Annotated in this window: 54 protein-coding genes (2 of these 54 cut by a window edge); 20 read left to right on the top strand and 34 right to left on the bottom strand. The window is 60.5% G+C overall.

Features of this window, described 5'->3' with window-relative positions; translation table 11 throughout:
• From BM152_RS04265 to BM152_RS19200, 3 genes are all read right to left on the bottom strand, one after another.
• A protein-coding gene (locus BM152_RS04265) for an RSP_2647 family RNA methyltransferase (protein WP_066607891.1) crosses the window boundary here: on the bottom strand, positions 1 to 528 show its start. The gene continues 690 nt to the left of window position 1, outside the view; the window shows 528 of its 1,218 coding nt (coding positions 1-528); its start codon is at positions 526 to 528; its stop codon lies beyond the left edge, outside the window.
• Between the two features lie 54 nt (positions 529 to 582).
• Positions 583 to 1,185 carry a DUF6778 family protein gene (locus tag BM152_RS04260; RefSeq protein WP_074913973.1) on the bottom strand — a complete coding sequence of 201 codons (603 nt, stop codon included), beginning with the start codon at positions 1,183 to 1,185 and terminating at the stop codon, positions 583 to 585.
• A 169-nt stretch (positions 1,186 to 1,354) separates the two neighbouring features.
• A complete protein-coding gene (locus BM152_RS19200) occupies positions 1,355 to 1,507 on the bottom strand; it encodes an RSP_7527 family protein (protein WP_156444380.1) in 153 nt (50 codons plus the stop codon).
• A gap of 325 nt (positions 1,508 to 1,832) precedes the next feature.
• On the opposite strand from BM152_RS19200, the gene edd reads away from it, so the two are divergent.
• A complete protein-coding gene (edd, locus tag BM152_RS04255) occupies positions 1,833 to 3,632 on the top strand; it encodes a phosphogluconate dehydratase (protein WP_066607888.1) in 1,800 nt (599 codons plus the stop codon).
• Positions 3,633 to 3,751: 119 nt separating this feature from the next.
• Here the strand turns inward: edd and BM152_RS04250 are convergent, their stop codons facing one another.
• Complete coding sequence (locus BM152_RS04250) at positions 3,752 to 4,876, bottom strand: NADH:flavin oxidoreductase (RefSeq protein ID WP_066607885.1); 1,125 nt, start codon at positions 4,874 to 4,876, stop codon at positions 3,752 to 3,754.
• Positions 4,877 to 5,122: 246 nt separating this feature from the next.
• Here BM152_RS04250 and eda point away from each other — a divergent pair, with 246 nt between their 5' ends.
• Entirely contained in the window at positions 5,123 to 5,764 is a 642-nt protein-coding gene (gene eda / locus BM152_RS04245; protein ID WP_066607883.1) for a bifunctional 4-hydroxy-2-oxoglutarate aldolase/2-dehydro-3-deoxy-phosphogluconate aldolase, read from the top strand.
• 27 nt (positions 5,765 to 5,791) lie between these two features.
• On the opposite strand, the gene BM152_RS04240 is transcribed toward eda, so the two are convergent.
• On the bottom strand, positions 5,792 to 8,572 hold the full coding sequence (locus BM152_RS04240; RefSeq protein ID WP_066607882.1) for a [protein-PII] uridylyltransferase family protein: 2,781 nt from the start codon (positions 8,570 to 8,572) through the stop codon (positions 5,792 to 5,794).
• Between the two features lie 156 nt (positions 8,573 to 8,728).
• Between BM152_RS04240 and pepT the strand changes: the two genes are divergently transcribed.
• From pepT to BM152_RS04220, 4 genes are all read left to right on the top strand, one after another.
• Complete coding sequence (gene pepT / locus BM152_RS04235) at positions 8,729 to 9,994, top strand: peptidase T (protein WP_066607881.1); 1,266 nt, start codon at positions 8,729 to 8,731, stop codon at positions 9,992 to 9,994.
• 266 nt (positions 9,995 to 10,260) lie between these two features.
• Complete coding sequence (locus BM152_RS04230; RefSeq protein ID WP_066607875.1) at positions 10,261 to 10,749, top strand: DUF2852 domain-containing protein; 489 nt, start codon at positions 10,261 to 10,263, stop codon at positions 10,747 to 10,749.
• A gap of 60 nt (positions 10,750 to 10,809) precedes the next feature.
• A complete protein-coding gene (locus tag BM152_RS04225) occupies positions 10,810 to 11,277 on the top strand; it encodes an RDD family protein (RefSeq protein ID WP_231730575.1) in 468 nt (155 codons plus the stop codon).
• Between the two features lie 154 nt (positions 11,278 to 11,431).
• Positions 11,432 to 12,280, top strand: coding sequence for an arginyltransferase (locus BM152_RS04220; RefSeq protein ID WP_066607869.1), 849 nt, complete (start codon positions 11,432 to 11,434; stop codon positions 12,278 to 12,280).
• Between the two features lie 104 nt (positions 12,281 to 12,384).
• Here the strand turns inward: BM152_RS04220 and BM152_RS04215 are convergent, their stop codons facing one another.
• The 4 genes from BM152_RS04215 to BM152_RS04200 form a co-directional block, all read right to left on the bottom strand.
• A complete protein-coding gene (locus BM152_RS04215; protein ID WP_066607866.1) occupies positions 12,385 to 12,843 on the bottom strand; it encodes a hypothetical protein in 459 nt (152 codons plus the stop codon).
• Between the two features lie 146 nt (positions 12,844 to 12,989).
• Positions 12,990 to 15,344: a TRAP transporter large permease gene (locus BM152_RS04210; RefSeq protein WP_066607865.1), complete on the bottom strand. Its 2,355-nt coding sequence runs from the start codon at positions 15,342 to 15,344 to the stop codon at positions 12,990 to 12,992.
• 21 nt (positions 15,345 to 15,365) lie between these two features.
• Complete coding sequence (locus BM152_RS04205) at positions 15,366 to 16,295, bottom strand: TRAP transporter small permease subunit (protein WP_066608155.1); 930 nt, start codon at positions 16,293 to 16,295, stop codon at positions 15,366 to 15,368.
• A 172-nt stretch (positions 16,296 to 16,467) separates the two neighbouring features.
• Positions 16,468 to 17,565: a TRAP transporter substrate-binding protein gene (locus tag BM152_RS04200; RefSeq protein ID WP_066607862.1), complete on the bottom strand. Its 1,098-nt coding sequence runs from the start codon at positions 17,563 to 17,565 to the stop codon at positions 16,468 to 16,470.
• 341 nt (positions 17,566 to 17,906) lie between these two features.
• On the opposite strand from BM152_RS04200, the gene BM152_RS04195 reads away from it, so the two are divergent.
• The 3 genes from BM152_RS04195 (at position 17,907) to BM152_RS04185 (ending at position 20,536) form a co-directional block, all read left to right on the top strand.
• Positions 17,907 to 19,331, top strand: coding sequence for a cache domain-containing protein (locus BM152_RS04195; protein ID WP_066607859.1), 1,425 nt, complete (start codon positions 17,907 to 17,909; stop codon positions 19,329 to 19,331).
• A complete protein-coding gene (locus tag BM152_RS04190) occupies positions 19,328 to 19,975 on the top strand; it encodes a response regulator transcription factor (RefSeq protein WP_082715450.1) in 648 nt (215 codons plus the stop codon). The genes BM152_RS04195 and BM152_RS04190 overlap by 4 nt, the downstream gene beginning before the upstream one ends.
• 129 nt (positions 19,976 to 20,104) lie before the next feature.
• Complete coding sequence (locus tag BM152_RS04185) at positions 20,105 to 20,536, top strand: hypothetical protein (protein ID WP_066607856.1); 432 nt, start codon at positions 20,105 to 20,107, stop codon at positions 20,534 to 20,536.
• 104 nt (positions 20,537 to 20,640) lie between these two features.
• On the opposite strand, the gene BM152_RS04180 is transcribed toward BM152_RS04185, so the two are convergent.
• From BM152_RS04180 to BM152_RS04155, 6 genes are all read right to left on the bottom strand, one after another.
• Positions 20,641 to 21,738, bottom strand: coding sequence for a TRAP transporter substrate-binding protein (locus BM152_RS04180; RefSeq protein ID WP_066607854.1), 1,098 nt, complete (start codon positions 21,736 to 21,738; stop codon positions 20,641 to 20,643).
• 238 nt (positions 21,739 to 21,976) lie between these two features.
• Positions 21,977 to 22,543 (bottom strand): hypothetical protein, encoded by a 567-nt coding sequence (locus BM152_RS04175; RefSeq protein ID WP_139222467.1) that lies wholly within the window; start codon positions 22,541 to 22,543, stop codon positions 21,977 to 21,979.
• The gene (locus tag BM152_RS04170) at positions 22,540 to 23,508 is read right to left on the bottom strand and encodes a DUF3500 domain-containing protein (protein ID WP_197418801.1); all 969 of its coding nucleotides are present in this window, start codon (positions 23,506 to 23,508) and stop codon (positions 22,540 to 22,542) included. The genes BM152_RS04175 and BM152_RS04170 overlap by 4 nt, the downstream gene beginning before the upstream one ends.
• Positions 23,438 to 23,704 carry a hypothetical protein gene (locus tag BM152_RS04165; protein WP_066607846.1) on the bottom strand — a complete coding sequence of 89 codons (267 nt, stop codon included), beginning with the start codon at positions 23,702 to 23,704 and terminating at the stop codon, positions 23,438 to 23,440. Before BM152_RS04165 ends, BM152_RS04170 begins: the two co-directional genes overlap by 71 nt.
• A 197-nt stretch (positions 23,705 to 23,901) precedes the next feature.
• The gene (locus BM152_RS04160; RefSeq protein WP_066607844.1) at positions 23,902 to 25,416 is read right to left on the bottom strand and encodes a malonate--CoA ligase; all 1,515 of its coding nucleotides are present in this window, start codon (positions 25,414 to 25,416) and stop codon (positions 23,902 to 23,904) included.
• Positions 25,417 to 25,419: 3 nt separating this feature from the next.
• Entirely contained in the window at positions 25,420 to 26,679 is a 1,260-nt protein-coding gene (locus BM152_RS04155; protein ID WP_066607842.1) for a malonyl-CoA decarboxylase, read from the bottom strand.
• 212 nt (positions 26,680 to 26,891) lie between these two features.
• On the opposite strand from BM152_RS04155, the gene BM152_RS04150 reads away from it, so the two are divergent.
• The 10 genes from BM152_RS04150 to BM152_RS04105 all read left to right on the top strand — a co-directional run bounded on the left by BM152_RS04150 (position 26,892) and on the right by BM152_RS04105 (position 35,715).
• Positions 26,892 to 27,548 carry a GntR family transcriptional regulator gene (locus BM152_RS04150; protein ID WP_066607840.1) on the top strand — a complete coding sequence of 219 codons (657 nt, stop codon included), beginning with the start codon at positions 26,892 to 26,894 and terminating at the stop codon, positions 27,546 to 27,548.
• Positions 27,549 to 27,705: 157 nt separating this feature from the next.
• On the top strand, positions 27,706 to 28,623 hold the full coding sequence (locus tag BM152_RS04145) for a helix-turn-helix domain-containing protein (RefSeq protein WP_066607838.1): 918 nt from the start codon (positions 27,706 to 27,708) through the stop codon (positions 28,621 to 28,623).
• Positions 28,624 to 28,751: 128 nt separating this feature from the next.
• Positions 28,752 to 29,762: a TRAP transporter substrate-binding protein gene (locus BM152_RS04140; RefSeq protein ID WP_066607834.1), complete on the top strand. Its 1,011-nt coding sequence runs from the start codon at positions 28,752 to 28,754 to the stop codon at positions 29,760 to 29,762.
• Positions 29,763 to 29,830: 68 nt separating this feature from the next.
• Positions 29,831 to 30,328, top strand: coding sequence for a TRAP transporter small permease (locus tag BM152_RS04135; protein ID WP_066607831.1), 498 nt, complete (start codon positions 29,831 to 29,833; stop codon positions 30,326 to 30,328).
• On the top strand, positions 30,325 to 31,608 hold the full coding sequence (locus BM152_RS04130) for a TRAP transporter large permease (RefSeq protein WP_066607828.1): 1,284 nt from the start codon (positions 30,325 to 30,327) through the stop codon (positions 31,606 to 31,608). The genes BM152_RS04135 and BM152_RS04130 overlap by 4 nt, the downstream gene beginning before the upstream one ends.
• A gap of 11 nt (positions 31,609 to 31,619) precedes the next feature.
• Positions 31,620 to 32,465, top strand: coding sequence for a dihydroorotate dehydrogenase electron transfer subunit (locus tag BM152_RS04125; protein WP_066607825.1), 846 nt, complete (start codon positions 31,620 to 31,622; stop codon positions 32,463 to 32,465).
• Positions 32,465 to 33,412, top strand: coding sequence for a dihydroorotate dehydrogenase (locus BM152_RS04120; RefSeq protein WP_066607823.1), 948 nt, complete (start codon positions 32,465 to 32,467; stop codon positions 33,410 to 33,412). Before BM152_RS04125 ends, BM152_RS04120 begins: the two co-directional genes overlap by 1 nt.
• Positions 33,409 to 34,674, top strand: coding sequence for a Zn-dependent hydrolase (locus BM152_RS04115; RefSeq protein ID WP_066607821.1), 1,266 nt, complete (start codon positions 33,409 to 33,411; stop codon positions 34,672 to 34,674). The genes BM152_RS04120 and BM152_RS04115 overlap by 4 nt, the downstream gene beginning before the upstream one ends.
• Positions 34,671 to 35,381, top strand: a complete 711-nt coding sequence (locus BM152_RS04110) for an orotate phosphoribosyltransferase (protein ID WP_211435250.1) — start codon at positions 34,671 to 34,673, stop codon at positions 35,379 to 35,381. Before BM152_RS04115 ends, BM152_RS04110 begins: the two co-directional genes overlap by 4 nt.
• 16 nt (positions 35,382 to 35,397) lie before the next feature.
• On the top strand, positions 35,398 to 35,715 hold the full coding sequence (locus BM152_RS04105; RefSeq protein WP_066607812.1) for a hypothetical protein: 318 nt from the start codon (positions 35,398 to 35,400) through the stop codon (positions 35,713 to 35,715).
• Between the two features lie 99 nt (positions 35,716 to 35,814).
• Here the strand turns inward: BM152_RS04105 and BM152_RS04100 are convergent, their stop codons facing one another.
• The 14 genes from BM152_RS04100 to BM152_RS04035 all read right to left on the bottom strand — a co-directional run bounded on the left by BM152_RS04100 (position 35,815) and on the right by BM152_RS04035 (position 49,655).
• The gene (locus tag BM152_RS04100) at positions 35,815 to 36,498 is read right to left on the bottom strand and encodes a GntR family transcriptional regulator (RefSeq protein WP_066607809.1); all 684 of its coding nucleotides are present in this window, start codon (positions 36,496 to 36,498) and stop codon (positions 35,815 to 35,817) included.
• An 85-nt stretch (positions 36,499 to 36,583) separates the two neighbouring features.
• On the bottom strand, positions 36,584 to 37,168 hold the full coding sequence (locus BM152_RS04095; protein WP_066607806.1) for a cupin domain-containing protein: 585 nt from the start codon (positions 37,166 to 37,168) through the stop codon (positions 36,584 to 36,586).
• Positions 37,169 to 37,184: 16 nt separating this feature from the next.
• Positions 37,185 to 39,065, bottom strand: coding sequence for a TRAP transporter permease (locus BM152_RS04090; RefSeq protein ID WP_066607803.1), 1,881 nt, complete (start codon positions 39,063 to 39,065; stop codon positions 37,185 to 37,187).
• Positions 39,066 to 39,157: 92 nt separating this feature from the next.
• Entirely contained in the window at positions 39,158 to 40,084 is a 927-nt protein-coding gene (locus tag BM152_RS04085; RefSeq protein ID WP_066607801.1) for a TAXI family TRAP transporter solute-binding subunit, read from the bottom strand.
• 228 nt (positions 40,085 to 40,312) lie between these two features.
• Entirely contained in the window at positions 40,313 to 40,798 is a 486-nt protein-coding gene (locus tag BM152_RS04080; protein ID WP_066607799.1) for a GlcG/HbpS family heme-binding protein, read from the bottom strand.
• A gap of 17 nt (positions 40,799 to 40,815) precedes the next feature.
• The gene (locus BM152_RS04075; protein WP_066607797.1) at positions 40,816 to 42,144 is read right to left on the bottom strand and encodes a TRAP transporter large permease; all 1,329 of its coding nucleotides are present in this window, start codon (positions 42,142 to 42,144) and stop codon (positions 40,816 to 40,818) included.
• A 1-nt stretch (position 42,145) separates the two neighbouring features.
• Positions 42,146 to 42,751 (bottom strand): TRAP transporter small permease subunit, encoded by a 606-nt coding sequence (locus BM152_RS04070; RefSeq protein WP_066607794.1) that lies wholly within the window; start codon positions 42,749 to 42,751, stop codon positions 42,146 to 42,148.
• Between the two features lie 66 nt (positions 42,752 to 42,817).
• Positions 42,818 to 43,858 carry a TRAP transporter substrate-binding protein DctP gene (dctP, locus tag BM152_RS04065; protein ID WP_066607791.1) on the bottom strand — a complete coding sequence of 347 codons (1,041 nt, stop codon included), beginning with the start codon at positions 43,856 to 43,858 and terminating at the stop codon, positions 42,818 to 42,820.
• Between the two features lie 164 nt (positions 43,859 to 44,022).
• Positions 44,023 to 44,898: a fumarylacetoacetate hydrolase family protein gene (locus BM152_RS04060; protein WP_066607785.1), complete on the bottom strand. Its 876-nt coding sequence runs from the start codon at positions 44,896 to 44,898 to the stop codon at positions 44,023 to 44,025.
• A gap of 207 nt (positions 44,899 to 45,105) precedes the next feature.
• Entirely contained in the window at positions 45,106 to 45,840 is a 735-nt protein-coding gene (cobF, locus tag BM152_RS04055; RefSeq protein WP_066607783.1) for a precorrin-6A synthase (deacetylating), read from the bottom strand.
• Positions 45,837 to 47,150: a cobyrinic acid a,c-diamide synthase CobB gene (locus BM152_RS04050; RefSeq protein ID WP_111481327.1), complete on the bottom strand. Its 1,314-nt coding sequence runs from the start codon at positions 47,148 to 47,150 to the stop codon at positions 45,837 to 45,839. Before BM152_RS04050 ends, cobF begins: the two co-directional genes overlap by 4 nt.
• Before the next feature lie 2 nt (positions 47,151 to 47,152).
• Entirely contained in the window at positions 47,153 to 47,947 is a 795-nt protein-coding gene (gene cobM / locus BM152_RS04045) for a precorrin-4 C(11)-methyltransferase (RefSeq protein ID WP_066607776.1), read from the bottom strand.
• Positions 47,944 to 48,453 carry a cobalamin biosynthesis protein gene (locus tag BM152_RS04040; RefSeq protein ID WP_074913964.1) on the bottom strand — a complete coding sequence of 170 codons (510 nt, stop codon included), beginning with the start codon at positions 48,451 to 48,453 and terminating at the stop codon, positions 47,944 to 47,946. Before BM152_RS04040 ends, cobM begins: the two co-directional genes overlap by 4 nt.
• The gene (locus BM152_RS04035) at positions 48,450 to 49,655 is read right to left on the bottom strand and encodes a bifunctional cobalt-precorrin-7 (C(5))-methyltransferase/cobalt-precorrin-6B (C(15))-methyltransferase (RefSeq protein WP_066607773.1); all 1,206 of its coding nucleotides are present in this window, start codon (positions 49,653 to 49,655) and stop codon (positions 48,450 to 48,452) included. Before BM152_RS04035 ends, BM152_RS04040 begins: the two co-directional genes overlap by 4 nt.
• A gap of 4 nt (positions 49,656 to 49,659) precedes the next feature.
• Here BM152_RS04035 and BM152_RS04030 point away from each other — a divergent pair, with 4 nt between their 5' ends.
• On the top strand, positions 49,660 to 50,406 hold the full coding sequence (locus BM152_RS04030; RefSeq protein WP_197418803.1) for a cobalt-precorrin-6A reductase: 747 nt from the start codon (positions 49,660 to 49,662) through the stop codon (positions 50,404 to 50,406).
• Here BM152_RS04030 and cobJ read toward each other — a convergent pair.
• The 5 genes in view from cobJ to cobN are tightly spaced (at most 7 nt apart) and all read right to left on the bottom strand, a layout consistent with a single transcriptional unit that may run on beyond the window.
• Positions 50,379 to 51,158, bottom strand: a complete 780-nt coding sequence (gene cobJ, locus BM152_RS04025) for a precorrin-3B C(17)-methyltransferase (protein WP_066607767.1) — start codon at positions 51,156 to 51,158, stop codon at positions 50,379 to 50,381. The two genes, BM152_RS04030 and cobJ, sit on opposite strands and share 28 nt — an antisense overlap.
• Positions 51,155 to 51,883 (bottom strand): precorrin-2 C(20)-methyltransferase, encoded by a 729-nt coding sequence (locus BM152_RS04020; RefSeq protein WP_066607764.1) that lies wholly within the window; start codon positions 51,881 to 51,883, stop codon positions 51,155 to 51,157. Before BM152_RS04020 ends, cobJ begins: the two co-directional genes overlap by 4 nt.
• 7 nt (positions 51,884 to 51,890) lie before the next feature.
• Complete coding sequence (locus BM152_RS04015) at positions 51,891 to 52,520, bottom strand: precorrin-8X methylmutase (protein ID WP_066607762.1); 630 nt, start codon at positions 52,518 to 52,520, stop codon at positions 51,891 to 51,893.
• Positions 52,504 to 53,658, bottom strand: a complete 1,155-nt coding sequence (locus BM152_RS04010) for a cobalamin biosynthesis protein CobG (RefSeq protein WP_074913961.1) — start codon at positions 53,656 to 53,658, stop codon at positions 52,504 to 52,506. The genes BM152_RS04015 and BM152_RS04010 overlap by 17 nt, the downstream gene beginning before the upstream one ends.
• Positions 53,655 to 56,747: the 3' portion of a cobaltochelatase subunit CobN gene (cobN, locus tag BM152_RS04005; RefSeq protein WP_066607757.1), read on the bottom strand. 270 nt of this gene lie beyond the right edge of the window; only the last 3,093 of its 3,363 coding nucleotides appear in the window; its start codon lies beyond the right edge, outside the window; the stop codon is at positions 53,655 to 53,657. The genes BM152_RS04010 and cobN overlap by 4 nt, the downstream gene beginning before the upstream one ends.

Below are 56,747 nucleotides of genomic sequence, written 5' to 3'. Positions count from 1 at the left end.
TTTTTCTTCAAGCCCTTCGAGGCCACGCGCCCGTCCGGTGCCGTTCATGACCACGGTGCTTACGCCGGTGACTTCGCGCAGCGCGGCGGCGAGCGGGGCAATCAGGACATCGGCCCATGCGGCATTGGGTTGCACCACGCAGGTGTCTCCGAACCGGTCGACCACCACGCCCGGAAGACCATCGGATTCCGCGTGGATCAGGCGGTAAAACGGCGCATCGAACAGCGTCTCGCGATGGGCAAGCGCGGTGACAATTCTGGCGGCGAACCAGTCCTGATCCACCTCGGCTGTTTCCGAGTGATCCAGAACGCGGGCAAAAATGCGCGAATTGGGATTAACCGCCACAAGGGCGAGGAAATTGCGCTCGGCATCTTCGAGACGCGCAAGAGAACCGGGCGCAAGAGATTTCGTGCGCCGGTCCGTGACCAGTTCATTGTCATAGACCCAAGGTGCGCCGTGGCGAATGGCCCGCGCATTGGATTTGGGTTTCAGGCGAATGGTCGGAATGGAAAAAGAGGGCTCTGTCATGAGAGCCCTCTTAACCGTCTTTTGATCTCTTAGAAAGAGGGATCAGAGCACTGTCTATTTCGAAAGTTCTGCAGCAATCACGCCTGCCAGATGCGCGGTGATCCGCTGTCTTTGGGTGATCCCCGCACGATCGGCAGCCACAGCCTCATCCCCGCCATAGGCATGGAAGGTGGCATTAACCATATGAGACGGCACAAGCACATCTCCGGTTCGCGCGTCGCGCACCGTCAACATGAATTCGATCTCGTGCTCCGAAGGAAGGCTGGAGTAGCGCACCCGCTCCGTTTGTGCGTGGAAACGCGTCACCTGCACATCAAGAACAACCGGCCTTTGCCCGCTCAAAGCTTTCACCCCACGCTTGAGGCCCGCCTCCATAACGGCTTTGACCTGCGCATGACGGTCCCCATAGGTATCCTCACGCCAGACAATATCGGCACGAGGCTTGATACTATTGGCCTCGGACACAGTGAGCGTTTCCGGCACAACCACATTCACTTTTGTGACGCGATAATCCGACGCGATCCGCACATTTTCTCCGGCGGCAACGGCGCTCAGGCTTGCCGCCTTCGGCGTAGCGCTGGATGTGGTTCCGATTGTGCAGGCACTGGTTGCGGCTGCAATTAAAAAGGCAATTGCCAGTTTACTGGTATTTTTCATCACACTCTCCAGGGTTTCTCCCCCCAATTCATTGTTCATTTCACATTAAAATGAGGCAACAATGAGAAACACCCAGAGTTTTTTCGCGACTTTTCGAAACAGTTGATGAATCCGTTCCGAGAAGGCCCGCACAGCCCGGTCAAAGCAGCGCAGAACTGGAATTCTTGGCTCAGACGGTTTTCGCACGATGCGCGTTATGAGTGCGACCACGGAACCATTCACCTGCCGCACGCAGCATATGACGCGCCATTTGAGCACGCATCAGGCGGGCTTCGGTTTCGATTTCAGTCATGTCGATGTAGCTTGCAGAAGAGTCTTTCATAGGATCACCTTTGCTTGTCTGTTGAGCGTCGAGGCTGGCACGTTGCCGGAAAGCCTCTCACGCAGTCGGGCCTGTTCACGCAAACCCTGTTGCATCGATCCTCCCGATGCACCCAATATAGGTCACAAATCCTGACCTAGCGAGTGCTGAACCGGAAGACCCGCTATGCACTTGCAGCAACCCTCATGCATGTGCAGCATAGGAACAGGGCCATTCCGGCCCCTCCTGCCCCGCGCAGATGGACATTCGGTCCGAAACACGCTAAGTTAGCGCTAACTTGAAACATCTCGTTTCACAGCCAGCAACACAAGCAAAGGCCAGACCCGTGAACAGCCAGATCCTAGCCGTCACCCAACGCATCATCGAACGCTCGAAACCGACCCGCGAGGCCTATCTCGCTCGGATATCCGAGGCTGCAGATCAAGGGCCGGTGCGGGCGCATCTGTCCTGTGGCAACCAGGCCCACGCCTATGCCGCTATGGGCGATGACAAAGGTACGCTGGCCGACGGGCGCGCCCCCAATATCGGCATAATCTCTGCCTATAATGACATGCTCTCGGCGCATAAACCCTATGAGCACTACCCCGACATCATCCGCGAGGTCGCCCGCGCACAGCGTGCTACGGCACAGGTCGCAGGCGGTGTGCCCGCCATGTGTGACGGGGTGACACAGGGGCAGCCCGGTATGGAGCTGTCGCTGTTCTCTCGTGACACCATCGCACTGGCCGCCGCCATCGGCATGTCGCACAACTGCTTTGACGCCGCGCTTTACATGGGCGTGTGCGACAAGATCGTTCCCGGCCTGATCATGGCCGCCGCCGCTTATGGCCACGTCCCGACGGTCTTTATTCCTGCAGGACCGATGACCTCGGGCATCACCAATGACGAAAAATCCAAGGTCCGCCAGAAATTCGCCACCGGAGAAATCTCCCGCCGCGAATTGATGGAAAGCGAGATGAAAGCCTACCACGGCCAAGGCACATGCACCTTCTATGGCACCGCCAACTCCAACCAGATGCTGATGGAGATCATGGGGATGCACCTGCCGGGCGCGTCTTTCGTCAATCCGGGCACCGAGCTGCGCGATGCCTTGACCCGCGAAGCCACCAAACGTGCCCTCCAGATCACCGCTTTTGGCAATGAATACACGCCCGTGGGGGCAATCCTGAACGAGAAAGCCTTTGTAAACGGCATTGTCGGGCTGATGGCGACAGGTGGTTCGACCAACCTTGTGCTGCACCTTCCGGCGATGGCACGCGCAGCGGGTATCATTCTGGACTTGCAGGACTTCTCCGACATTTCCGATGTCGTTCCGCTTCTGGCCAAGGTCTACCCCAACGGTCTGGCCGATGTGAACCATTTCCACGCGGCTGGAGGGCTTGGCTATCTTGTGGGCGAACTGCTCTCTGCGGGGCTTCTGCACGAGGATGTCAAAACCGTCGCGGGCACGGGGCTGTCGCTCTATACCAAAGAGCCGAAACTGCGCGACGGCGTGTTGACCTTTGTCGATGCGGACCGCGAGACCGTGAACGACCGGATCGTGCGTCCCGCCTCCGACCCGTTCCAGAAAAGCGGTGGGCTCAAGGAACTCAAAGGCAATATCGGTCGTGGCGTGATGAAAGTCTCCGCCGTGAAACCCGAACACCATGTGGTCGAGGCCAAAGCCCGCATTTTCCACGACCAGCACGATGTCAAAACCGCCTTCCAGAACGGCGAGTTTACCGAGGACACCGTGGTTGTGGTCCGCTTCCAAGGCCCGCGCGCCAACGGGATGCCGGAACTGCACTCGCTGACCCCGACCCTGGCCGTGTTGCAGGATCGCGGCCTCAAGGTTGCGCTTGTTACCGATGGCCGCATGTCCGGTGCTTCCGGTAAAGTGCCCGCCTGTATCCATGTCTCACCCGAAGCGGCCACAGGCGGACCGATCGCCAAACTCCGCGACGGGGATCTGGTGCGTGTCGATGCTGTGGAAGGCACATTGCAGGTGCTTGAAGACAGGTTTGAGACACGCGAGGTTGTGACCGCGGATCTCTCCGCCAATACGGTCGGCATGGGCCGCGAGCTGTTTGAAACCTTCCGCCGCAATGCAGGCCCCGCCACGGAAGGCGCCTGCTCGCTCTACTGAACCGATCCTGCGTCTTTGTGTCAAAAACGCCAACCAAGATTATACGTATCAACAGAAACGCCCGCCAAAACCGGCGGGCGTTTCATTATTTTCAATATGCTACGCCTAACGGACAGCGTTCAACGCAACTCGCCGAGCGAAGCGGCATCAAAGCCTTTCAACTCATCCGTCGCCCCGCGCTTGACCTTTTCGACCCAAGCATAATCCGACAAAAGCGCACGCCCCACGGCGATCAGGTCGAACTCGTCAGCCTCCATCCGTGTCACCAGCTTGTCCAGCGGCGTCACTTCGGAACCCTGTCCGCCAAACGCCGCCAAAAACTCGCCGGACAGCCCGACCGAGCCCACCGAGATCGTCGGCACACCGGTGAGTTTCTTGGCCCAACCGGCAAAGTTCAGCCCATTCTCCCCATCAACTTCGGGAAATTCCGGCTCCCAGAACCGGCGTTGGGAACAATGGAGAATATCCACACCGGCCTCAACCAACGGCACAAGCCAACGCTCCATTTCTTCAGGACTATTAGCCAGACGAGCGGTGTAATCCTGCTGTTTCCACTGGCTCAGGCGCAGGATGATCGGAAAGTCCGGTCCCACAGCGGCACGCACCGCCTTGACCACTTCGACCGCGAAACGCGACCGTTCTTCGATGGTCGCCCCACCCCAGTGGTCCTCGCGCTTGTTCGTGCCCGCCCAGAAAAACTGGTCGATCAGATAACCGTGCGCACCGTGCAGTTCGGCGACATCAAACCCGAGATCTTTTGCGGCTTTCGCAGCCTTGGCAAAGGCGGCAATGGTGGCCTGAATATCGTCTTCGCTCATGGCAACGCCACGCGGCTCATCCGGACCGACCAGACCCGAAGGGCTCTCGACCGGCGCATCCGGCTCCCATTCACCCGCGCGGGTCGATCCGGTGTGCCAGATTTGCGGCCCCATCTTGCCGCCCTCGGCATGGACCGCCGCAATCACACGGTTCCAGCCGGACAGCGCTTCCTCGCCATGAAAAAACGGAATTCCCGGCAGGTTGCGTGACGCCGGACGGTCGATCACAGTGCCTTCTGACAGGATCAACCCCACCTCATGCGCCGCGCGACGGGCGTAATAGGCGGCATTCTCCGGTCCCGGAATACCATCAGCTGCCATACCACGCGTCATCGGGGCCATAACGATGCGGTTTTTCAGCTCCAGCCCTTTGTAGGAAAACGGGCGGAACAGTGTGGCGGTTTTAGTGTCGATCTGGGCAGTCATTCTGCGCTCCTGTGTCTCTTTGATCTCCATTTATGGTGGCGCAAACATCCGACAACCTCTGCGATGCAGAAATCAACGCAGGGGGGAGATGACAAAAATGCGCATGTGTCTATTGTGAACAGGCCGGTTGTGAAACGAAGCATGGTCACGCTTCGGGGTTTCACTAAAAGAGATTTAGCGCTAACTTTCCTGCAACCGCGGCACACATGGGCCGCAGAGACAGAAGAGCCATTCAGGAGCCAGACAATGACACCGCAAGACGCCAGTTTGAAATGCGCCGAGGTTTGTGGCCTCGCCCCCGTTGTTCCCGTGCTTGTCGTCAAGGACGTCACTCACGCCCGCCCTCTAGCCGAAGCACTGGTCGCTGGCGGCTTGCCCGCGCTTGAGGTCACCTTGCGCACGCCGGTGGCGCTGGATGTGATCCGCGAGATGGCACAAGTCGAGGGCGGTGTGGTCGGGGCCGGCACGCTGCTGACGCCGGAAGATGTGAAAAACGCGGTCGCCGCCGGTGCGAAATTTGGCGTCTCTCCGGGAGCAACCGACACGCTTCTCGACGCCTGCGAAGCCGCCGACCTGCCGCTTTTGGCAGGCACCTCCACTGCCTCCGACGTGATGCGTCTTCTGGAACGCGGCTACACGGTGGCGAAGTTCTTCCCCGCCGAATCCAATGGCGGCGCTCCTGCACTCAAGGCCATCGGCGCGCCTCTGCCGCAAATGAAATTTTGCCCGACCGGCGGCGTGTCCCTGAAAAACGCAAATGACTACCTGTCGCTCTCCAACACGCTCTGCGTAGGCGGCTCATGGGTCGCGCCTGCGGGGCTTGTGGAAAAAGGCGACTGGAAAGCCATCGAGGAACTGGCCCGCGAGGCGGCGGCCCTGCCGCGCTAATCCTTGAACGCAGACGCCTTGCTCCGGCTATGCAGTCGGTGCGGGGCGCTCCAACACGGTGGCAATCACCTGCGCTGCGCTTTCAGCCCGCTGGCGCAACTCCTCGGAAAGTGCTTCCATGCTCACTGCCCCATTTGAGCGCAGCAAAAATGCCCGTCCGCCCGCCCCCACTGCTTGCGGATCGAGCTTTTCTCCAGTGAGAAGCCGCGCCGCCGATTGCAGCCGCCACATCAGCCGATAGGTCTCGGTCAACAGCATCTGCTCATCGCGTGTCAGCCAGCCGCTCTCGCCACCTGAGCCAAGCTGGGCATAGATGTCCTGCGCGGCAGAGCCCGCCAGCAAGGCCGCGGATTCGGCCAGCAATTCGATGTCCATCATCCGCCCCGCACCGTTTTTCGGATCCCACGGACCACCGGGTTTCGCCTGCGCCAGACGGGCGCGCATCTCGCGGGTTTCCTGACGGATGCGGGCTTCGTCCTGCACACCGGAGATCAGCGTGGCGCGGAAACGTTCGACATCAGCCATCAGCCCCGCGTCCCCAGCCACCGCCTGCCCGCGTGTGAGCGCAAGATGTTCCCAGACCCAAGCCTCGTTCAGCTGATAGCTCTGAAAACTCTCGAAAGACGTGGCGACCGGCCCCTGTTTGCCCGAGGGACGCAGACGCATATCGACCTCGTAGAGACGCCCTTCAGCGGTCTGGGCGGTCATGGCGGTAATCAGGGCTTGCGTGAACCGCGCATAGTATGTGCGTGATGGCAAAGGCCGCCGCCCTTCGGACGTATCAACCCCGGCCGCGTCATAGATCACGATCATATCCAGATCCGACGCCGCTGTCAGACGCGCTGCTCCCAGCGAGCCCATGCCCAGAACCATCGCGCCACGCCCCGGCGGCGGGCCGTGTTTGCGGGAGAACTCGGCCACAACCTGCGGATAGAGGGCAGCGACACAAGCGGCGGCGATGTCGCAATATTGCGAGCCCGCCTCATCTGCCGTGATCAGGTCGCGCAACTGGTGGACGCCGACGCGGAAGTGCCATTCCTTGGCCCAGCGACGACAGGTATCAAGCTGGCGCTCATAATCACCCGCCTCTTCGAGATGGGTGGCGAGCTCCTCTGTCAGAGCCGCGCGTCCCGGCCACGGCGCGAAGAACCCGCCGCCGATCACCGCATCCAGAACCCCCGCATTGCGCGACAGGTGACGGGCCAGATGCGGCGCGGTGGAGACGATGTCGAGGATCAGGTCGATCAGCTGCGGATTGGCTTCGAACAGGGCGAAAAGCTGAACACCTGCGGGGAGCCCTTTGAGAAACCCGTCCAGATGGGTCAGCGCCTCTGTGGGTTTATCGAGGTTTTGGATGCGGCTCAGAAGCTCCGGTTTGAGACGGCCGAAAATCTCCTGTGCGCGGGCGGTGCGCAGGCAGGGATAGGTGGACCAACGCGCGGTGATCTCCGCCTGTTCGGGGGGCAGTTCCGGCGCGGGGGCGGCATCTGCGGGGGCAAAAAAATCCTCGGTCAGCGCATTGACGCGCTCGCAACGCTGCGCAATCTCTGCACGCATGGCCTCTGTGTCCGTGCCCATAAGCGCGGCCAGACGGTCGAATTCCTCGGGTGCGGTCGGCAGGCTGTGGGTCTGTTGATCGCGCAGCATTTGCAGGCGGTGCTCCACCTCCCGATGGGCGATGTAATCCGCGCTCAAGGTCTCGGCGACTTCCGTCTCGACCCAGCCCTTTTCGGCCAGTTTGCCCAAGGCCGGCACCGTCTCGCGCAGACGCAGGTCCGGGTCCCGCCCACCGGCAATCAACTGTCGGGTCTGGGCAAAAAATTCGATCTCCCGAATGCCGCCATAGCCCAGCTTCATATTGTGGCCTTCCAGCGTCAACGCCCCGCCCAGCCCCTTATGCGCGCGGATTTTCAACCGCATATCGTGGGTTTCGCGGATGGCGTTGAAATCAAGGTGCTTGCGCCAGACAAAAGGCGTCAGATGTTCCAGAAACCGCTCTCCGGCCTCCATATCTCCCGCACAGGCGCGGGCCTTGATATAGGCAGCGCGTTCCCATGTGCGCCCGACGCTTTCGTAATAACGCTCGGCCGCCTCCATCGCAAAACAGACGGGCGTGACCGAAGGATCGGGCCGCAGACGCAGGTCGGTGCGGAACACATAGCCGTCGCCGGTGAGGTCCGACAGGCTCGCCATCGCCTTGCGCGTAGCCCGAATGAAACCGGCCCGCGCCTCCATGCGATCAATGCCGTCAAAGCGGCTTTCATCGAACAGACAGATCAGGTCGATATCCGAAGAATAGTTCAACTCCCCTGCCCCGTGCTTGCCCATGGCCAGCGCGAAGACCCCGCCACAGCTTTCGATATCCGCCTCGGTCTGGCCGGGGATTTTGCCTCTGGTGATCTCGCGCCCCACATGGGCCCTGAGCGCGACATGCGTCGCCCGATCCGCGAGCAAGGACAGAGCACCCGTCACTTCGAACAGGCCCCAGACCCCGCCCAGATCACATAGCGCGGCCAAAAGCGCGACGCGGCGCTTGGCCTGACGCAGACCGGGGTTGATCCGGTCAAAGGGCAGCGCCTCGATCCGTGCGATTTCCGCCGCCAGCGCCGCCTCGGGATCATCAAGCGCCTCGGGCAGCCAGTCGGCCTCCTTGAGGATCAGCCCGTGCAGATAGGGCGCAGAGCCTGCCGCCCCTTCGACCAGCTCGGCCACCGCAGCAGACAGATCCGGCACAGCGTCGCGGGCTTCTGCGCCACGCTCCGGTTCATAGGCGCGCGGGCAACGGGTGATGCGACTGTCAAAACTCATGGGCATATCCTCCAACGCCCCCAAAAGAGCGGATTTTCCAACCGAAGTGCAAGCCCAAACCGGCACGCACGCCGCACGCAAAGAGGGCATACATGTGCGCATCTTGACTCTGGCGCTCAGCACGCGCCCATTTAGCGCAAAGAAAGAGGATCACAGATGCCACAGGACAACCAAGAAAGCTTCGATCAGGAATTGGAAACCCGCCTCGTCCGCTATGCGGCGATTGACAGCCAGAGCGATGCAAACTCGCCCACCTCCCCCAGCACGACCTGTCAGTTCGACATGTTGCGGCTCTTGGAGGCGGAGTTGAAGGAGATCGGTGCGCAGGATGTCGAGCTCACCGAATACGGCACGGTTCTGGCCACCATCCCCGCCACGGCAGAAGGCCCGACCATAGGTTTTCTCGCCCATGTGGACACCGCTCCGCAATTCAATGCCACCGGCGTCAAACCGCGGGTCATCAAGGGCTATAACGGCGGCGACATCACCTATCCCGACAATCCGGCACTTGTTCTCTCTCCTGCCGAATATCCCTATCTGGCCGAGAAGCAGGGCCATGACATCATCACCGCATCTGGCACCACGCTTCTGGGGGGCGATGACAAGGCCGGTGTCGCGATCATCATGACCGCCGTAAAACATCTTCTGCAAAACCCCGAGATCAAACACGGGCCGATCCGCATTGCCTTCACCCCTGACGAGGAAATCGGGCGCGGCGTGGCCAAGGCTCTGCCCAAAGATCTGGCCGCCGATTTCGCCTATACATTCGACGGCGGCGAGGTGGGCGAGATTGTCTATGAGACCTTCTCCGCCGACGGGGCCGAGATCACCGTGAAAGGCGTCTCGATCCATCCGGGACAGGCCAAGGACAAGCTGGTCAACGCCATCCATCTCGCCTCCAAAATCATCCAGACCCTGCCCCAATCCGTGATGACGCCAGAAGTCACAGACGGCACCGAAGGGTTTATCCACGCCACCGATATGGTCGGCGGGTCTTCGGAAATGAAGATCACGCTGATCCTGCGCGATTTTGAACGCGAGGGGCTGGCCGAGAAAGGCGAGATCGTACGCAAGGTCTGTGACGCCGTGGCGGCAACAGAGCCGCGTGCCGAGATCACCTGCGAGATCACACCACAATATCGCAACATGCGCTACTGGCTGGAAAAGGACATGACGCCGGTCGATCTGGCGCGCACGGCCTGCCGCAAACTGGGGATCGAACCCGTGTCCGTGCCGATCCGTGGCGGCACCGACGGCTCGCGCCTGACGGAGATGGGCGTGCCCACGCCGAACCTGTTTACGGGGATGCAGAACATCCACGGGCCGCTGGAATGGATTTCGGTGCAGGACATGGCCGTAGCGACAAAGCTCTGTCTGGAACTGGCCAGCCTTGCCGCCAGAACGGAGGCACAGGACGGTTAAAGCGCGGGCGAAAACCATCCAAGATCACAGCTATTTTGACCTGCGGGCCGGTTCCTCACATAAGGGGCCGGTCTTTTCTGTCTCCTGAAACACTCCAAAATAAGATCAATAAACACACATAAACTACTGCAAAAAAAGACTTTTAACTTAATGTAAAAAGAATTCACATAACCTCTTGCGAGACGGGCAACCGCATCCCATCTCTTTAATGTGAAAAGCATTCACATATACAGAAACACGCAACATTCAGTTCGAAAGGGAACCCCATGCCCCACGCCACCTACACTTACGCGCCCGCCGAGTCCGCGCAGGGCTGGCTTCGACGGGCTGAGACATGGCTCGACGACAAGGGCAAAGGTGCCTGGATCGCCGTCATGGTCCTCGGTTTTATCTTTGTCTGGCCGGTCGGCCTCGCCCTACTCGCCTATATGATCTGGAGCAAAAGAATGTTCGCTTGCAAACACCGCCCGCACCACGGCCCCCGTGGTCGCAATATGCACCGCGCACGGGCCTATGCCGCCCATGCCGCAGCCCGTCCCTCCGGCAACTCCGCCTTTGATGCCTATAAGGAAGAGACCCTGCGCCGGCTTCAGGACGAGCAGGAGCAGTTCGAGACCTTCCTCGAACGTCTGCGTGCGGCAAAAGACAAGGCCGAGTTCGACCAGTTCATGGAAGACCGCGCTAAACGCGCCGCCGAAGGACACAACACGGCAGAGGTCGAAACGCCGGATGTCGACAAGACAGAGGAGGCCTGAGCCTCAAGACAAGACCTGCGACACACGCGGGGCTTGCCTCTTTCCCATGGAGAAACGAGAATGCACAGCATGATATATGACCAAGATGATCTCTGGGGCCTGCCCGACCCCGACCGCCAGCCCGATTTTTACGCCTCGGTCCCCGCAAAACGCGCACTGGCGTTTGTGATAGACCTGATCGCAGGCGTGCTGATTGCGGCCCTTATTGTGCCCTTCACCGCATTCACAGGGATTTTCTTTTTCCCGTTTCTCGTTGCCGTGGTGAGCTTCGCCTATCGGGTCATTACCATTGCCAATGGATCGGCCACATGGGGGATGCGCCTGATGGGGATCGAGTTCCGTGACCGCAAGGGCGCACGGTTCGATCTTGGCATGGCGGTGCTGCACACCACGCTGTTCACCGTCTGGTGCTCTACCGGCTTTTTGCAAGTCGTGTCGGTCGTCCTCATGGCCACCACCGCACGCGGGCAAGGCCTCTCCGACTGGATCCTCGGCACAGCCGCGATCAACCGTCCGTCGCGCTACTGATGGCGAAAACACAGACAAAAGGGGGCACGTCAGTCCCCTTTTTCGCCGCAAGCCGGAGATTTGCGGTTTGAACCACTTGGCGAATGGCCTGTGAATTGCTACCTTTTCCTCAACACGTAACCCGTCATTTTGTCATTCACCCCAAGTTTTACCTATGCGCCATTCCCTCCCCCTCGCGCCGCAATTCTATGTGACGGCCCCGCAACCCTGCCCCTATCTGGAGGGCCGGATGGAGCGCAAGCTGTTCACGTCGCTGCAAGGGGAGAACGCCATCGCGCTCAATGACAGCCTCTCGAAACAGGGGTTCCGGCGCTCGCAAAACGTGCTCTACCGCCCGACCTGTGCGGGCTGCAACGCCTGTCTCTCCGCTCGTATCCGAGTGGCGGATTTCAAACCGTCGAAATCCCAGCGCCGCGCGATGAACAAGAACAAATACCTCAAACGCGGGGCCACCTCGCCTTGGGCCACGGAAGCGCAATACGAACTGTTCAGCGAGTATTTGGAGACGCGACACGCCGACGGCGGGATGGCGGATATGGATGTGTTCGAATTTGCCGCGATGATCGAAGAGACGCCGATCCGCACCCGTGTGATCGAATATTACATCCCCGGCGAGAACGGCACGCCCCGCGAACTGGCCGCGACCTGTCTCACAGACCTTCTCGATGACGGGGTGTCGATGGTCTATTCCTTTTACAAACCGGAGCTGACCAAGGACAGCCTCGGCACCTATGTGATCCTTGATCATATCGAGATCGCGCGGGATGCCGGCCTGCCCTATGTCTATCTCGGCTACTGGGTGCCGGGGTCTCCGAAAATGGGCTACAAGGCGCGGTTCTCGGCGCTTGAGGTCTATCAGGACGGGCAATGGGTCGAGGTCGAGGATCCCGATGATTTCTCGCCGGACAGTCATCCGCTGGAAAACGAACCGATTGCGCAGCAGGTGGCCAAGATCGACCTGCCGGATATGCAGAGCACAAAACCGGACAAGCCGCTGTTTTGAGCCTTGTCGCGGCAGGTTTACATGTCACCGAATGGGATACGCAGCGGCGCTGCCCGTCGCGCAGCGTGTCTAACATCGCGCGTTCAAGCTTTTCGAGAATGACTTTAATGCACGGCACTCTTGCCCGTCTCCGCGCCCATCATCGCGCGCGGATCGGTGCGCAGCGTGGCGTCGATCAGCAAGCCCATCTGTTCGGCCAGAGACACCGCCAGAGGGGCCACATCCGCACGCACGATCAGCATCGCCATAAGACAGGCATCCTCGCGCTTGCCACGAGCCGCCAGACGCACGAATTGCGCCAGCACCGCCTCGTCCGCCCCAAGGCAATCACAACTCATCCCGTGGCTGACCAATTGTCGCCGCCCGTGACGCCGGAACACCATCATCATCTGTTCGAAAATCTTGCCCATATCACTTGAGCGACGCAGCGCGTCCGAGCCGCGAAAGAGCGTGACGACCACGCGCCCCTGCTCGCTCAGTTGCGAGAGCTTTCCGACCGGCTGCGCCCCCTCCAACGCGTCTTCGGTAAGCTGGTCGAGGGCACGGGCAGATTGGAAAGACATGATCGGGCTCCTTGTGGACGCGAAACTGCGCTAAATACCTTAGTATTTTTATAAGACTTTCTTCGCAAAGCAAGAGGTTTTTCGCAGCCAAAAGAAAACCCCGCCGAAACCGGCGGGGTTTTGCGTGTCACTCAATGTGCCTCGGGTCAGTTCGACAAGAGGTTCGGCACAATCGTTACGATATCGGGGAAGACCCAGAGAATTCCCAGACCGAGCATCTGAATGAGCACAAAGGGAATGATACCCTTGTAGATATGCCCCGTCGTCACCTCTTTCGGAGCCACCCCGCGCAGGTAGAACAGCGCGAAACCGAAAGGCGGTGTCAGGAAGGAGGTCTGGAGGTTCACTGCAATCATGATCGTCACCCATTTCGGGTCCATCGTGCCGCCGTAAATCACCGGCCCGACGATGGGCACAACGATGTAGATGATCTCGAGGAAATCGAGCACAAACCCGAGGATGAAGAGCACCAGCATCACCAGAAGGAAGACGGTGAACTCATTGTCAAAGCTGCGCAGGAAGCTCTGGATATAGTGTTCACCACCGAAGGAAATCACCACGAGGTTCAAAAGCTGCGACCCGATGAGGATGGTGAAGACCATCGACGTGACCTTCGCCGTTTCCCGCACCACGATGCCCAAGGTGCCATCGGAGAACAGCACCCAGCAGGCATAGAGAATGCCGAACATGGCGTAGTAATAGGCCCCAAGCGCAACGATGTAGGCCACCCAATCCTCGAACGGCACATCGCCTCGGCCCAGACGCAGATCGAAATTCGACCCGATCAGGATCATAACGATCACGGCAAAGGCGGCACCAAGAATGATCTTGCCCGACTTGTGATGATCCGACAGCTTGCGGTAAGCGGCGAGCAAAAGTGCGCCCCCTGCCCCGAGTGCTGCCGCCGGTGTGGGGTTGGTCACACCGCCAAGGATGGAACCAAGCACCGCCACGATCAGAACCAAGGGCGGGAAGACCACACGGAACAATTCATTCCTGGCCAGATTTGCCGCAGCGGCTTTCAGCCCGTATGCCAGAGCGGCAAAGGGGATCAGGTAGATCACAAAGGCCGTGCCCGAAGTGGTCAGCGGCCCCACAAAGAGCGCATCCAGAACCAGCACACCCACGATCCCTGCCGCACCGATCAGAAGCGGACGCGGATCACCGGTCGGCGCCACACCACGGCCAAAGGACAGCATCAGGGACAGAAGCACCATAACCGTCAGCAGCCCGTTGCCCAGTTTCGGCGCGTTCGTCACCGCATCGGTGGTGAGGGCTTCGATCTCTTCCGGCGTGCGCTGCACAGAACCTTGCGACCCGCCCGAAGCTTCGATCGCGGCTTGTTCTGCCACGGCCTTGTCCCATGCGTCCTGACCGTGCAGGTCAATCATAGCCGCCTGACATTGATCCGACACCGCAGTGCGCAAAGAGGCCCGCGCCCCCGCTTCGGAGAATTCGGACACCACGATCTGTTGCGAACCGGCAATTCCCACCTGACCAGAGGCAATCGCGCCACCGATCAAAAGCACCGGCACAGCGATGAACCACAACACACCTTCGCGGCGCGTGATGGTGGAATGGCTGGTGTGTTCCAGATGAACCGGTGGAGCCTTGGACGGATTGAACAAGGCGTAACCGAAGGCATAGAGTGCATAGAGCCCTGCAAGGAATATCCCCGGCAACATGGCCGCTTGGAACAGCGTGCCGACAGAGACCACAGCGGGTTCGCCAAGATAGGTCAAGGCATCAGTGCAGCCCACCGCCTGCGCCCGCGCCTCTTGGGCGGCGGAATAGAGATCGCCCGCCAGCGTGCCCAAAAGCACGATGACGATGGAAGGCGGAATAATCTGCCCCAAGGTGCCCGACGCCGCGATCACCCCTGTGGCAAGCTGCGGCGAATAGCCGTGACGCAACATGGTCGGCAAGGACAGCAGCCCCATCGTCACAACGGTCGCCCCGACAATGCCGGTGGAAGCCGCAAGGAAGGCGCCCACAATCACCACGGACACGGCCAGACCACCGGGTAGCGGACCAAAGACCCGCGCCATGGTCGTCAAAAGATCGTTGGCGATCTTGGAGCGTTCAAGAACGATCCCCATCATCACGAACATCAGCACTGCCAGAAGCGTCTCAATAGAAGCCCCTGCAAAGACGCGCTCGTTCATCCGGTTGACGATAAAGGACAGGTTGCGATCCACCGCCTGCTCCCATCCTCCGGGGAAGAGGGCTTCGGGATAAACCGGTAGATCGGGATACCTGAAATGCGAAATATTAGCGGGGTTGACGCCTGAATTCACAAGATCGCGGTACGCCTGCGAGCCGGTATCCAGCGCCTCGTGCACAAGGATGCCCGCGCTGTCCAGAGCGGCGATGATGCCAAATGACATAAGCCCCGCCCCCCCGATGGCAAACGCCACCGGAAAGCCCGTGAGAATACCGCCGAAGAGGCAAAGGAATACGATGATGAGGCCGATTTCTACGCCATCAAGTCCGAAAAGCATGTGTTTGTTCCTTCGCTCGAATTAATACGTGCCTTCAAAGGTTTCTTCACCTTCGCCGAGCGTGTCTTTGTCGAGATATTTACCTGCACTCTCTTCACCCTCGACGAATTCGAGGAAGGAGCGGTAGAAAAAGGCCAGCGCCTGCAAAATCACCAGTGAGAGGAAGCACAGCATCAGGATTTTGAACAGGAAATAGCCGTTGAACCCGTTGGCGGAAAAGGACACGGTTTCCACGTTCCATTTCACGATCCGCGCCTTCATCAGCATCCGGTCCAGCGCGTCAGAGGCCGAGACTTTCGGCGTGATCAGGTGCCGCCAGAGGAAGAACCACGCATACATCCATGTCAGAAGCGCGACAGGCAGCATGAAGAACAGCGACCCGAACATGTCGATGGCGCGTTTGGTGCGATGTTTGACGCCGGCATAGATCAGATCCACGCGGACGTGGCTGCCTTGCACAAAGGCGTAGGACACACAGAGCGCCACAACGAGGGCGTTCTCGAATTTGAGGCTTTCGGAGAACCAGCCGACAGATTCCGTGAACCCGCCGCCGAACGGCGAAATCGAAATCTCGCCCTGACGGAAGATCGACTGCAAGAACACCACGATGATCTGCTGTAGCACCATCAGAAGGCCGAACCATGCGGCCACGCGGCCTGTGGTATTGGCGATCTTCTCAAGCCCGCGCACCAGCGCCCACAGGAAGGGGCGATGGACAAAGCCGATCACGGAGAGCACAATCACCACATCCAGAAAGACGAACAGAAGCTCTTTTGATCCACCGTAATAAACAAAGCGCAAAAGGCTTTCCTTATCCGACCAATCGAGCCAAAGCCCCGGATGTGTAAGCGCATAAATGATGTGCCAGAACCCGAGACCGAGGTTGACAACGAGGCTCACCACCGCGTCCACCACAAGTCCCAGAAAAGACGTACCGGCCTGTTCTTCCATCTCGTCTGTCCCCTTCCCGGCCCGCATCCGCGCGGCCCGTTCCCAGTGTCATGTTATTCTATGTGTGTAATGGCGTTGCTTTACGCTTCTGAAACACGGACGACAACGCGAAAAGGACGAAAATGCGCGCGAAAACCGCGCGCATTTCCTATTTTTCAAGCCTTTCAGGGCATCATTCCGACTGGGCCGCGATCACACGGTCACGCTGCGGCGTATATTTACCGTCAGAGCGCCCCATCCAGCCGGAGGTCGCAGACATCGCTGCCTCGTAAGAGGTGCGGATCTCCGCGAAAATCTCATCATCCATATAGCCGTCGAGCACTTCCTTCGCGGCGGTCCCGAAGGCGGTCCAGATGTCGTCGGAGAATTCCTTGAGCTGAGTGCCGCCTTGAATCAGGCGTTGCAGCGCCGGACCGTTGTTGGCGACAAACAGTGCGTAGTTGTGCTGATGGCATTCGCCAGCGGCAATCTCGATGGCCTTCTGCTGTGTCGGGGTCAGACCTTCGAACACTTCGAGGTTGGTGGTGACACAAAGCGCGGCACCCGGTTCGTGGAAGCCCGCCGGATAGTAGTAGTCACAGACCTCTTGCAGGCCGAGCTTCTCGTCCGACCACGGGCCGATCCATTCGGTGCCGTCCAGCGCGCCGGAAGACAGGGCTTGATAAATCTCGCCACCCGGAAGCACCTGCACGGAAGCGCCGAGTTTGGACACGGTTTCCCCGCCAAGCCCCGGCATACGGAATTTCAGACCCTGGAAATCGGAAGGCGACTTCATTTCCTTGCGGAACCAGCCCCCGCCCTGACCACCGGTCTGACCGGCGATAAAGCCCTTGAGGCCGAAGATTTCGCCCAGCTTGTGGTGAAGCTCCATACCGCCCATGGAATAATACCACACCATCATTTCCGGCGCGGTCATGCCGAAGGGCACGGTGGTGAAATACGCCAGCGCAGGGTGTTGACCGGTGAAGTAATATTCGCAGCCGTGATACATATCGGCCTGACCGGCGGTCACGGCGTCAAAGACTTCCAACCCGCCAACAAGCTCGCCTGCGGCTTTCGGCTCGACGGTCAGCTGCCCGTCGGTGAGCGCGCCGACATTGGCGGCAAAGCGTTCAACGGAATCCCAGACGCCCGCAAGTCCGCGCGGCCATGTGGTGACCATAGTCAGCGTGCGCTTGCCCTGTGCATATACCGGCGCGGCCAGAGTGGACGCAGCGGCAGCAGATGCCCCGCCCAGAGCGGATGTTTTCAAAAAAGAACGACGATCCATAGATGGTTTCCTCCCAAAATAGTCTATGGCGAATTTTAACCCCGACCCACGCGACACCAGTCAGCCCCTTCCCCCCTTTCAAGCAGCGGCGCAAAGGTCCTCTCGCCTTCGCACCAGAAACGGGCAGATCATCTGACGGGCCACATGCGGGCCGGATCGTTCAAAGAGGTTAGCGGTCACAAAGGCGCGAGGAAATACCCAACATTACGCAGAGGCCTCATTTTGTAACTTTTTCTGATGAAAATTGGTAACTTTCCTACCATATTGCGAATGCAAACCTCCGATTGACCCGCTGCGGAACGCCGCTATCCTGCATTCGACCCAAAGACCGGACCCTCGACATGACGCGGCTGCTGCCCGAGATGACCTATGCGCGCAAACTCTATTTGCTCGCCACTCTGCCGCTGATCCTCTCTGTCGCGGCGATTGCCTTTGTCGTGGCGCATCAGTCGAAAACCATGTCGGAACGCGAGATCGCCGATCTCGAAGCCCAGTTGATCAGCGCCAAAAAGCAGGAGTTGCAAAACTACCTGCAACTGGCGCGCACCTCAATCAGCGCCGATTACAACCCCGCCCCGCCCGATGACGAAGTGGCCAAGACCAAGGTGACACAGACTCTGGCCGCCATGACCTACGGGAGCGAGGGCTATTTCTTTGTCTATGACTATCAAGGAACCAACCTCGTCGCCCCGCGTCAGACCGAACTGATCACCCGCAACTGGGCGGGACGCACCGACAGCGAAGGCACGCCCGTGGTCGACGAGTTGATCCGGTTGGCCCGTCAGGGCGGCGGCTATCACGAATTTCTCTGGCCCAAACCCTCCACCGGCGAGGAGGCCCGCATGATCAGCTATGTGATCGGTTTGCAGGACTGGCAATGGGCCATCGGCACAGGGGTGTTCATTGACGATGTGCTGACCTCTGTTGCAGCCGCCCGCGCCGAGGTCAACGCCCGTGTGCGCCGGACCTTCGGCTATATCGGTGCGATCACCATGGCCGCTGTGCTTCTGGTCTTTATGACAGGTGTCTCGATCACGATCCGCGAGCGCCGTCTCGCAGATGCCAAGCTCAAGGAACTGACCCAGCGCATTTTCGACACGCAAGAAGAAGAGCGAGGCCGCGTCGCGCGTGAATTGCATGACGGGATCAGCCAGATCCTTGTCGGTGTGCGCTATGCGATGGAACTGGCGCGGCGGCAGTTGAAGGCGGGCGATCCGAAAGCTCCGGCCAGTCTCGACCGCAGTTTCGACATGCTGGGCGGTGCACTCACCGAGGTGCGCCGCATCTCCCGCGACCTGCGCCCCGGTGTATTGGACGATCTGGGTCTTGGCCCCGCGCTTCAGGCTCTGGCCGAAGAATTCGAGAAACGCACAGGGATCAAGACAGGGCTGGAAACCGTCGTCTTTCGCAACCGGCTCGACGAAGAGGCACGGATCGCCCTGTTTCGCATCGCACAAGAGGCTCTCACCAATATCGAACGCCACGCCGAGGCCACCGAGGTCTCCATCAAACTCGCCGGCCACCGCACAGGCGCAACGCTTCTGGTCAGTGACAACGGGCAAGGTTTCGACCCTTCCGAGACCAGCAAGACCGGTCGTGGCATCGGGCTGCGCAATATGGCCGAGCGGATGGAACAGCTCGACGGCACATTGACCATCACACATCTCTCCCCCGGCACGGCCATTGACGCCACCGTGCCGTTGAAGCATATCCTGCCTCCCGCAGGCTCCAACCGCCCCCGCTCCCACATAGGAAACGCCCGATGAATGACATGACCCGAACCCGCGTTCTGATCGTGGACGATCATCCGTTGGTGGCCGAGGGCATCCGTGCGTTGCTGGAAAGTTTCGAGGATATCGACGTGGTGGGCACGCTGAGCAACGGGCGCGAGGCGGTGGACCAGATCGACACGCTGGCGCCGGACGTTGTGCTGCTGGATTTGAACATGCCTTGTATGGGTGGGCTGACAGCGACAGAACTGCTGCTGGAGCGCCGCCCAGAAACCCGCATCCTGATCCTGTCCATGCACGACAGCCCCGAATATATCGGAGCCGCGCTGTCGCACGGAGCGATGGGCTATGTGCTCAAAGACGTGCCGACCGAGGATGTGAAAGAGGCGATCGAGGCGGTGATGCGCGGCGAGAAATTCCTCTGCACCGGTGCGCAGGCCGCAATGGGGCCGAAAATCCGCGACGGGCGGGAACCTTTGACAGAGCGCGAACAGACGATCCTGCTGGAACTGGCGCAGGGCAAATCGAACAAGGAAGTCGCCGCCACCCTCGACATCTCCGTGCGCACGGTCGAGACCCACCGCAAGAACATCAAGCGCAAGCTGGGGATTTCCTCCACCGCCGGACTGACGCGCTATGCCTTGGAACACGGGGTTTTGCAGGGCACAGGACGGTTCTAAAAGCCCCCCCCAAAAAAAAGCGAGCTTCCTGACCGCCCGTTGCGCGCAGGCAATACTCATCAGGCAATAGTCATAGCGCGAAGCCATAAATCCGGCTAAACCTGAAGCATGATCTCCAAGCCCGCCACTATGCCCGCCATTAAAAGCCTCCCAGTCCTGTTGTCCGGCGTTCTCCTGATTGGCCCTGTGATATCTCTCGCAGCGGAGCCAACACCCTGCGCCGACACCTTGTCGGAACTGTCATGGGCACTCGAAGACACAGAGCAATATATCCACCTGAACTCGGACCGCTCCGGCGACGCCCTACATGGGGTGGGCTGTAAGGAAGACGAGGTAATTGACTGGTTTGAAAGACATTCATGGTCTCTCTTGCGCAGGGTTTCGGTGGACGGGCCGTCCTTTGGCACAGGTGCAGACAGCTATCGGGCCGATCGGGGTCTGGTCTTTTGCCTGCCCCGAAAGTTCCCGTTCAGGTGGCGCACAAACGGATGTGTCGCTCAGATCAGTGTCTTGCTATTTGAGGGCAAGATCACACATCTCATCGCCGGCCCCACACTCTGACCCCACCGCGCGAGACCGCAATGGGCGCGCCTGCTCGATCCAAACAAAAACGCGCAAGGGATGGCTCCCCCGCGCGTCTCTAATTTCTCACCGATCAGGAAAGATCAGCCTTCCATTTTCTCCAGAACGCGGTTGCGCTGGGTGCTGTAGAACGTGTCGGACTGACCCATCCATGCCGATGTGGCTTTCATCGACTCTTCAACAGAGGTGCGGATTTCGACAAAGAGATCGTCGTCCATATATTGATCCAGAACCTCTTTGGAAGCGCGGCCCAAAGCTTCCCAGACATCGTCAGGGAATTGCTTGATCTGCGTGCCGCCCGAGATCAGGCGTTGAAGCGCAGGACCGTTGTTGGCGAGGAACAGCGCGTAGTCGAACTGGTTACATTCGGCAGCGGCATTGTCGATAATCCGCTGTTGTGCCGGTGTCAGCGACTGGAACACTTCGAGGTTGGTGTTGACCGACAGGGCCGAACCCGGCTCGTGGAAACCGGCCGGATAGAAATAGTCACAGACCTCTTGCAGGCCCAGACGTTCGTCCGACCACGGGCCGACCCATTCCGTCCCGTCCAAAGCGCCCGAGGAGAGCGCCTGATAGATGTCACCCGCCGGCATCACCTGAACCGATGCGCCCAGTTTGCCGACCACTTCGCCGCCCAAGCCCGGCATCCGCAGCTTGAGGCCCTGGAAGTCGGAGACAGAGGTGATTTCCTTACGGAACCAGCCGCCACCCTGCGCGCCGGTCTGGCCGCCGATGTTGGCGCGCAATCCGAAGATTTCGCCCAGATCGCGGTGCAGCTTTTGCCCGCCCATACCGTAATACCAAACCATCATTTCCGGCGCGGTCATGCCGAAGGGAGAGGTGGTGAAAAACGCCATCGCGGGGTGCTGGCCGGTAAAATAGTATTCTGCAGAGTGGTAGATATCGGCCTGACCGGAGGTCACAGCGTCAAACACTTCAAGACCGCCAACCAGTTCGCCTGCAGCGCGGGCCTCGATGGTGAGTTGGCCGTCGGACATGGTCTGGACACTGTCCACGAAACGTTCAACAGCTTCCCAGACCCCTGCAAGACCGCGCGGCCAGGAGCAGACCATCGTCAGGGTGCGCTTGCCTTGCGCATACATCGGCGCGGCCAGCGTGGACGCGGCCGCAGCAGAGGCGCCACCGAGCGCGGAAGTTTTCAGAAAAGAACGGCGATCCATATGAGTATCCTCCAAATGTGCGCGAGGGGTTCCCCCTCACCAAATCGCGCGCACCATAGTGATGGCCTCCGGAAGATTGAAGGGGGAAACACATGCAAATTTGCGCCAAAATTGCGCGCAGATGCGGAGGGGACGCAACTTTTTTGCTCATAGAGGGCAAAATGAGGGGCGACGGCCTCATCGTCTCAACACACAGCGCACGCCCACCAGAAGTAATTCCGCCTTCACCCCCTTCACTTTACGGCGCAAGCAATTCGATAGAGCGCGGCTGTCCGTCAACCCGCCCGAACCCGAAATTCGCCAAGTATTTGTCCATGCCTGCGCTGTCCTGCCAATAGACATCAGCACGGTGGCTACGAATTTCATGCATCAGTGCATCATAGGTCAGCACAAGCGGAAAGACCGGCTCCCCCTGAGCGAGCGGTGATGTCATCGTCGCGACAAGACGCACGTAGAGACCGACATCTGCGTTCTGATCATAGCGCAAAACCGCATCTGTCAACACCAACGGCAGGGCCTCTCCCGCATGGGTAATGGCGACATGCTGCGCCAAATACCCCTTGATCTGTGCGAGTTGCGCCGGTGCCAGATCTTCGTTCACCAAAGCATCCTCCCACGTCGCAAACTCTGACGAGGCCACCATCAGATCTTCGAGTGGAAAGGAGATGACGAGACGCAGGCTTTCGTCTTTGTACGAAAATGTCAGGACGCTACCGGGCAAGGCATGCGCCAACACGGCCCCTGCCCCTCCCAACATCAGCGACACGGCCAGACAGACCGCGCGCATACATGTTCTCAGCCTCATAGGGTGTTGCCACCGTAATCATCCTGCTGGTCACGCCATACAGAATGTGGATGATTGCCCTCTTCACCCGTAGATTTGTTGGACTGCATCGAGAACTCCAGCCAGAGCGACGGGCCATGCAGACGCACATAATCATCTTCACTGTCGAGATCGGTCGTGCCGGAAAATCCCAGATAGGTGTCGGCAAATTCGGCCTCGTATTTCTCCATATAAGCTGCGGCCCCTGCATCATTGATGTCGCCCACATAGGTCTCCAGCGCGGCAATCAACAGGTAGACTTGCTCGTCACTCAGTTCCGAAACGCTCAATCCCTCTTTTTCTTCGGGGATCGCATCATCGGCCTGCGGTCCTGCGAGAATATCGCGGTAGGTACCTTCAAGCAAAGCAGCCTCGCGCTGCTCCTCTGTCAGCGATTGCAACAGGCGTGCGAACGCGTCACGTTCCTGCGCCATCGGCAGGTTCAGGCGGTCATTAAACTCGACAGGACGAAACGGTTCGACCCCGCGAAAAGACGGTGTGGCCCCAACCAGAACTCCATCGGTATAGGTATTGGCAAAGGCAAAGTGGTGCCCGCCGCAATACAATTCCCAAGTCCCTGACTCGGCTGGCGTTCCGAGAAAAGCGAAATAGAAATTCGAAGACGAATATCCGGCCTGATCCGTGGCCACGGTATAAATGAAATCATCCAGATTGAGATTCTGTTCGATCTCGTCATAGCCTTCGTTCTCACGCAGACTCCCCGCCTCCATCAGGATCGCTTTGACAAGGCCGAGCTGTTCCTCCGAAAACTCCCCCAAAAGCACACCCGGACGATCCGGATAACCCCCTGCGGGCAGGTTGCTCCACTTCTGGGCTGTTTCTACGGAATAAGGCTGCTCCATAAGTTCAAGAATATCATCGGAAACATCTGCTTTGAGCAATTCGCTCAGGCACAACAACCGCGAACCGCGCAAATCCCGGCTCATCACCGCAAGTCTCGGCTGAGTCGGGCAGTTCGACCGCACCGATATTGATGTTTTCCTCCATCAAACGCGGGTCATTTTCATGCGGCTCGCCTCCGCCGGGAGGTGGCCCTGCGGGCTGCGCCCGAGCAATATCAACGGCACCGGCAATCGCAACAGCTGCGATCACACCGGCGAGAAGAAAACTGGATTTGCCCATCGGCGCGCTCCTTGTAAGATTGTTGACGCTACGCTAATCAACTTGCCCCGCCCAGACAACATAAAGCGCCCGAAAGGCCACCTCGAACTTGCTCCTGACGCTCGCATGGGGATGCGGAAAACAACAGAGCCCGCGCAAGCATCGCCTGATGGCATGACGGGCACAGAATGATCCGCGCCCGCCACCGTTTCAGACCATCAAGAAGCGAACAGATCCTTATATTGCTCACGCAGGATGTTCTTTTGCACCTTCCCCATCGTATTGCGCGGCAACTCATCCAGCAGGACCAGTTTGCGCGGGTGTTTGAAACGGGCCAAGGACTGCCCCACGGCTTCCATGATCGCGTCGAAATCCGGCGCGCGGTCTTTTTGCGGCACGAGCACGCCGACGACGGTCTCCCCGAAATCCGGATGCGGCACGCCGATCACGGCGCTTTCCACCACCCCCGGTTGCTCGTCGAGCACCAGTTCGATTTCCTTGGGGTAGATATTGTAGCCGCCGGAAATAATCAGGTCCTTGTTACGCCCGACGATATGAACGTAGCCATCCTCATCGATTTTGCCGAGATCGCCGGTGATAAAGAACCCGTCCTCACGCAGTTCGGCGGCGGTCTTTTCCGGCATTTGCCAATAGCCCTTAAACACATTCGGGCCGCGCACCTCGATCTGTCCTACCTCTCCATCGGGCAGGGTCTTGCCGCTGTCGGGATCGGTGACTTTCAACTCCACCCCCGGCAGCGGAAAGCCCACCGTGCCCGCACGGCGCTCGCCGTCATAGGGGTTGGAGGTGTTCATATTGGTTTCGGTCATGCCGTAGCGTTCCAGAATCCGGTGGCCGGTCCGCTCTTCGAACTGGACATGGGTTTCGGCCAGCAAGGGCGCAGAACCGGAGACGAACAACCGCATGTGTGAGGCCAGATCTTTTGTGAACCGCGCGTCATCGAGCAGACGGGTGTAAAACGTCGGCACCCCCATCATCGTGGTGGCTTCCGGCAGATAGGCGATGATCTCGTCCAGATCGAATTTCGGCAGGAAAATCATGCTGCTGCCCGAGGCCAGAATGATATTCGTAGCCACAAACAACCCGTGCGTGTGGAAAATCGGCAAGGCGTGCAACAACACATCGTCGCTCGTAAACCGCCATTCCTTAACCAAGGTCTCGGCATTGGACAGCAGGTTGTTCTGCGTCAGCATCGCGCCTTTCGACCGTCCGGTTGTGCCGGAGGTGTAGAGAAACGCCGCCAGATCATCAGCCTCACGCGCCACGGTGGGAAATGTGTCCGGCATGGCCTTGGCCTGTGCCATCAAATTGCCGCTGCCATCGCCGTTGAGGGTCTCCACCTTGGCGCCAAGGCTCTCGCCCACCGCGACCATCTGATCCTTGCTCTTATCGCTGCACACGATCAGGGAGGCCCCGCTATTTTCGATGAAATAGCGCAATTCATCGACGGTATAGGCGGTGTTGAGCGGCAAAAAGACAAGACCAGCCTGAACACAAGCGGCGTAGAGCGCCAGAGCTTCGGCGGATTTCTCAACCTGCACCGCCACACGATCTCCGGGCTGCAAGCCCAGCCCCGTCATTACATGGGCAAGCTGCGCACCGGTCCCGAGGAATGCCTGATGCGTCATCACCTCCCCGTCAGGAAGTTTGAGAAACGGCGTGGATTTTCCGGCATGGACACCGAACAAACGGTCATAAAGAGGATTTGCCATAGATTACCTTTCTTCAGTTTTGGGCAGCGCGACAGGTCCGGCCAAGGCTTTGACCTCGGCCGTTGCGATGACTGCGCGCGTATTGGCAAAATTTTCGTGATTTTGTGCGACCCGTTGGAGGTCATAGAGATAGTTCACCATCGTTCCGCCTGATTGAGCCATCCCCTTTTCAGAGGTGTCGGCATCGGCATGGACGGCGTGGATCTTGGCACCGTTGCCCAAATGGAACCGCGCCACCGGATCATAGGGCAGTCCGCCACGGGATTTGGCGTTCAATAGGTAATAAGCAGCCAATGCTTTCATCTGTTCGGCATCCTTGCCCTCGCGGCTCATCCCTTCCTGCTCCAGCCAACGCATCAGGCCGGGGATGGGCGACAGGGTGACAAAGGTGCGCAATCCGGACAGTTCGGCAGAGAGATCGGCGGCCACCTGTTTGATCAGGGAGTTTCCGAATGAAATACTGGCCAACCCCGCCTGACAGTTGGAAATCGAATAGAACACCGCCGTGTCGGCCTCCTCCGGCGCAAGGGTCTCCCGATCCTCCGCCAGAAGCGCCTGCACCGAGCCGGGAATGCCTTGGGTCAGCGCCACTTCCACAAAGATCAGCGGCTCGTCGGGCATGGCCGGATGGAAAAACGCGAAACAGCGCCGGTCCGCAGGCTCCAGCCGCCCGCGCAGATCGGTCCAGCTGTCGATGGCATGCACTGCCTCATAGGCGATGATTTTTTCGAGGATATGCGCCGGACTTTCCCAGTTGATCGGGCGCAGCACAAGAAAGCCGCGGTTGAACCACGAGGCAAACAGGTGCCGGAAATCCAGATCAAGCGCCTGAAGCTCCGCCTCCTTCCCGCCAAGCCGCAACAGGTCCGCGCGCATCTTGACCAGCGCCCCTGTCGCACCGGGCACCTGATTGAGCCGCCGGATCAACTCCTGCCGCGCAGGCTCCACCGCCTCGGAGAACGCCCGATAACTCGCCTTGGAATGATCGCGCTCGTAGTCTTCCAAAGTGGTGCGCACAAGCTCCGGATCAATGTCCATCGTCGTCGCAATGTCATGGAAGAAGGCGAGTTTTTCCTGATCCTCCAACTCGGCAAACCGCGACAGGATTTCCCGCGCCAAGGCCAGACCGGAGGTCTCCCCCGCCGTACCGACAAGCGCCGTGGCCAGTTCGATCAGCGGACGGCCATCCAGTTTCAGTTTCGAAGACTCCCGCCGATAGCGTCGCTCGAACACCGTCGACAAAAGCTCTGCCAATATCGTCATATTGCTGCTCCCATAACCAAGTCGGGAAGCCATGTGGCGCACTTCGCCGTCACGCGGCAGAGCATAGATTTCATTTTATCCTCCCTAGAATCGACCCCGAGGCACCTCGGGATCGGCCTCAGCCTAGGCGCGTTATGTTTTTTCAGTCAATATTTTTGTATACAAGAGTTGTAATCTTGTTCCCACAAACACCTCGTGCTATTTCGGAAACTATGGACACACGGCGCTCGGATATCATCGCAGAAGAGTTGGAAGAGAGAATTTTCAACGGCACCTATCCCGATGGAGACAGGTTGGACGAGGTGCGTCTGGCCACGGAATTCGGCGTATCCCGAACACCCCTGCGCGAGGCGTTGCAGCGGCTTGCGCGGTCCGGTCTTGTGACGCTCGTGCCGCGACGCGGAGCTTTTGTCAGCCAGCCCGGCCCAGTCGAGCTTCTGGAAATGTTCGAGGTCATGGCCGAGTTGGAAGCTGTCTGTGGCCGTCTCGCGGCTATGCGCATCTCGGATCAGGCGCTGACGGAGTTGCAAGAGGCCAACATGAACTGTCAGGCTGCCGTCGATCGACAAGACATAGACAGCTATTACGCGGAAAACGAACGGTTTCACCACATCATCTACAAACAATCCGGCAACAGTTTCCTTGCCTCCGAAGCGCAGGCCCTACACCGGCGTCTCAAGCCGTTCCGGCGGCAACAGTTGAAGCTGCGCGGGCGAATGGCGCAATCCATGGCCGAACACAAAGCGATTGTTGACGCCCTTGAGCAAGGCAAGCCGGAGGAGGCCGTCACCGCGCTGCGAAACCATGTGGCCATTCAGGGCGAGAAATTCCACAGCCTGATGTCCAACCTGAAACGCCGCAGCGGCTGATCTGCCCCCCAAACCCACGACAGTGACAGCCCGCGCAGACCTCGCGTCGGACCGCCGCACCGGAATAGGGATTGCGGGCGAGAGAAATCCGTGATTGTCTCAATATTGATACAAGCCGACCCATAGCTCACCACGCAGGCCGGCTTTCAACGATCACATGGATTTCCAAGACCGCACCGTGGAACATACTGAAAGCACCTTCAAAGACATCGGCGCACGCCTGAAGGCATACCGGCTCGGGCGCAACCTCACGCCGGAGGAGCTGGCCGCACGACTCAATATCTCGCGAGCTGCGCTTTACCGCGCCGAAAAGGGCGGAATCGCCAAAATCGACATGCTCACCGCCATTGCAGACGAGCTTCAAATTTCCCTGCCCAGCCTTCTGGGAGTCGGCATCGAGTATGTCGACAACGCCCTGAGCTTCTTTGAGCGGATGCGCCAGATCGAAGACGATTGCGACCAGATCATCGGCCTATTCAGTCCGATCTCCTATCTGGTGACGACCGAGCGATACGATCAGGTGCTTCACGATGTGCTCCGTGAGTCCACGCAAGACGAGAACGGTGAAAATATCGCCGGAATTCTGTCTGTTATCAAAGCCAGAAAGCAGAAATTCAAACAGGCACGCCCTCTTCTCGCCTCAATCATCTCGGATGCGGACATCCGGAAATTTCTGCGCGAAGGGCTGCAAGGCTCGGCTGATCTCGACACCTGCACTCGGGATTTGCGCCGTCATATGGCACTGGAAGAGGTGCGCCACATCGTCGACATGCTGCGCAATCCCGACATTGGCGTGCAGATCGGCGTAGCGCGGGAGCCCATCCCCTCCACCTCCTTCCAGATCGTGCGCAAGGCCGGACGGTCCGTTTTGACCATCAGCCCCTTCCGTTTGGGGCACGATCCGAATATTCGTGTTGGCGTCGGTATGATCACCTCGGCGCCAGAAGCCCTCGAACTTCACGAAGGCATCGCTGAACGACTCTGGGCGACATCCCTCAAAGGTCGGGAGGCCGCCGAACATATCGAAAACCTCATCGCACGAGACGGTATCAAATCGCCGCAAGCGGGTGATTAAATAATGTGCAGACTTGCGCAACACCTAGGCGAAACCAAGATTCGTCTCATTTTTTAGACTTTTTGTATTGACCTCCCCGAGCTGATCGGGAGGGTAGGCTCATACAAAGAAACAACCGGGAGCGTTCCATGTCGCGAACCACACCTCTTCTCTCCTCCGTCCTGCTGGCCAGCCTTACGCTCGCCGCCCCTGCGCTTGCGCAAGAATATGTGGCCAAGATCGGCCACCTCGAAAGCACGCAGCAAAGCCGTCACATCCACCTCGAAAAAGTCGCAGAGCTTGTTGCCGAACGCACGGACGGCGATGTGGAATTCCAGATTTTCCCCCAAGGCCAGCTTGGCAACCAGCGCCAGATGAACGAAGGCGTGCAACTCGGCACGCTTGAGGCCACAGTCGCCCCTGCCGCTTTCCTTGGCGGTTTCAACCCGCTGGTGTCCATTCTCGACATTCCCTACCTGATCCCCGAAGACGCCGATGCCGCCGCAGAACTGCGCGACGGGCCGTTCGGTCAGGCGCTGCTCGACAGTTTCTCCGACAAGGGCATGGTCGCCATCGACCTGTGGCCCAACGGCAAGAAACAGTTCACCTCCAACGAGCCGCTCGACTCGCTTGAGGACTTTGCCGGTCAGAAATTCCGCGTCATGGACAGCTCGATCTTGATCGAACAGTTCAACGCTCTGGGAGCCTCGGCCATCGCCCTGCCCTTTGGCGAGCTTTACACCTCCTTGCAAACCGGCGTTGTCGACGGCGAGGAAAACCCGCTCGACACCATCAAGGCGATGAAATTCTACGAGGTGCAGAACTATCTCGTGGTGTCCGATCACGGCGCGATGGAGGATGTGATCCTCTTCAACCCGATGTTCTGGGACAGCCTGCCGGGCGAATACCAGACAGTGATCAAAGACGCTTTTGCCGAAGTCATCCCCGAGCTGACCGCGCATAAAGCCGCCGCTGTCGAAGCTGCGCTCGAAACCGTCAAAGAGTCCGGCACCAATGTGCGCATCGCGGACGAAGAAGAACGCGCCAAGTTCCGTGACGTGATGTTCGCACCGGCCTCCGCCGCCTATGTTGCCAAAACCGGCGACGCGGGTCAGGCGCTTCTGGACACATACACAGCCGCTTATGACGCTTTGAAATAAGCTGGCCTCACACTGTTCCGGCGGGCTGTTCGACAATGGCCCGCCTTTCCTATTCCGAAGGATGTCCCATGAAAGCCCTCCATGTTCTCAGGACCGTTGAGCGCAGCCTCCTCGTTACGCTCTTTCTGACGATGGTTCTGCTCTACACCGGCTCTGTGATCACCCGCGAGATCGGCGGTTCTTTTGCCAGCCGCTTTGCCTGGATCGAAGAAGCCGTGCGGATGATGAACCTGTTTCTGGTGTTTCTTGCGCTTGGACTGGCGCTGGAGCGTGGCAAACATGTGGGCATCACAAACCTGCGCGAACGCCTGCCTGCACCGGTGCTGCGCGCGCTGTTGAAAACGGTTGATGCCATCGGGGTCTGTTTTAGCCTCTATGTGGCATGGCTCGCGCTCGATCTGGTGCAATTCGTCCTCAAAAGCGGCCAGCGCTCCCCGACCTTGGGCGTCCAGATGGGCTATATCTATCTCGCGCCCGTCATCGGCTTTCTTCTGCTCGCCCTGCGTTATGGCTTGAGTTTTTTCAACATCATTGACCGCTTTCAAACCGAGGAGTCCGCAGAATGATTTTTGCACTCATTCTTTGTCTCGCCGTGCTGCTTCTTGTGGCGGGTTTCGAGATGCTGCTTGTCCTCGGCGTTCCGGCGCTGGCCTATAAGGAAATGTTCTACGAACGGTTGCCCGATGCAGCGGTCGTCCAGAAGATCGTCGGCGGCATTGACCACTCGACCCTTCTGGCCATCCCGTTCTTCATCTTTGCCGCAAACCTCATGGGCTCCGGCCAGATCGCGCGCCAGTTGATCAATGTCGTCAAGGCTCTTGTCGGCCATACACGCGGCGGCATGGGGCATGTGGTGGTCGGCGGCAGCATGGCTTTCGGCTCGGTCTCCGGCTCGGCCCCGGCAACGGTCGCGGCGATGGGGCGGATGGTCTATCCGGAACTGCGCAAAGTCGGCTATTCCGAGAAATTCAGCCTCGGCCTTCTGGTCTCTTCGGCGGAAACCGCCCTACTCATCCCGCCTTCGATCACCTTGATCGTCTATGGCTGGATCACAGGCACCTCGATTGCGAAACTCTTTGCCGGCGGTCTCGGGATCGGTGTCGTTCTGGGCATTGCTTTCTCTGTCTATGTGGTGCTGCAAGCCATCCGCGACGGCGTCAAACCCATGCCGCGTATGCCTTGGTCCGAACGGTTCAAAACCATCTGGGACGCAAAATGGGCGCTCGGGATGCCGGTCATCATTCTCGGCGGCATCTATTCCGGCATCATCACCCCCACAGAAGCCGCCGCCGTCAGCGTGGTCTATGCCATTCTGGTCGAAATGTTCGTGTTCCGTGCGCTTGATCTCAAAGGTCTGGCCAAGATTACAGAAGACAGCGCGATCAACACCTCGATCATCTTTGTCCTGCTGGCCATCGGCGGATTGATCTCCTTTTTCGTCACGCTGGCACAGGTGCCCGCAGGGATCATTTCCTTTCTCGACGCCGCAGACGCAGGTATGATCACCTTCCTCATAGCAGTGAACATCTGTTTCTTTATCGCAGGCATGTTCATTGATCCGAACTCGACGCTCCTGATCCTTGTCCCGCCGCTCTATCCGGTGGCGATGAGCTTTGGCATCGATCCGGTGCATTTCGGGATGTTGGTCACACTGAACGTCTGTCTGGGGATGATCACCCCGCCCTTCGGACTTGATATCTTTGTGGCCTCCTCGACCCTGAACAAACCTGTCACCAAAATCATCGCGGGTGTCTGGCCCTTTGTGATCGTCAACCTGATCGTCCTGTTGCTCGTCACATACGTGCCTGAAATCTCGCTCTTTGTCCCCAAGCTCATCTACGGCTGAAAGGCAGTTCCATGACCTTCACCCCAACTGTTCTCCCTGTCCCTGCGCCGCAGGGGCTGTCTCTACGCTGTTTCGAAGCCCGTTGTCGCGTGATCTCCAACACGCCAGTGAACGGGGAATACCGTTTGCTGGTTCTGGATGCCCCCGCCGAGGTGCTTGACTGCCAGCCGGGCCAGTTCTTCCAGCTTTTATGCCCCCAGCCCGAAGGCGAGACGCCCTTTCTGCGCCGCCCGATGAGCATCTACGGATTTGATGCGGCACAGGGCCGGTTGGAATTTCTCTACAAGGTCACAGGCGCCGGAACACGGGGGCTGGCCACGCTGCGCCCTGACGATGCGTTCAATGTGCTTGGGCCTTTGGGTCAGGGGTTTTCCATGCAGGACGACTGGCAGCACCTGATGCTGGTGGCCCGTGGCGTAGGACTTGCCACTCTGGCCCCTCTGGCGCGGATGGCGCAAGAGAAAGGGCGCAAGCTCACCGCAATCTGCTCTGCGCGGCGGCCCGAACTGGCCATGTCCGTCGATCTGTTCGAAAGCTACGGCGCGGAGGTGATCGTGGTCCATGACCAGAACGCAAGCTCCACGCCCGAAGCCCTGCGCCCGCTGATCGAGGCCCGCATTGCCGCAGGCCAAGTCGATGCCTTCTACACCTGCGGCTCCGCGCGGCTGTTGCGGCTTTTGCAAGACCTCGGCGCCAAACACGGTATTCCCGGCGAGATTGCTATGGAGCAGCAAATGGCCTGCGGTCTTGGCATGTGTCAGGCCTGTGTGCGCCAGTTCCGCGTTGGCGACCGGCTCATCCAGCGCCGCGTCTGCCGCGAAGGCCCTGTTTTTCCCATTGAGGAGGCGATTGTCTGATGCGAGATTTCATAACCGGCAGCACAGCGGATTTGAGCGTGTCTCTGGGCGACCTGCGCCTCAAGAACCCGATCATGCCCGCCTCAGGCACTTTTTCCGAAGACCTCAGCGATGTATTCGATCTCGATGTTCTGGGCGCGCATGTGCTCAAAACCATCATGCACGACACCCGCGCCGGCAATCCGACGCCACGGGTCTGCGACATGCAATCGGGCATGCTGAACGCCATCGGCATCCCGTCCAAAGGATTTGCCTATTTCCGCGACGAGATGCTGCCCTATTGGTCCGCTTACCGTGCGCCTTTGGTCGTCTCGATCTCGGCCCATTCCCTTGACGATTTCGCGCGGCTCTGTGCCGAGGTCTCCCTACCCGGCGTGGCGGCGATCGAGGCCAATATCTCGTGCCCCAATATCGAAGCGGACGGCAAGGCCTTTGCCATGCGCCCCGACACGACAGAGCAAGTGATGACGCGGCTGCGCGCCGAGACCGACCTGCCGCTCTGGGCAAAGCTCACACCCAACACCGGCGAACCTGTGGATGTGGCCCGCGCGGCTCAGGCGGCAGGGGCCGATGCGCTGGTCGTGGCCAATACCGTGCTGGGCATGTCCATCGACATCACAACCCGCACCCCGCGACTGGGCAATGTGATGGGCGGCATGTCCGGTCCGGCGATCAAACCCATCGCCCTGCGGATGACCTATCAATGCGCACAGGCCTGCGACATTCCGGTGATCGGCTGCGGCGGCATTTCCACCCTTGAGGATGTGCTCGAATTCCTGATCGCAGGGGCCCGCGCGGTCCAGGTCGGCACCGCCACGTTCCAATCCCCGACCACGATGGCCCGCCTTGTGAGCGAACTGGGCGCATGGATGGACACAAACAACATCCGCTCGGTTGATGAGATCATCGGCACGGTTCAGGCACCGGAGGCAGGCGTATTCGAATGAAACACCATCGCAGCGACACTCTGGCCGAACTGGCCGCAGATATGTTCGACGACATCCGTGCCCTGTCCCGCGACTGCGCGGGGGTGAGCCGTCCGGCCTTTTCCGAAAAGGAAAGCGAAACACTGGCCTATCTATCTAAGCGTGCCGAGGCCGAAGGGCTTTGTGTGACCGAAGACGCGGGCCGCAATCTGGTCTTTTGCCTGCCCGAACACGCAGATGCCCCGCATTTCACCGTGATCGGCAGCCATGTGGACAGCGTGCCGATGGGCGGCAATTATGACGGTCTGGCGGGCGTGCTTGCCGGTTTGATCGTCCTCATCGCAGCAAAACGCGGCCAACGCGCCCTGCCCCGCGCGGTCAAGGTTCTGGCCATGCGCGGCGAGGAAAGCGCGTGGTTCGGGGCCTGCTACCTCGGCTCCAAGATGCTCACAGGTAGCCTGCCGGAGACGGAATACAACGCTGTTCACAAAGGCGACGGGAAACCGCTCTGGGCACATCTCGAAGCCCTCGACATCGACACCGCCCCGATCAAGGCCCGCCAGCCGATCTGTGACCTGCGCCAGATCGACGCCTATATCGAACTGCATATCGAACAAGGTCCGCTTCTGGTCGAGCGCAACATTCCCGCCGCTGTGGTCACAGGTATTCGCGGCAATTTCCGCTATCGGGAGGTTCACTGTATCGGTCAGGCGGGGCACTCGGGCGCCGTGCCTCGGGCCTATCGCCATGATCCGGTTCTCGCCTTTGCCGAGTTGATGCACCGGCTGGACACCACATGGCAGCACCTGTTGAACACGGGACAGGATCTCGTGCTCACCTCCGGTATCGTCGCCACTGACGCGACACGCCACGCGATCTCGCGCATTCCCGATGAAATCGCCTTTTCCCTCGACATCCGCTCGCAAGACGCCGAGACCCTTGAGCGGATGCGGGACTATCTGGCCTCGGAAATGGCCGACATTGCCCGCGCCCGCGGCGTGCGTTTCGATCTGGGAACACAGAGCGCAGTGGACCCTGCCCTCATGGACCCGGATCTGGTCGCAGATCTGGAAGAGGCCATGGCACAGGTCACGGGCGAGGCCTTCTCAATGGCCTCAGGTGGCGGTCATGACGCCGCTGTGTTCGCGCAGGCCGGCGTGCCCTCCGGCATGGTTTTCGTGCGCAACCGCAACGGATCGCACAATCCGGACGAAGCTATGGAGATCGCGGATTTCATGGTGGGAGTCGACATCCTTTCGACCTATATGGAGGCCAGCACATGAAGGAGCCTCTGATGATGCCGCTCAGCCCCGAAACCCGCGCCGATTTCGCCCGCCGCACAGCGCTTGCGCTTCTCGACATTCACGCGGTGGAAGTGGCCAAGGAACGGCCCTTTATCCTGTCGTCCGGCGTGGCAAGTCCGGTCTATATCAACGTGCGCAAGGTTATTTCCTTTCCCGCCGTGCGCGAAAAGCTCATGGGCTTTGCCTCGGAGGTGATCGACGCGGAGATCGGCCGCGACAGGATTGATGCCATTGCCGGTGCGGAAACGGCGGGAATTCCCTTTGCGGCATGGATTGCCGCCACCACCGGCCTGCCGCTGCAATATGTCCGCAAACGCGCGCAGGGGTTCGGGCCGGAGGCGCATATCGAAGGCGTCTGGGAACAGGGCCAGCGGGTTTTACTGGTCGAAGACCTGACCACCGATGGGGCCTCCAAAATCCGCTTTTGCGAAGCCCTGAGAGCCGCAGGACTACAGGTCAGCGATGTGTTCATGCTGTTCCAATATGACATCTTCCCCGAAACCCGCGCCGCCATGACGCGCTCCGGCATCCGGCTTCATGCGCTGGCGACATGGAAAGACATTCTCGACATCGCCCACACCCACGACCGTTTCACCGCCGAAGGCCGCGCCATTATCTCGGAGTTTCTACAAGATCCTCTGGCATGGTCAGCCGCACATGGTGGTGCCCGCAGCCTCGAATTTTAACTCAAAGGAGACAGTTATGTTCACCTTCCTTCTTGATCTCGTTAACGAAAAAGGCCGTGGCATCCACGCCTATTCCGCCGCCGCAAAAGCCGCCTATGCCAAAGCGCTGAGCGAACCCGACCATGCCGCCGCCTTCTATTTCCTCGCCACCAGCGCGGAGAATTTCGTCGACCTGCACGACCGCCAGCCGCTTTCGAGCGAAGAGCTTGAGCAGAATTACAAAGTGTTTGAATCCGGCATCAACGCGCTTGAAAAAGTGGCCTCCGACAGTTGCGAAAACCGCCTCGCCGCGCTCAACGCCATTGTCAAAACGCGCATCGACGCCAGCGCATAAGCCGGACGCCTTTCGCAATCAACTTGGCTCACAGGTTGATTGCGGCAGGCTCGCACCCTTTTGCGCCCTACCCACAGGCCGCAACCGCCAGACGGCACGTTATTCGGGGGCAACCTGCCCCAGAAATGACCCCGTGACCTGATAGTGGTGCAGCAACCGCTCGACGGCCAGATCGGCATCGCGGTCCACGGCGGCTTCCATGATCTCCCGATGCTCCCGCGCCACGTCGCGTTTGCCATAGTTTTGCGACCGCCCCGCCAGATAGCGATAGCGCACGTTCAGATCATAGAGCTGGGCGCAATAGCGCAAGAGGATCGGGGAATTGCAATTCTCCAACAGCGCGAAGTGAAAGGCGCGGTGCTGGTCCTCGTAGCTCGAAATATCCTTGGGATCGATCCGCACCATCCGGTGATGCGCGAGCACGAGATTGTCCTCCCATTGCGCGTCGGCATTCTCGATGCTCTGGCGCAGCGCCATTTCTTCCAGCGCACATCGCAGCCTGAGAATTTCCTCGAAATCCTTGGGGTCGGCTGAGGCGGCCCGAAAGCCGCGCTGGTCAAGTCGCTCGACCAACTGGTCGGACACCAACAGGCTGAGCGCCTCGCGTATCGGTGAGGCACCGGTTTGCAACTTGTCCTTCAGGCTCTCGATTTTCAGCTTTTCACCCGGCCGCAACTCTCCGGTCAGGATCATGTCACGGATCGCGCCATAGGCGAGCTGGGTCGCCGAGGCGACAGGGGTCGGGCTGCTCTCTGTCGCAGAAGGACCATTCAGGGATTTCATAGTGCTCAACAACTCTCCAATAAACCGGTGAACGGTATAACGCCGCGGCAGAGAAACCGCCACAGCCTTTGATCACACACCCCTGTCATTCCGGGCGGCGGGGAATACCGACACGTTCGGCCCCCTGCGCATCGCGACGCGTCACCCCGTCGTTGAGCACGAACATGATGATACAGGTTTCCGTGCCGCGATTGGACCATGCATGGTTGGTGCCGCGCTGGATGACGACATCGCCTGCCTTGAGATGCACATCGTCTTTTTCGTCATCCATAAGCATCCAGATTTCTCCGGTGATCACCATCGCATAATCGACACTGTCGGTGCGATGCATAAAGGGATGGCGCGCCCCTTCGACGATATTAGCCGCCGCGCCCATTTCGGCAAAGGCCGAAGCCCCGTCCAACGTCTTGATCACCTCCGGATCTTCGGGCTGGAACTCGACGCAGCGAAAGACGCTGCCATTGGCAGGCGGATGCAGGATGAAATCACCTGTGCAGGTCTCTGTTGGCCCGTCATATTCGGCAGGTGTGCCGTCAGATAGCCAGAAATTCGTCAGCCGCACGCCGGGCCGGTTCGGGCGCTCCAGAAACTGATCGGCAATCTGGTCGCTCTCGATAACCGCTTTGCCGTTTTCGTCATGTCCGGTGACAACACGTCGGAACTCTCTCATGGAATGTCCTTTCTGATTAGTAAGCGTTTTTGCGCAAGCGCAGATGCGAGAAGATCCACAGCATCGCCATCACGGCGATCCCCGCTGCGGCACTGATCATGTCCTGAAACAGGAGCAACACGCCCGCGAGCGCTGCCGCCACCCGCGCCAGCACAGGCAGCCGGTCATGGAGGACACCGATCACCGCGATGGCAATGGCTGCAACCCCCAGAAACCCGGTGATTACCGCCGCGATGTTGGCCACCCAGCCGCCCTGAAGCAACAGGCCCGGCCCGAAGCAGAAGGCAAAGGGCAGCAGGAAACTCGGTGCGGCATAGGCGGCGGCAGTCCAGCCGGATTTGTTGATATCCGCTTTTGCAATTCCCCCCGCCACATAGGCCGCCAAGGCCACAGGTGGCGTGATGGTGGAGATGCAGCCGAAGTAGAAGACAAAGAAATGCGCTGTCAGAACCGGCACGCCCATTTTCACCAAGGCCGGTGCCACCACCGTGGCAAGGATCAGATAGGCCGCCGTGGTCGGCAGGCCCATGCCCAAGATGATGGACACCACCATCGTCAGCACCAGAGCGATCATCAGACTCCCGCCCGAGCCCATATCGATCAGCACGGCAATCTTGGAACCCAGCCCCGTCATCCCCAGCACACCGGCGATGATCCCAGCGGCGGCACAGGCGGCGGAAATCGTCACGACACCATTGGCCCCGTCCACAATCGACCCACAAATCTGGCGGAGCAGATCGCGCTCGATCCTGCGTTTCCACAGACACACAGAGACAATCATGGCCCCCATCGCCCAGAGTGAGGCCTTGAACGGGGAATAGCCGATTAGCATCAGCCCGACGAGCAATCCGAAGGTGATGATGAACGGCATCCCGTCAAACAGCACCCGTCCGGTCGAGCGCGGATCGCTGCTCGGCTCCGTTTGCGGCTCGATCCCGCTGCGCTGTGCGCGCAGGTGGACAACGATGAAAGCCGTCGCAAAGAACAAGAGCGCGGGCAAAAGACCCGTGGCCATGATTTCTGTGTAGGAGACCCCCACAACCTCCGCCATGATAAAGGCCGCGGCCCCCATCACCGGCGGCATGATCTGCCCGCCCGTGGAGGCCACAGCTTCGACCGCAGCGGCCTGATGCGGCGCGTAGCCTTCGCGCTTCATCAGCGGAATGGTCAACGTGCCGGTCACAGCCACATTGCCCGCTGCAGAGCCGGAAACCATACCGATCAGAGCCGAAAACAGCACCGCCGACTTGGCAGAGGCCGCACGCATCCCGCGCGTCAGGCGAAAGGAAATTTCAAAAAAGAACTCCCCTGCTCCCAGCCGCGACAACAAGGCGCCGAAAATCGTGAACACGATGATATAGGTCGCCGCAACACCGACAGGAATGCCGTAAATCCCCTGTGTATCTGTGGTGAGAAAGGCCACAACCCGCTCAAACCCGTAGCCGCGGCTTTCCAGAATACCGGGCAGATAGGGGCTGACAAAAGGATAAAGGAAAAACAGCAGCGTGATCCCCGCAAGGATCAGCCCGACGCCACGCCGAGCCGCCTCGAACACCAGAGCCACAATGACAATACCCGCCAGATAGTCGGTGTCATTGGTCATCCCGCCGCTGAAGGCAATGGCTTTCCAGCGCGACAGGAGCCAGATACTGGCCACAACTCCGGCTGCAATCAGCACAAGGTCGATCCCCCGCGCGAACCGGTTTGCCGCCAGAGACGGCGTAATCGGTTTGCGTGCGAAAACCAGCACAAAGGCCAGCATCAAATGGGTGAGGCGCATTTCCATCGTCGAGACGGAAATCACCCCCGACACCACAAGCAAATGATAGGCCCCGAACAGAAATGCGACGACGGTAAGGACCTTTTCGGATTGGAAAAGACGGTGCGACTTGAGCATCAGTGGTCTCCGGATGAAAGGATAGAGAAACCTGTGCGCTGTGCGGCCCCTGCCCTGCGAAAACCGCAGGACCGGAGCCGGAGAGCATAGGTTTATTGCGCGAAATACGCCGCAGCACCCTCGTGCAGATCGATGGCGAGGCTTGCGGCCCGCGCCTTATCAATCTGCGCCGCATTGGCGTTTTCTGCGGCAAATTCGTCCAGATGGTCGTAGATCGCCGACGCAATCCGTTCGGCCACATCCGCCGACATGTCAGAGCGCACCACCAGCATATTGGTCACACCCAGCACCGTGGCCTCTTCCGGCATGTCATAGACATCCGTAGGGATCTGGAAGGTGCTATAGGCCGGATTTTGCTCAAGGATCGTTGCCAGTTTATCCGGATCCATCGTGATCATCCGCAAATCTGTCGAGGCACCGGCCTGCATCACCGCCGCAGCCGGATAGCCGGACAGGGCCAGCGCCGCATCCACATTGCCATCAGACAGCTGGCTGAACCCGTCGCCATAGCTCAGAAAGCTCGGCGTAATATCATCCAGCGTCATGTCATAGACCGGCATGATATTGTTGAGAAATCCCAAGGTGCCGCCACCGGCCGGACCAACCGCGATCCGTTTGCCGCGCAGGTCTGCAAAGCTCTTGATATCGGAATTTGCGGGCACCACCATGTGCAACACGCTCGGATGCAGTGGGCCGAGGGCCTTCAACTCCATCGGATCGTCTTTGTATGGCCCCGTGCCATTGACCGCATCAGCGGCGAGATTGGCACTGGTGATCCCGAGTTCGACCTCCCCCGCTGCAACAAGGCGCGGGTTTTGCACTGACCCTTGTGTCACAATCGGAACCATGCTCAGATCATCACCGGCATATTTGTTAACCAGATTGGAAATGCTCTGCCCCACGGGGAAGAAAGCCCCGCCGACACTGGCCGTTCCAATCCGGTATTCCTCTGCATTGGCCGCGACACTCACCGAGCTGACCACCGCTGCCAAGCAAACAGTTTTCAAAAGATTACGCATTGTAGTTCCTCCCTACCAAAAGATTAACAACGACATTTATTTATCACAACAAAAAATATCGATTTTATTTCTTTTTCCCCGTCACAAACAAGTGAATTAATACCGCCGTCAGTCTGGCCAGATTTTACCAACCCCAAAAGCCCGACGCGCATTGCATCGGGCCTTGATTTTCACGAATGCCCTACTGGGTCCGAAGACCTGCTGATCGGAGAGTATGCAGAAAGTGCCTTAGTGCTTGTCGGAAAGCGATGCTGCGCGCCAATCGGGCGATTCTTCTGCAGGATCAGATGTCAGACCCGCCGCGCGGATGGCATGGATGGCGCAATATTCATCGCGATCCGACGCATCACCGCTCACCCCTACGGCTCCGATCACCATACCCGCGTCATCTTCGATAAGAACTCCGCCGGGCACCGGAATAAACCGACCTTCTGCGGCCGCCGAAATTGCGGTCTGAAAGGTCGGACGCGCCGACAGGTAGTCGCGGATCGTGCGGCTGGAAAATCCCATACCAAGCGCGCCATAGGCCTTGCCAAGAGCAATATCGAACCGCAGCAAACCGCAGCCATCCGACATTTTCATACAAACCATCCGCCCGCCACTGTCCAGAACGACAACGGTCAGAGGCTTCATCTGCTCGCGCCTACCGATGTCGAGCACTGCATCGACAATGGTTTCAGCCGTAGAGAGGGTCAAAGACGAGGCGAGTTTCATAGCGATTGCCTTTCCAGTTAATTCATCATGTCAGGAAGCCATGTGACGATCTCGGGGAAGATCAGCAGCACGATAATGGTGATGACATCGGCCACAAAGAACCATGTCACACCGCGAAATACATCCGGTAGAGATATATCCGGCCTGACCGCCGCCACCACGAAACAGTTCAATCCGATCGGTGGGGTCACAAGGCAGATTTCCGCCATTTTCACCACGATGATCCCGAACCAGATCGAGTCAAATCCCAATGCAATCACCGCCGGATAGACCACCGGCAAGGTGAGCAGGAGCATCCCGATTGCATCCATGAACATGCCCAGCACCGCATAGGCCAGAAGAATGCAGACAATGATCACCATAGGCGGCGCATCAATGGAGACCACAAGCTGGGTGAAGGCTTCCGCAAGGCCGGAAAAGCCCAGAAACCGCACAAAGATGGTCACGCCCCAAATCAGCGAAAAGATCATCACGGTGAGCTTGGCCGTCTCCATCAGACTGTCCACAATCGGCTTGATCCCCGTCCCGCGCAGCAAAGCCACGGCAAAGATGATCCCCGCGCCCAGAGAGCCTGCCTCGGTCGGTGTGGCCCAGCCTTGATAGATCGCCGAGACGATGATGAAGACCACGGCCATAATCGGCAAAAGCGGCGGAAGTGCTGCGATACGCTCTCCCCAACCGGGGCGCTCCTCGACTGGGACGGAGGGGGCCTGTTCCGGCTTGAGCATGGCCCAGATGATGATGATCCCGGCATAGACAAGCGCGGAGACCAGACCGGGCAGAAACCCTGCCAGCAAAAGTCGCCCGACGGATTCTTCGACAATGATCGCATAGATGACCAGAATGGCCGACGGCGGGATCAGCGTGGCCAACGTGCCCCCAGCCGCAACCACGCCCGCTGCCAGTCGTTTGCTATAGCCATGCTCCAGCATCTCGGGAATGGCCGTGCGTGCAAAGACCGCCGATGTGGCCGTAGACGCGCCGGAGACGGCGGCGAAACCTGCCGTGGCGAAAACGGTGGCCACGGCCAAGCCACCCGGCAACCAGCCAAGCCATTTGCGCGCGGCGGAAAACAGTTGCGATGTCATGCCTGCGTGAAAGGCGACAAAGCCGATAAAGATAAACATCGGCAGGACCGAGAGCGCATAGGTAGACGATTTGGCGTGAGGCACGATCCCGATCACACCGGCAGCCGGTCCCCAGCCGATCAGTTCGACCAGCCCCAAAAGCCCGACGAGTGCGGCGGCGAACACCACGCGCACGCCCAGAGCCACGAGGAAAATCAGCAGGGCGACACCGATAAGCCCAACGGCCAACGGGTGTTGAAATCCAAGTCCGATCAACATGCTATGTTTCCTCCGTGCCGGGTAAAACGGCCTCTTCCCGCGCGACATCTGCGGCATGTTTCATGACGCACACCCCTTCCGGAGCGCGGGTCGGATCGACAAAGAGACGAATGGAACCTGCCAACTGGATGGAAAGCCGCAGAAACCAGAGAGCAAAGGCCACGGGCACCAGAAGTTTCGAAGGCCAGACAGGAAACTCCGCATCCATCGTGGTATCGCCAAGCTGATAGGAGCGCCAGAAATGCTCCCCGCTATACCAGATCAGCACAGCGATAATGGCCATACCCAGAAGCGCCCCGATAATCTCGGCGCCCCATAAGGCCCGCCCGCGCAGCGTGCCCAACAAAAGCTCCATCCGGATATGCGCCCCCATCCTCTGGGTGTAAGCCGCTCCGAGAAAGGCCATCCCCGCCATGGACAGTTCAACAAGGTCCACATAGCCGGTCAAAGGCGTGTCAAAAATCGTGCGCAATACAATCTGCGCAATGCCGAGACACATCAGCGCAAAAACGAAAAGCGCGGCAATCATGTTTGTTGCGTCCTCGACCGGGGACAACAACCGGTCGGCACGGGCAACAATGCCACGGGCGGGCATATCTTGGGTCATGGCTCAATTCCCTTTGGGAGGCGACGGCACCCTTGCGAGCGCCGCCTGCCGGAAAGCATGGACGGATTACGGGTTGGTGGCTTCTTCGGCATAGCCGAGGAATGCATCCAGAACGCCTTGCGCATCAAACCCGGGATTGTCCGCGACCCATTTGTCCCAGACCGGCTTGCCTGCGATCTCGCGGAAGGCCTCCAGCGCCGCCTCGTCATATCGGACTTCGGTCAGGGTCTGCTGGAACATCGCGATGTTTTTTTCATCCTGCGCGGCATAGGCTTCCTGTTGCTTGTCCAGCACCAGAGAGCGATTGTCCCAGATCAGCACCTTGTATTGATCCGGCAGCGCCTCGAAAGCGGTCTTGTTGAGCACCCAGCCACATTCCGCGCTTCCCGGTGACATGTTCGAGGTATACCAATCCGCCTCTTCGTTGATTTTGAAGGCAACATGCGCATAGGTGTAAGGGAAGGCCGCGACATCAACCGTGCCGTTCTGGAACGCCGTGAGGGTTTCACCCGCCGAAAGGGTTTGCTTCGTCGCGCCCAGAAGTTCCATCGCATCGCCCAGACCACCGCCCGCACGGACCTGTAGCCCCTTCCAGTCCTCCAGACTGCGCGGCGGCTCGCCTTTGCCCATCATCTCGAATTGCGGCAACAGACCGGAGACATAGGGGATCGCATTCCACTTCTCCATGTCGGCCACAATGGCGGGATGCTCGAACATGCGCTCGCGGATATAGCGGTCGGCCTGCGGATTGGCGACGGGCAGGAACGGCAGGGAAAACACCATCCATGCCGGATTTTTTCCGGGGTGGTAGAAATTGCAAATCCCTGCGCCCTCAAAGGCATTGAGCTTCAGCCCGTCCAGATTTTCCCGCGCAGGTCCAAGCTGTTCGGCGTAGAAAATACGGATCTGGAACTTGCCATCCGTCTCTTCGGCCACTTTCTCCGCCAGCGCCTCCATCCCCGACGTCAAGGCGCGGGGATTTCCATACATCGAGATTTTCCAGAATACCGACGGCCCGTCCACATTCGCCGCCATTGCCGGTGCCGTAGTCGTGCCAAGGGTCAGAGCAGCCAGTGCTGCCGTGAGTGCTGATGATGTTTTCGTCATGATTTTCCTCCCAGAAAGACATGGAACGCACCGTCAGGGACAGCGCGTTTTGCATGGAGCCACACCCGAACCTCCTCCGGATGCGGTCGCGTTTTCAAAGCGTCTCCTCTTACGCTTTTTGTTTTTGCCCCCTCGCAACTGTCATCGCGCAAAGAGGAAAGGTCTTACCCTGCTGCGGGCAAATCCGCCTCATCGACAATCGGGCTGGCACAGATGCCGATATTTTCGATCTCGATCTCGACCACCTCTCCCGGACGCAGCCAGCGCGGGTCCGGTTTCTTCGCATGACCCACCCCCGGCGGCGTGCCCAAGGCGATCAGGTCTCCTGCCTCAAGCGTGGTAAATTCGGACATAATGGCCACGGTCTGCGCCACGCCCCAGATCATGTTGGACGTGTTGGACCGTTGCAAAATCTCGGTTCCGACACGGCTCTCGATCTTGAGACCCTTCGCCCCTTCGGGCAGGTCTTCGGGCGTGACCACATAGGGACCGATGGCACCGGTCTGGTCGAAATTCTTGCCCGGCGTCCATTGATGCGTCTTGCGCTGGTATTCGCGCACGGACCCGTCATTGAACACCGTATAGCCAAAGACGTGATCCAGAGCATCGGCTTCGCTGATATGTCGCCCGCCCTTGCCGATCACGATCATCAGTTCCGCTTCGTAATCCAGTGTTTCCGAACAGCCCGGACGCACCAAAGGAGCCCCCGCTGCCATGACAGACTGGCGCGTGCGCATGAACATCGCCGGATAATCGGGGATGTCATAGCCACCTTCCTTGATGTGCTCGATATAGTTCAGCCCAAGACACAGTATCTTGTCAGGGCGCTCGACCGGAAGTTCCGGCGTAATGTCGTCCACAGGAACCGTCGCATCCCCTGCCGGCAATTTTCGCGCTGCGTCACACAGGGCGTCACTCGCAATCAAACCCGACAAATCACTGCCGACGCCATCCAGCGCCTCGGTCAGGTTCAGCGCCTGTTCCCCGTCCACGCGATAGACCGATGTTGTGCCGTTCACTGTCCCAACCAAAAGTTTCATGCGTGTTCCTCTCTTAATTTTCTCCACTTTTGGCGATATATTTTATTATTGTCAATAAATATCGATATTTTATAAAAGAGGTGCAAAACATCGTATCGGGGCACAGAGGCCCGAATAGTTCACATTCTCAATAAATTGAGGAATGCGACGCAACGCATTGAAATAAAATGACTTCCGCAAATATTTGCGACACAGGATTTAAAAACTCTATGCGTCCCGCCGCAGCAAATAGGTGTCCATGATCCAACCATGGCGGGCGCGAGCGTGTGCGCGGCGCTCCACGATGCGCGGTCCGGCCTCGGCCAAAGCGCCACTGTCCAGCGCCTGATCCGCCATGCCCAGAAAAGCCCCCCACCAGATATGCAAACCTGTCGGATCAAGGCTCTGGAAACTGCACGCCCCGTCCAGCATCACGATCACAGTTTCCGCCCCCTCGGGCCAGCCGTGATCGCGCAGCCTGCGCCCTGTGGTCACCGTCACTGCACCGTTCACCGTGTTGAACGGGATCGCATGGGCGGCGGTAAGCGCCTGAAGCGCGGTGATCCCCGGCACGACGCGCAGCTTTGGCGCGGGATCAAGACGAGCGGCAATCCGCAAGGTGCTGTCATAGAGGCCCGGATCACCCCAGACCAGAAGCGCGACGGGGCCCTCTGGCACCGTCTCAAGCGCCACCTGCCAGCGTCGGGCGATCTCGTCGTGCCAAAGCGCCACGCGGGTCTGATACGGCAGGCTGTCATCCCGTTCGGGCATATCGACATAGACCACCCGCGCCTGCGTCTTTGAGGCCGCGAGAATATCAAGGCGCAGATGGGCCAGATCTTCCTTGCCCGCCCCCTTGCGAGGGATCAGCACCGTGGCCGCATCCCGAAGTGCCTTTTGTCCCTCAAGGGTCACATGGTCGGGATTGCCCGTCCCGATACCGATCAACCAAAGCTCGGTCATGCGCTGTCCTCCTCCGCTGCGATCAGGTGAAAGAACGTGCCCGTGACCGCACCGCGTTTCGATCCGGTCTCCGGCACGGGAGCGCCATCCGCATCAAACACCTCGGCCAGAGGGGCGTCGGGCTGGCTCAGGATGGTCGAATAGTGGAACTCATGACCGCGCAGAGCCTGTCCCGCCGCCTGTCCCGGCATCGAGGCACTCAGCACCGCCCGCCGGTAGCCCAAATGGAATTTGCGTTTCTCGTAGCTTGTGACCAAGCCCAACAGCCCCACCATCTGGTGCCGCACGCCGCTCTTGTCGATCAGCGCCTCCCCCAGCGCCATGTAGCCGCCGCATTCCCCATGCACCGGCCCGCGCTCGGCATGTTGGCGCAGCCCCGCCTTGAAACGCTCCGCCGCCGCCAGCCGTCCGGCATGCAACTCCGGATACCCGCCGGGTAGCCAGACAAGATCGGCCTGCGTATCCGGCGGCTCGTCGGCCAAGGGGGAAAACGGCATGATCTCCGCCCCTGCCCGCCGCCAGCCTTCGATCAGGTGGGGATAGGTAAAAGAAAACGCCGCATCCTGCGCCAGTGCGATCCTCTGGGCGGGCGGACGCGGCAACGGTGGACGCGCACCTATCGGCTCCCCCCCTCGCGCTGCCGCTTTCAGCGCCTCCAGATCGACATGATCGCGCAAGAACTCCGCATAGCCCGCAATCGCCGCCTCCAGATCAGGATGCTCCACCGCCTGAATAAGTCCCAGATGCCGCTCCGGCAGGGTCAGATCCCCGCGCCGTGGCAAAACGCCCAGAACCGGCAGGCCCGCACGGTCCATGCCCAGCCGCGTCAGCCGTTCATGCCGCGCAGAGGCCACGCGGTTGAGGATCACCCCCGCAAAGGGCAGGTCCGGCATATAGCTGCGAAAGCCCAAGGCCGTGGCCGCCGCACTTTGCGCCTGCCCGCCCACATCGAGCACAAGCACCACAGGCCAGCCAAAACGCCGCGCTGTCTCCGCGCTGGAGCCGAACCCTGTCCGCCCCCGCGTGGCAACCCCGTCAAACAGGCCCATAGAGCCTTCAGCGACGCAAATATCCGCACCATCCGCCTCGGCAGAAATCGCGGACAACAGCTTCTCATCCATCGCCCATGTGTCGAGATTGAAGGACGCCCGTCCGGAAGCGGCACGATGAAACGCCGGATCGATATAATCGGGGCCGGATTTGAACGGCTGCACCTTGAGCCCGTCCTCGGCCAAAGCACGCAGCAGCCCCAGCATCACCGTGGTCTTGCCTGTGCCCGACGATGGGGCGGAGATCAGAAGCCCGCGCATCGTCATGCCTTTTCCGGCGTCCAGCCCGACCACGGGCTGTCGGCGCTTTGCGGACGGTAGCGGCGGTCGTAATCCACCGCATAGAGACAGCTCTCATCAAAGCCTTCGCCCGCCAGCGCCGGTCCGACAAGGATCAGGGCCGTGCGCCGGATCTCCGCACCCAGACGGGATTCAATATCCGACAGCGTGCCGCGAATAATCTGTTCGTCGGGCCAGCTTGCCCGATAGACCACAGCCACCGGACACTCCGCCCCATAAGCGGGGCTCAGTTCCTCGACCACACGCGCGAGGCTCTGCACCGACAGGTGGATGGCCAGTGTCGCCCCCGTGGCGGCAAAGTTCGCAAGTGTCTCGCCCTTCGGCATTGATGAGGCCCGCCCCGAGGTCCGCGTCAGCACCACAGATTGCGCCACACCGGGCAGGGTCAATTCGGTGCCCAGAGCCGCCGCCGCCGCTGCAAAGGACGGCACACCGGGGGTGACGGAGACGGGAATGCCAAGCGCCTTGAGCCGCCGCATTTGCTCGCCCATGGCCGACCAGACCGAAAGATCGCCGGAATGCAGCCGCGCCACGTCCAACCCCTGCGCATGGGCGGCGCGGATTTCCGCGATGATCTGGTCGAGGTCCATCGGTGCCGTGTTCACGATTTTCGCGCCTTCGGGACAATGGGCCAGAACCGCCTCCGGCACCAGTGATCCGGCGTAGAGACAGACGGGGCAGGCATGGATAAGGTCGCGCCCGCGCAGGGTCAGAAGATCGGGCGCTCCGGGGCCGGCCCCGATGAAATGAACGGTCATGATATCTCTCCTTGATTGAACGCGTTGGAGGTTTTCTTGTCAGGGATTGTTGTGTCAGGAGTTGTCTTGTCGGGAGCACAGGTCTCGGACGCACGGGCCTCAGACGTTTCGGACACAGCCAGCGCACAGGTCGCGCTTCGGTCCTGCGAAATCACACGCGCGCCCAAAAGCCGCGCCCCGCGCCCTGCGGCGGCAAGGGCCACGGCCTCGGCCACGCTACCGGTCTGGCGCGCGGCCTGTGAGCCGGGGCTATGTGTGACGGTATCCATTCGCCGCGCCTCTGCCTGCGAGACGCAATAAAGCGGCAGGCCCGTGGCGCGGAGAAAGGCCGCAAACGCGGGCGTCGCGGCCTTGTCCGACAGCGTAGCGATGGCAGTGACCTCGCGCCCCTGTGCGGCCTGCGCCAAAGCATCCTCGAAGCTCTGCACAGATGCACCGGTGCGAAACCCGAACCCTGCGATGACGCCCGCCGGACGCTCTGCGGCACTCCGTCCTGTGCCCCTCATAGCGTCACGCTCCATTGCACGATGGGATAGGACGAACGCCACCCGCGTTTGCGGCCCAAAGGCGTGACCTCGGACAGGGCCAGCCGGAGCAGGTCTCCACCCAGACGCGCCTGCCATTGGGTGAGCAGCATCTCGCTTTCCAGCGTCACCGCATTGGCCACCAAACGCGCCCCTTTGGCCCGTTCGCTCAGGCGCTGCAACAAGGCCTCGGACAGACCGCCACCCACAAACACCGCATCCGGCGGGGCGAGGCGGTCGATCACCTCCAAAGCATCGCCCTGTTCCACCCGCAGACGATCCACACCAAGACGCGCGGCGTTCTGGGTGATCCGTGCGGCGCGTGCGGGGTCGATCTCCACTGTTGTGGCCTCGGTCATAGGATGGGTCAGGAGCCATTCGATCGCGATAGAGCCGGAGCCGCCGCCAATGTCCCACAGGTGCTCCATTGGACGCGGCGCAAGGGTGGAAAGCGTCAGAGCCCGCACAGGACGTTTGGTGATCTGGCCGTCATGATCGAACCAGTCATCCGACAGACCGCCAGCTTTGGGCATCGCCCTGCCCGCTCCAGCCACCGCAACGGCCACACAGAGCGGCGCGGCGAATTCAGCCTCCGCGTGCTCTTCCAATTCCGCAGCCGTCCATGAGGTGACACGCTCGCGCGGACCGCCCAGAGCCTCCATCACATGCAGGCGGCTTTCGGCAAAGCCCTGTGCGTCCAGATAGGCAGCAAGCGCCTCCGGCCCCGTTGCGTCACGCAGGGTCACGATCAGCCGCGCACCGTCATGGAGATGCGGACGCAGGCGGGACAGCGGTGCGGCATGGCATCCGAGGCAGGTGGTGGTCTCCAGCGCCCAGCCGAGCCGGTTGGCCGCCAGCGCGAAACAGGACAAGCCCGGAAAGGCCCGCCACTCCTCCGGCGCAAGCACCCGCGCCAGAACGCGGCCTGCGCCGAACCAGAACGGATCACCGGAGGCCAGCACCGCAACACGCCGCCCGCGCAGGGCCATCAACTGCGCCACCCCGTCGGCAAAGGGCACGGGCCAGACCCGCGTCTCGCCGTGGAGATCGGGCAGAAGCGACAGGTGGCGCGGCGGCCCCATGACAATTTCCGCCGCCTCCAGCGCGGCAAGACTTGCAGGCGAGAGCCCATCCGGTCCATCTTCGCCCAGACCGATGATCGTCAGCCAAGGGTGCTCAGACATGACCATGAACCTCCTGATATTGGGCGGCACGCTGGAAGCCAGAGCCCTGTGCGCCCGCGTGGCCGAGCTTGGGCTGACCGCCACCCTGTCGCTTGCTGGCCGTGTCGCACGTCCGAAGGCCAGCGCCCTGCCCCTTCGCAGCGGCGGGTTTGGCGGGGTGGCGGGGCTGCGCAGCTATCTTTTGGCCGAAAAGATCAGCCATGTGATTGATGCCACGCATCCTTTTGCGGCGCAGATGAGCCGCCATGCCATCACCGCCTGCGCAGAGACCGGCGTGCCGCTGCTCGCCCTGACCCGCGCCCCGTGGCAGGCGGGGTCCGGCGATCTCTGGGAGCATGTGCCCGACATGGAGGGCGCTGTGGCCGCACTGGACCGCCCGCCCCTGCGGGTCATGCTGGCGGTGGGGCGGATACATCTGGCGGAATTTGCCCGCCAGCCGCAGCATCACTACCTGTTGCGCCTCGTCGATCCGCCCGACAGGCCCTTGCCCCTGCCCCATGCAGACGTCATCGTCGATCGCGGCCCCTTTGACGTGGAGGCCGACACGCGGTTGATGCAGGAACACGGCATCCAGATGGTCGTCTCCAAGAATGCGGGCGGCACGGGCGCTGTGGCCAAGATCACCGCCGCCCGTCACCTTGGCCTGCCTGTGGTGATGATCGACCGTCCCGCCCTGCCGCAGCGGCGCGAGGTCTATGAGGTGGAGGCGGCTCTGGACTGGCTTCATACCGGCACCGATCTTGGCGTGTAGACAATCGGGCTGCGTTCACCCGCCTTGTCCCGTGCGATGATGCGGGTGCGCGAGGAGCCTACAATCACCACCGTGCGCATGTCGGCCATTTCGGGGGTGCACTCCGGCAAGGGCACCACGCGCAACTCTTCGTCAGGTGTGGACACGGCACGGGCAAAGATCACAGGCCGCCGGTCACCGCAGGTCTCATTAAGCAGATCAAGCGTCCGCGCAAAGCCCTCGGGACGGGATTTCGAACGCGGGTTGTAAAAGGCCATCGCAAAATCCCCCTCCACCGCAAGGCGCAGGCGCTTTTCGATCAGGACCCAAGGTTTGAGATTGTCACTCAGGTTGATCGCGCAGAAATCATGCCCCAAGGGCGCACCGGCGCGTGCGCTTGCGGCCAGCATCGCGGTGATCCCCGGCAGGACGCGCAGATCGAGCGCCCGCCATGCCTCCGGCCCCGCTTCCAACGCCTCGAACACCGCCGAGGCCATTGCGAAGACACCGGGATCGCCGGAAGAGACCACAACCACGCGCCGCCCCCTTGTCGCCAGTTCAAGCGCATGGCGCGCACGGTCGATTTCCACTCGGTTGTCAGACGCATGTTTGACAAGCCCCGCACGGTCCGGCACCCGCGCCACATAGGGGATATAGCCGATAATATCCGTGGCTTCGGCCAGAGCCTCCTCCACTTCCGGCGTCACCAGCTGCCAGTCTCCCGGCCCCAGCCCCGCAATGACGAGCCAGCCGCCCTGTGCCACCCCGCTCATGGCCGCCGTCCTTTGCCATGCACAATGATGATCGAGAAATAGGGCGTGACCTTGCCCTCCACCTCGGCCAGACGCTGCACGGTCTGCTGCGGCATGGAGGCATATTCCACCAGCCACGCCTGCTCGTATTTACCGGCGGCGCGCAATGCGGCCCGCACCTTGTCGATATGTCGACCGATCTTCATGATCACCACCGCGTCAGAGCGGCTGATCCCGTCGACCAGCGCCTCTTCCGGCAGCGTGCCCATCAATACGCCCAGCACATCATCGCCCCAAGTGATCGGTGCCCCTGTCGCGGTCCATGCCGCTGACATGCCGGTGATCGCGGGAACGACCTCCACCGGCACCTGATCGAGCAGCCGCATGTAGAGATGCATGAAAGAGCCGTAGAAGAACGGATCACCCTCGCACAACACCACAACATCCTCGCCCGCACGCGCAAGCTCCACCAGCCGCGCGGTGCAGGTCTCGTAGAATTGCGCCAGAAGGCGGTTGTATTCGGGATCGGTAAAGGGAATTTCCGTGGTCACCGGATATTCCATCGGATACTCCACCGCATCTTCGGGGATAAGCCCCTCGACACATTGGCGCGCTTGTCCCTTGCGTCCGGCCTTGCGGAAAAAGGCCACGTGGCGGGCCTTGCGCAACAGACGGTCGGCGCGCACCGTCATCAAATCCGGATCACCGGGGCCAAGCCCCAAGCCGTAGATCGTTCCCGTCGTCATTGCCTGTTCATTCCTTACGGCTTGCAATTGCGTTGATGGCGGCCACGGTGATCGCGCTGCCGCCCAGTCGGCCCTCGACAATCGCGCAGGGCACCGGCTGGTCCGCCCAAAGCGCCGCCTTGCTCTCCATCGCGCCAACGAAGCCCACCGGACAGCCGATGATCGCCGCAGGGCGCGGGCAGTCGGGGTCTTCGAGCATGTTGAGCAGATGAAACAAGGCCGTGGGCGCATTGCCGATGGCCACCAGAGCGCCCGCCAGACGGGGCCGCCACAATTCCAGCGCCGCCGCCGAGCGGGTGTTGCCCATCTCGCGGGCCATCTCCGGCACACGCGGGTCTTGCAGGGTGCAGATCACCTCGTTTTGCGCCGGAAGGCGGGCGCGTGTGACCCCTTCGGACACCATCCGCGCATCGCACAACACCGGCGCACCGGCCTCAAGCGCGCTGCGGGCGGCCTGAGCGAAACCGGAAGAAAACCGGATGTGTTTCTCCAGCCCCACCATGCCGGAGGCGTGGATCATCCGCACCGCGATCTGTTCTTCCTCCGGCGTGAACCCTGCCAGATCCGCCTCGGACCGGATGGTGGCAAAGCTCTGGCGGTAAATCGCCGCGCCGTCTTTTTCATAGCTGTAGGGCATCTGGCCTCTTCACATCTCTACATTGGGCGGGGGTCAACCCGCGTTGCACCGGAGTGTCCCAAGGGGCACCGTTGAGAACAAGATCGAATGCGCCGTCACGCCCCACCAAGGTCACCGCCGCCGCACGCGGCAGGGCACAGCCCTTGGCGCATCCCGACACATGCACCCCGCCTGCGGGATCGCCGCAAAGGGTTTGCGCCAGTTGAGCCGCCAGTGCGCGGGTCTCGACCGTGGCCTGCGGACAGGACGGCGCACCGGCACAGGCATGTGCCCTGAGCAGCGGATCATCCTGCGTGGTGATGAACGGGGCCTGAAAACCGGCTTTAGCCCCCTCCAAAAGGAACTCCCGCCACGGCGTCACCCGCAGCGCTACCGCGCCGCTGGCAAGCAGGCTGTCTTTGAGCGCCGCTGCATTGATCTGGCCGAAGCCTGCCCCAAAGAGCGCCCCGAGGGGATGCGCCCCCAAGGCAGGCACAGGTGCTGAAGCGCGCGGCGGCACCGCCTGCCACGCGGAGGGCAGCGCCTCCTGCGCCACCACAGCGGCCATCCGCCGCCGTTCCGGCCCGCGTCGGGCGTTGAACCAGTCGATCACCTCGAAAAGCGCAGGTATAGCGTCCTCTTGGCGCACCTCGCGGCCCTTTTCTGCCCCGTCCGCGCGCAGGATCAGGCCCTGTTCCGAGCGTTCGAAACGGAAATCCGCAGGGGCCGCCGTTAACACCGGTGCCGCCCCCGTATCCACCGCAAAACCCACCTTGGCGGGCATCTCCGGCATCTCGCCCAGCGCGGCCAAAAGCGCCTGCGTCAGACGATATGTGTCGTCGCCGCTCTCCCAGAACGGCGACACAAGGATATTGCGGCGGCTCTCCAGCCTCGGGTCGGCATCCAGCAGATCAAGCGTCCCGAGGCTGTGCAACACCGCCTCGTGATCCTCCGGCTTGAGGCCGCGCAGTTGCAGGTTGGCGCGATTGGTCAGATCAAGAAACCCCGTCCCAAAGCGCATCGCCAGATCACACAGCCCCAGCACCTGTTCACGCGACAGACGGGCAAAGCGCGGACGGATACGCACCACAAGCCCGTCGCCCGACATCATCGGCCTGTGAGCACCGGGGCACCATCCTTTGACCTCTGGTGTTGTCATTCTTCCGCCTCCAGTCCTGCACGCACAGAGTTGCGCCGGGTCTGCCAGAGCCCCGCGTCCATAAGCGCCTGAAACCGTGTGCGCATGGCCGCATAAGCCTCCGGATTCGCCTCTTTCAGAAAATCTCGCGTCGCCGCATCATTCAGGGTGGCCTCATAGTAGAGATCAAAGAGATGCGGCCCGACAGTTCCGGACAGATGGGCGAAGGCGGCCATATGCTCCAAGGTCGCCGCAATCTCTGCTGCGCCACGAAACCCGTGGGCGCGCATCCCTGCGATCCAGTCGGGATTGGCGGCACGAGCCTGAACCACCCGTGCGATCTCTTCTCTCAGGCTGCGTGTGCGCGGTCTCTCGGGATCGGTGTTGTCGAGATGCCAGAGCGCCGCCTTGCCGTCACCTGCCCCGCCGACCTGTGCCTTGGCCGCAGCAAACCCCGCCTCATGGGCCGCATAGTCCGAGGCCAGCAACAGATCGGTTTCCGGCAGGTCCTGAAGATGCACGAATGTATCCGCCCCCTCCAGACGCGCACGTAGCCCGTCCTCGTCGCATATGGCCCCTTCACCATCCAAAGCCCAAGAGGACGCTTTGATCCAGGCCTGCCCTGCGGCGGTGCGGCTCTCCTCGCTATAGTCATCCAGCATGGCGGACATGCCCAGACCATACTCCCCCGGAGCAGGCCCGTAGACCCGTGCCATCTCCCTGTCTTGCACAAACGGATTCATGTCGGGGGCCTCGTCACGTTCGGACAGCACACGCACCGCCTGCGCATAGAGCGCTGTAAGCGTGGGAAAGACATCACGGAACAGGCCGGAGACCCGAAGAGTGACATCAATACGCGGGCGGTCCATTTCGGCAAGCGGCACAACCTCGATGCCACAGACCCGTTCGGAGCCCTTGTCCCAAACCGGCTTCACCCCCAAGAGCGCCAACGCCATGGCAAACTCCTCGCCTGCGGTGCGCATGGTGGCCGAGCCCCAGAGATCGACGATCACCCCGCGCGGCCAGTCGCCCTCGTCCTGCAAATGCCGCCGGATCATCTCATCCGCCAACCGCTCCCCTTGAGCAAAGGCAGAGCGCGTCGGCACGGCACGCGGGTCGGTGGTGAACATATTGCGCCCTGTGGGCAGCACATCCACACGTCCCCGATAGGGAGAGCCGGACGGCCCCGCCGCAATCCTGCGCCCGTCGAGTGCGCCCAGTAGCGCGGCCCGCTCCGCCGCCACAGAGGCCGCAATGTCGAACGCCGCCTCTGTTGCCGTTGCCTCGGCTTCCTCTGCCTGCGTCATACGTCCCCAGACATGCAGCCCAGCGCCGAACTGGCTGTCCTTGATGTCACAGACAAACCTGTCAATCCGCGTGATCGCCTCTGCCGAGGACTGCGCACCGGACAGACCCAGATCGCCGTCAAGGCCCAGCGCTTGTGCCTCTCCCAGAATATCACCCTGCAACCGGTCACGGCGGCGCGGGTCCAGCCCGTCGGCATTGGAAAACTCGTCCAGCAAGGCCTCAAGATACGACAGGCGCTCCGGCGTGCCGCTCTGTTTCAGAGGTGGCGGGATATGTCCCAGAGTAAGCGCCCCGATCCGGCGTTTGGCCTGTGCCGCCTCTCCCGGATCATTTACAATAAACGGATAGATCACCGGCAAGGCCCCCGTCAGCGCCTCCGGCCAGCAGTCTTTGGACAGCGCCACAGATTTCCCCGGCAGCCATTCCAGCGTACCGTGGGCACCGATATGGACCAGCGCATCGCACCGGCTTTGCAGCCACAGGTAAATGGCAACATAGGCATGGCGCGGGGTGCGCGAGAGATCGTGATACTCCTCCGCGCGGGCCTGTTCTGCGCTTCCCCGTTCCGGCTGTAGGGCAATCCACTGTTTGCCGAGACAGATGGCGGCGAAATGAAAGGCCCCGTCGCGACACGCGGCATCCGTCTCCGGCGCGCCCCACGTTGCCTCCAGCGCCTCTTGCAGCCTCTCCGGCAAACGCGCCAATGCCGCACGGTAGTCCTTCAAGGCGAAAGACACAGACCGTGCGCCCAGCGCCCGTGTCAGGTCTTCCGGCGCTTGGCTCACGTCATAGCCTGCGTCTTTCAGGTCTTCGAGCATGGCAAGGGCCGAGGCCGGTGCATCCATCCCCACCGCATGACCCATGTTCCAGTCCTTACCCGGATAGGTTGACAGGATCAGCGCAACGCGGCGCTCATTGACCGCACAACGCGCCAGCTTGAGCCAGCCATCGACACGGGCCACCACCGCCGCGATGCGCTCCGACTCCGGCTTATGGGCAAAACGGGCATATTGCAGCTCCAGATCACGCCGTTCCGGCTCTTTGAACGAGATCACGCCTCCCATGAGCCGCCCGTCCACCTCCGGCAGCACCACATGCATCGCCAGATCACCCGCAGACAGGCCGCGCTCGGAGTCTGCCCATGCCTTGCGCCGCGCGGTAGAGAGCGCGACCTGAAACACAGGCACCTCGCCCACGTCCAGCGGAGAGGCGCTTTCCTCCCCGTCAGAACCACTTACCCCGCGCCCCGAAAAAGCGGTGGCGTTCACGATCGCATCAGGGGCCAGATGGCGGATACGCGCCCGCAGCCAGTCTGCGGCCCCTGCGGCTTTAAGCGAAGGCGCAAAAAGCGCGATGGCCTCATAGCCCCGCGCCGAAAACTCACACAACAAAGCCTCGATCGGGGCCGTGTCTGCGGCCACAAGGTAGGAGCGGTAAAAGCTCAGCACGATCCGCGGACCGGACGCGGGTGGCAAATCCAGCGGATCATACACCCCGCGCTCTGGCGACCATGCGCCTGTGGCGGGCAAGGTCTCTGCCCCCGTAACAAGTCCCGTGACCGTCTCCGGACCAAAAAATAGCCCCGACGCACGGGCCAGTTCCTCCAAAGCCGCCCGTGCCGCCACCGCGCCGCCCGTATCGCACAGATGCGCCAGCCGCCGCAGCACCGGCAGCGGCAGGGTCGAGGCCGCGTCCAGTTGCGGATCAACGCGCCCGTCTGCGGGCAGGATCGCCAGAGCTATGCCCCTCTCCTGCGCCAGCGCACGCAGATGCTGCACCCCGTAGGACCAGTAGGACACACC

This window comes from Celeribacter halophilus (assembly GCF_900114135.1).
Classification (GTDB): domain Bacteria; phylum Pseudomonadota; class Alphaproteobacteria; order Rhodobacterales; family Rhodobacteraceae; genus Celeribacter; species Celeribacter halophilus.
This window is presented reverse-complemented; position numbering and strand designations above follow the sequence as displayed.

Excerpts from the sequence above, each read along its gene's own strand:
- BM152_RS04230 (WP_066607875.1), top strand. The coding sequence starts at position 10,261 with ATGCCCCACGCCACCTACACTTACGCGCCCGCCGAGTCCGCGCAGGGC.
- BM152_RS04050 (WP_111481327.1), bottom strand. The coding sequence starts at position 47,150 with ATGCGCGGGCTTCTGATCTCCGCCCCATCGTCGGGCACAGGCAAGACC.
- BM152_RS04040 (WP_074913964.1), bottom strand. The coding sequence starts at position 48,453 with ATGAGGGGCACAGGACGGAGTGCCGCAGAGCGTCCGGCGGGCGTCATC.
- cobM (WP_066607776.1), bottom strand. The coding sequence starts at position 47,947 with ATGACCGTTCATTTCATCGGGGCCGGCCCCGGAGCGCCCGATCTTCTG.
- BM152_RS04135 (WP_066607831.1), top strand. The coding sequence starts at position 29,831 with ATGAAAGCCCTCCATGTTCTCAGGACCGTTGAGCGCAGCCTCCTCGTT.
- BM152_RS04190 (WP_082715450.1), top strand. The coding sequence starts at position 19,328 with ATGAATGACATGACCCGAACCCGCGTTCTGATCGTGGACGATCATCCG.
- BM152_RS04100 (WP_066607809.1), bottom strand. The coding sequence starts at position 36,498 with ATGAAATCCCTGAATGGTCCTTCTGCGACAGAGAGCAGCCCGACCCCT.
- BM152_RS04070 (WP_066607794.1), bottom strand. The coding sequence starts at position 42,751 with ATGACCCAAGATATGCCCGCCCGTGGCATTGTTGCCCGTGCCGACCGG.
- BM152_RS04205 (WP_066608155.1), bottom strand. The coding sequence starts at position 16,295 with ATGGAAGAACAGGCCGGTACGTCTTTTCTGGGACTTGTGGTGGACGCG.
- BM152_RS04115 (WP_066607821.1), top strand. The coding sequence starts at position 33,409 with ATGAAACACCATCGCAGCGACACTCTGGCCGAACTGGCCGCAGATATG.
- BM152_RS04210 (WP_066607865.1), bottom strand. The coding sequence starts at position 15,344 with ATGCTTTTCGGACTTGATGGCGTAGAAATCGGCCTCATCATCGTATTC.
- BM152_RS04085 (WP_066607801.1), bottom strand. The coding sequence starts at position 40,084 with ATGCGTAATCTTTTGAAAACTGTTTGCTTGGCAGCGGTGGTCAGCTCG.
- BM152_RS04240 (WP_066607882.1), bottom strand. The coding sequence starts at position 8,572 with ATGAGTTTTGACAGTCGCATCACCCGTTGCCCGCGCGCCTATGAACCG.
- BM152_RS04140 (WP_066607834.1), top strand. The coding sequence starts at position 28,752 with ATGTCGCGAACCACACCTCTTCTCTCCTCCGTCCTGCTGGCCAGCCTT.
- BM152_RS04250 (WP_066607885.1), bottom strand. The coding sequence starts at position 4,876 with ATGACTGCCCAGATCGACACTAAAACCGCCACACTGTTCCGCCCGTTT.
- pepT (WP_066607881.1), top strand. The coding sequence starts at position 8,729 with ATGCCACAGGACAACCAAGAAAGCTTCGATCAGGAATTGGAAACCCGC.
- BM152_RS04095 (WP_066607806.1), bottom strand. The coding sequence starts at position 37,168 with ATGAGAGAGTTCCGACGTGTTGTCACCGGACATGACGAAAACGGCAAA.
- BM152_RS04215 (WP_066607866.1), bottom strand. The coding sequence starts at position 12,843 with ATGTCTTTCCAATCTGCCCGTGCCCTCGACCAGCTTACCGAAGACGCG.
- BM152_RS04200 (WP_066607862.1), bottom strand. The coding sequence starts at position 17,565 with ATGGATCGTCGTTCTTTTTTGAAAACATCCGCTCTGGGCGGGGCATCT.
- BM152_RS04125 (WP_066607825.1), top strand. The coding sequence starts at position 31,620 with ATGACCTTCACCCCAACTGTTCTCCCTGTCCCTGCGCCGCAGGGGCTG.
- BM152_RS04185 (WP_066607856.1), top strand. The coding sequence starts at position 20,105 with ATGCCCGCCATTAAAAGCCTCCCAGTCCTGTTGTCCGGCGTTCTCCTG.
- BM152_RS04155 (WP_066607842.1), bottom strand. The coding sequence starts at position 26,679 with ATGACGATATTGGCAGAGCTTTTGTCGACGGTGTTCGAGCGACGCTAT.
- BM152_RS04010 (WP_074913961.1), bottom strand. The coding sequence starts at position 53,658 with ATGACAACACCAGAGGTCAAAGGATGGTGCCCCGGTGCTCACAGGCCG.
- cobF (WP_066607783.1), bottom strand. The coding sequence starts at position 45,840 with ATGACCGAGCTTTGGTTGATCGGTATCGGGACGGGCAATCCCGACCAT.
- dctP (WP_066607791.1), bottom strand. The coding sequence starts at position 43,858 with ATGACGAAAACATCATCAGCACTCACGGCAGCACTGGCTGCTCTGACC.
- BM152_RS04030 (WP_197418803.1), top strand. The coding sequence starts at position 49,660 with ATGAACCTCCTGATATTGGGCGGCACGCTGGAAGCCAGAGCCCTGTGC.
- BM152_RS04060 (WP_066607785.1), bottom strand. The coding sequence starts at position 44,898 with ATGAAACTTTTGGTTGGGACAGTGAACGGCACAACATCGGTCTATCGC.
- BM152_RS04090 (WP_066607803.1), bottom strand. The coding sequence starts at position 39,065 with ATGCTCAAGTCGCACCGTCTTTTCCAATCCGAAAAGGTCCTTACCGTC.
- BM152_RS04035 (WP_066607773.1), bottom strand. The coding sequence starts at position 49,655 with ATGTCTGAGCACCCTTGGCTGACGATCATCGGTCTGGGCGAAGATGGA.
- BM152_RS04195 (WP_066607859.1), top strand. The coding sequence starts at position 17,907 with ATGACGCGGCTGCTGCCCGAGATGACCTATGCGCGCAAACTCTATTTG.
- BM152_RS04165 (WP_066607846.1), bottom strand. The coding sequence starts at position 23,704 with ATGGGCAAATCCAGTTTTCTTCTCGCCGGTGTGATCGCAGCTGTTGCG.
- BM152_RS04020 (WP_066607764.1), bottom strand. The coding sequence starts at position 51,883 with ATGACGACGGGAACGATCTACGGCTTGGGGCTTGGCCCCGGTGATCCG.
- BM152_RS04220 (WP_066607869.1), top strand. The coding sequence starts at position 11,432 with ATGCGCCATTCCCTCCCCCTCGCGCCGCAATTCTATGTGACGGCCCCG.
- BM152_RS04075 (WP_066607797.1), bottom strand. The coding sequence starts at position 42,144 with ATGTTGATCGGACTTGGATTTCAACACCCGTTGGCCGTTGGGCTTATC.
- BM152_RS04080 (WP_066607799.1), bottom strand. The coding sequence starts at position 40,798 with ATGAAACTCGCCTCGTCTTTGACCCTCTCTACGGCTGAAACCATTGTC.
- BM152_RS04120 (WP_066607823.1), top strand. The coding sequence starts at position 32,465 with ATGCGAGATTTCATAACCGGCAGCACAGCGGATTTGAGCGTGTCTCTG.
- BM152_RS04160 (WP_066607844.1), bottom strand. The coding sequence starts at position 25,416 with ATGGCAAATCCTCTTTATGACCGTTTGTTCGGTGTCCATGCCGGAAAA.
- BM152_RS04260 (WP_074913973.1), bottom strand. The coding sequence starts at position 1,185 with ATGAAAAATACCAGTAAACTGGCAATTGCCTTTTTAATTGCAGCCGCA.
- cobJ (WP_066607767.1), bottom strand. The coding sequence starts at position 51,158 with ATGAGCGGGGTGGCACAGGGCGGCTGGCTCGTCATTGCGGGGCTGGGG.
- BM152_RS04145 (WP_066607838.1), top strand. The coding sequence starts at position 27,706 with ATGGATTTCCAAGACCGCACCGTGGAACATACTGAAAGCACCTTCAAA.
- BM152_RS04180 (WP_066607854.1), bottom strand. The coding sequence starts at position 21,738 with ATGGATCGCCGTTCTTTTCTGAAAACTTCCGCGCTCGGTGGCGCCTCT.
- BM152_RS19200 (WP_156444380.1), bottom strand. The coding sequence starts at position 1,507 with ATGAAAGACTCTTCTGCAAGCTACATCGACATGACTGAAATCGAAACC.
- BM152_RS04150 (WP_066607840.1), top strand. The coding sequence starts at position 26,892 with ATGGACACACGGCGCTCGGATATCATCGCAGAAGAGTTGGAAGAGAGA.
- BM152_RS04175 (WP_139222467.1), bottom strand. The coding sequence starts at position 22,543 with ATGAGGCTGAGAACATGTATGCGCGCGGTCTGTCTGGCCGTGTCGCTG.
- BM152_RS04130 (WP_066607828.1), top strand. The coding sequence starts at position 30,325 with ATGATTTTTGCACTCATTCTTTGTCTCGCCGTGCTGCTTCTTGTGGCG.
- eda (WP_066607883.1), top strand. The coding sequence starts at position 5,123 with ATGACACCGCAAGACGCCAGTTTGAAATGCGCCGAGGTTTGTGGCCTC.
- BM152_RS04170 (WP_197418801.1), bottom strand. The coding sequence starts at position 23,508 with ATGAGCCGGGATTTGCGCGGTTCGCGGTTGTTGTGCCTGAGCGAATTG.
- BM152_RS04110 (WP_211435250.1), top strand. The coding sequence starts at position 34,671 with ATGAAGGAGCCTCTGATGATGCCGCTCAGCCCCGAAACCCGCGCCGAT.
- BM152_RS04225 (WP_231730575.1), top strand. The coding sequence starts at position 10,810 with ATGCACAGCATGATATATGACCAAGATGATCTCTGGGGCCTGCCCGAC.
- BM152_RS04015 (WP_066607762.1), bottom strand. The coding sequence starts at position 52,520 with ATGCCCTACAGCTATGAAAAAGACGGCGCGGCGATTTACCGCCAGAGC.
- BM152_RS04105 (WP_066607812.1), top strand. The coding sequence starts at position 35,398 with ATGTTCACCTTCCTTCTTGATCTCGTTAACGAAAAAGGCCGTGGCATC.